Source organism: Dactylosporangium sp. McL0621 (genome assembly GCF_049995355.1).
Taxonomy (GTDB): domain Bacteria; phylum Actinomycetota; class Actinomycetes; order Mycobacteriales; family Micromonosporaceae; genus Dactylosporangium.
In genome coordinates this window covers 2,904,241-2,960,370 of record NZ_CP188259.1, presented here as the reverse complement: position 1 = coordinate 2,960,370, position 56,130 = coordinate 2,904,241, and the positions used below count along the sequence as shown (strand labels likewise).

Below are 56,130 nucleotides of genomic sequence, written 5' to 3'. Positions count from 1 at the left end.
CTGTACCTCGCCACCGACGCGCCCGTCGACCCGTACCGCCCCGCGGTCCTGGTCGTCGCCGCGCCCGCCGGGCTCTTCGCGGCGTTCCGCTACCTGCAGGCGATCCACGTCCACCGGGCCGGCGGCGACCCGGTCCGGGCGATCCTGCACGACCGGCTCATCGTGGCCAGCGCCGCGGTCGTCGGCCTCGTGCTGGCCGCCGCCATCGCCGCCCACCACCACCCGACCCTGCTGACCTGGATGGGACCATGACCCTCGACCACCCGCTGGTTTCCGTCATCGTGCCGAACTACAACTACGCGGGCGCCCTGCCGCTCTGCCTGCAGGCGCTGCGCGAGCAGACGTACCCCAACCTCGAGGTGATCGTCGTCGACGACTGCTCCACCGACGACTCGCCCGCGGTCGCGGCCGGGTTCGGCTTCCGCGTGCTGCGCACCCCGCGCAACGGCGGGCCGGCGGCCGCGCGCAACCTCGGCGCCGAGCACGCGAACGGCGAGATCCTGTTCTTCGTCGACTCCGACGTGGCCGCCAGGCCCGACGCGGTCGCCAACGCCGTCGAGCTGCTGCGCTCCGACCCGGCGATCGGCGCGGTGTGCGGCAACTACGACCCGGTGCCGCTGATCCGCGACAGCCTGCTGGAGGAGTACCGCTGCCTGCAGCAGTCGTACTGGCTGATCGCCGACGAGGGCCGCATCGCCACCCTGTACACGGCGCTGCTGGCGATCCCGGTCGCCGTGTTCCGCGAGATCGGGCCGTTCAACCCGCGGCTGCGCGAGACCGAGAACGCCGACTACGGGCGGCGACTGGCCCAGCGGTACGAGATCTGGCTCTCCCCCCGGGTCCGGGGCGTGCACGACCACGACCACGACCTCGGGGTGCTGGTGCGCAAGGTCTTCGTGCGCACCGCCCTGCACATCCCGATGTTCATCCGCAAGCCCACGTTCCCGGGCGGCATCACCAGCGGCCCGCGCGCCTGGGTCAGCATCGCCGCGCCGCTGGCCCTGCTGGCGATCGCGCTGCCGGTGCTGCTCGGCCCGGTGCTGTGGCTCGTGCCCCTGGCGCTGCTCGGGCTGTTCGTCGCCGGGGACCTGCCGATGCACCGGTTCGTGGCACGCTTGCGATCGCCGCAGTTCCTGCTGTACTTCGTGACGATGCACTTCCTGCTGAACCTCGTGATCGCGGCGGCGGCGCTCTGCGGCGTGCTCGCCTGGCTCGCGTCGGGCCGGTTCCGCAACCTCTACGAGGTGCCGGAGATGGCCCGATGAACCTGCCCCTCGTCTCGGTCATCGTGCCCAACTACAACTACGCCGAGTCCCTGGACCTGTGCCTGCGCTCGGTGCTCGACCAGACGTACCCCCACCTCGAGGTGCTCGTCGTCGACGACTGCTCCACCGACGACTCCGTCGCCGTCGCCGAGGGCCTCGGCGTGCGGGTGCTCAGCACCGGCGCCAACGGCGGGTGCGGCAACGCCCGCAACGTCGGCGTCGCCGCGACCACGGGCTCCGTGCTGTACTTCGTGGACTCCGACGTCAGCCTCGCCCCCGACGCCGTCGCCACCGCCGTGCGCATCCTCGGCTCCGACCCGGCGATCGGTTGCGTCTGCGGCATCGAGGACCCGGAGCCGCTGCTGCACGACACCATCACGGCGCGGTACCGCGGGCTGCAGTACCACTACTGGTCGGTCACCGCCGAGGGCGACATCACGTTCCTCTTCCCGGCCCTGTGCGCGCTGCGCCGCGACGTCTTCCACGACGTCGGCCCGTTCAACCCGGAGCTGCGCCAGACCGAGGAGGTCGACTACGGCTACCGGCTCACCCGCCGCTGGCGCATGGTGCTCACGCGCGAGGTCCGCGGCCGCCACGACCACGACCACGCGCTGCTGGGCCTGCTGCGCAAGCTCTTCCACCGCGGCCGGCTGCGGGTGCCGCTCTACCTGCGCGCCCGGCGCTTCGCGTCCGGCTTCGAGACGCAGTCGCGCGCGTGGGGCAGCCTCGCCGCGGCCGCGGCCCTGGCGACCCTGCCGCTGGGCCTCGTGCATTCGCTGCTCCTGGTCGCGCCGGCCGCGTTCCTGCTGCTCTCCCTGGCCTGCGACGCCGGCATGTACGCGTTCGTGCTGCGCCGCAACGGCCCGGCGTTCCTCGGGCTCTTCACGGCCGTGCACTTCGTCGTCAACGTCACCATCACCGCGGGGGTCGCGGCCGGGGCCGTGCAGTGGCTCGGCTCGCGGGCCTTCCGCCGCCTCTACGACCGCACCTTCCCGGCCGAGGCCACGGCGTGACCGCTCGCTGGCTGTACCGGACCCTGGTGGCCCTGGCCGCCGCGTGGCTCGCGTTCGTGGTCGCCCAGCTGGTCCTCAGTGGACAGTGGTGGCTGTGGCTCGTCCCCGACATCGTCCCGCCGCTGGTGTTCACCGCCGTCCCGCTCGTGCTCGCGGCCGGGGCGGCGGCCGTGCCCCGGTCCCGCCGCCCGGTCGCCCTGCTGTGCCTGGCCGCGCTGCTGCTGGGCTACCCGCTGTCGGGCTGGAACGCCGGTGCACTGTGGACCTCGCCGGAGCCGGCGCCGGCCGGGGCCCTGCGCGTGTTCAGCTGGAACACCGAGTACTGGGACAGCGACGGCGGCCCGTTCTACCCCTTCCTGCAGGCCCGTCAGGCCGACGTCTACCTGCTGCAGGAGTACCTCAACGACGGCGACATCCCCACCCCGGTGCACGACCTGGACCGCTTGCAGGCGGCGTTCCCGGGCTACCACATCGCGATCGCCGGCGAGCTCGTGACGGTCTCGCGCCTGCCGATCCTGCGCGCGTACCCGCTGCCGGCCGACGTGCCCACCACGGACACGGGCTGGGTGGCCGAGTTCGTGCGCGACAAGGTCCTGCGCACCGACCTCGACCTGGGCGGCGGCCGGGTGCTCTCGGTGTACAACCTGCACCTGCCGGTCCAGGTGTCGCCGGGCCTGAGCGTGTTCGGCGGCGCCTTCTGGCGCACGGTGCGCGACCAGCACGCCCAGCGCGAGCCGCAGTGGCGCGCCCTGGCCGCCGACGTGGACGCGAACCGCAACCCGATCCTGGTGGCCGGCGACTTCAACACGTCCCCGGCCATGGGCGACCTGCGCAAGGTCCCGGCCCGCCTCCACGACGCGGGCGCGCTGCTGCCGTCGCTGTACCCGGCCTCGTGGCGCGACCGCGACGGCCTGCCGCGCTGGTGGCGCCTGGACTGGGCGTACACGACGGCGGACGTGCGCGTCCACTCGTACGAGTTCGGCCGCACCGGCGGCCAGTCCGACCACAGCTTCCAGCTGCTACGGCTCTCCGTCCCCTAGCTCGAGCCGGTGCCCCTGCCACAGGGCCGCGCGGCGGTCGTCCCCCAGCCTTCGGAAGCGCTCCTCGGCCTCCCCGAACGCCCGCCGCGCCGCCTCCCGGTCCCCGCGCCGATCCGCGACCACGCCCAGCGACGCGACCGCCGACGCCACGCCGGACTCGACGCGCAGCTCGCGGAACAGCTCCAGCATGGCGCCGAACTCGCCCTCGGCCCGGTCGTACTCCCCGGCGGCGACGGCGACCCAGCCGGAGTCCTGATGGCAGTACCCGAGCAGGTACCGGTCCCCGATCTCGCGCGCGAGCGCCATAGCCTGCGCGGCCAGCTCCCGCGCCGCCTCGAGCTCGCCCGCGGCCCGGTAGGCGTAGGCCAGCGACCCCAGCACCCACCCCCGCCGCGAGTCCCGGACCTCGTCGGGCAGCCGCTCGAGGGCGCGCCGCAGCAGCGGAAGGCTCTCCCCGGTCCGCCCGTCGTTGTTGTAGAGCACCGCGAGCGCGGAGCTGACCTCCACCTCCTCCTCGACCGGCCCGGCCGCGGCGAAGAACCCGAGCGCCCGCCGCAGCGCCGCCTCGGCCTCGCCGGACCGCTCGAGGTCCCGCAGCGCCTCCCCGAGCCGCCGCGCGCACTGCGCGACCTCGCGCGCGTCCCCGGCCGCCTCGGCGAGCGCGAGCGCCTCCTGCGCGCCCAGGTGCGCCCGCTGCACCTGCCCGACGAACGTCCAGGAGTGCGAGACCCACCGCACCGCCCGCGCGAGTCCCGCCCCGCCCTCTTCCCGCCGGGCTTCGACGGCCGCCTGCCAGGCCGCGAGCCGGTCGAACGGATCGGCCAGACGATGCGCCACCTGGTCGGCCGCCGCTCGTACCTCACCGAGCAGCCCGGCCGCGACCCCTTCCCACAGCACCGCGGCGCCCACGTCGGTCTCGAGCGCGAGCAGCGCCCGGCGCACAACGTCCCGCCGCTCCCCGGCCGCCTCCACCATCTCGATGGCGAACAGCCGGAGCAGATCGTGCCGGCGATATCGATCGGGCGCGGGCGACTCCAGCAGGAACAGATCCGCGAGCCGCTCGAGCGCCGCCGAGGTCTCCCCCGCGGCCAGCCCGGCCCGGGCCGCCGCCGCGACGAGCCCGAACTCCGGCCCCGGATGCGACCCGGCCCGCCGGAACACAACCTGCTCGACGGCGGACAGCCCGTCGTACGCCCCCCGGAACGCGGCCCGGACGGCCAGCTCCCCTTGCCGCAGCTCGTCGAGCCGCCCCCGCTCGTCGGCGAGCCGCCCGGCCAGCTGCCCCGGCGTCCAGCCCGCCCGGGCGCGCAACCGCCCGCCCACGATCCGCACCGCGAGCGGCAACCCACCACTGGCCGCCACGAGCGCTGACGCCCCTTCGGGGTCCCCGGCCAGGCGCCCCGCCCCGACGACGTCGGCGAGCAGTTCCAGCCCGGCGTCGTCGTCGATCGCCCCGAGCCCGACGACCCGGGCCCCCGGCACCTCGACGAGCGGCACGCGACTGGTGACGAGGGTCGCGCACCGCCCGCCGCCGGGGAGCAACGGCACAACTTGCGCGGCGTCGCGGGCGTCATCGAGCACAACGAGCACAGCGCGGTCGGCCACAACGGACCGAAACCGCGCCGCAAGCTCCTCCACCTGCCCGCGCCCCGCACCACCCACGCCGCTGTCCACCCGCCGCACAACCCCCGCGGCCCTATCCACCCGCTCCTCAACCCCCGCGGCCGTCTCCACCCGCTGCTCAATCTCCGCGGCCGTCTCCACCCGCTGCTCAATCTCCGCGGCCGTCTCCACCCGCTGCTCAACCCCCGCGGCCGTCTCCACCCGCCGCTCAACCCCCGCGGCCGTCTCCACCCGCTGCTCAACCCCCGCGCCCCTATCCACCCGCTGCTCAACCGCCGCGGGCCCGAACGCTGCAGCCTCCTCCATCCGCCCATCGCCGACCGGATGCCCCAACGCCCCGAGGAACCGGGTGAGCACCGCCTCGGGCGACACCGCCGCCCCGGCCCCGCCGAGCAGCGCCGCATACAACTGCCCGTCGGGAAACCTCTCCCGCACGTCATGCGCGACCCGCAGCGCAAGCGCGGTCTTCCCGGTCCCGGGCGCCGCGGCAATCACCACGACGGCCGCCCCGGTAAGCATCTGCCCAACCTCACGAGCGACATGGTCCCGCCCGAACAACGCCGGCGCCGCAGGCAGCTCAGCCGGCACCGGCAACGCATCGACGGATGTCTCCACCGCCGCGGCCGGGGCGTTCGCCAGGTGCTGCTGCCAGATCGCCAAACCGATCCCGATGAGCCCGAGCAGCCCGACGGCGGGCCAAGCCAGCCAGGAGACCGAGGCGAGCCCCCCGGGCAACGACCCCCCGGTGGCCACGTTCACGGCGACGGCGAGCAGCACCGAGAACAGCCCGGACGTGACCGCGAGCAACACCCCGACCTGACCGCGCCGCACCCGCGCCTCCCCCGCACCGCGCCGACCACCGAGGCCCCAGCCTATCGACCGCAACCCATACCGGTCAGCCACCGTAGCGACCACCCGAGGCCGGCTAAAGCCGGGCGCCCCTTCACCAGCACGCCGGCATTGCCCAGCGGCCCGCGGTGCCCACCACGCGACAACGCCGTCAGCCGTCGAAAGTGTCGCCAGGACCGCCGTGGCCAGCCAGCGACCGGCATGGAAGCATGAACCCGGCGGCGTAGCGAGCCGCCGAAAGCGCACCACGGCCAATCCGCGACGGTGCCCACCCGAGCGCGGCAAGGTCCGCCGCGGTCAGCCCGAGACCGAACCCGACCCGCACGACCGCGGGCAGCGTCGCCCACGCCCTCAACACGACCACCATCTCAACCCGCAACCGAACCCGACCCGCACGACCGCGGGCACCGCCGCCCACGCCCTCAACACGACCACCGGCTCTGCCCACAACCGAACCCGACCGGCACAACCGCCGCACCGTCGCCCGCGCCCTCAATGCGGCCGCCCTTCCAGCCCGTGGCCGGGCCCGGGCGGGGCGGCGGCCGTGCCGTTGCCCGCGCCCTTGATGCGGCTGCCGGCTCAGCCCGTGGCTGGGCCTGGGCGGGGCGGCGGCGGTGTCGTTGCGCGCGCTGTCGACGCGGCCACGGCCGTCAGGAGCAGCAGGGTCAGCAGCCAGGTCAGGGGCACGGCCGGGCCCGTCGGCCAGTGGGGCAGGGGCAGTGACGGCATGGGCTCGCCGAAGACCGGCAGGGCCCAGCCCGTCAGGCGCCACGCGATCAGCGCCGTGGCCAGGCCCGGCGGGGCGGAGGCGAGGACCAGGGCCGGGTAGGTCCACAGGGCCACCCGCGCGGCCGTGCGGCGCGGCAGGCCCTGGGCGCGCAGGGCGGCCAGGTCGGCGCGGCGCTCGCGGCGGTCCACGGCGATGACCAGGGCCAGGCCGCCCGCGGCCAGCAGCACGGCCAGGGCGCCGGCCAGCACGTGGAACCACAGGGACAGCGCCGGGCCCTGGGCGGCCAGGCGCGCCCGTGTGTCGGCGATGCGCGTGTCGTCCACGACGACGAGGCCCTGGGCGGCGAGGCGGGCGACCGCGTCGGGCGGGGCGGCCGGGCCCAGCCAGACCTCCGGGTCGCGGGCGAGGCCGGAGTCGGTGGCGAGGCGCTCGGCGTACTCCAGGTCGACGATCGTGCCCTCGGTGCCCAGCCGCGGCACGGCGTCGAGGTGCGCGGCCACGGTCACCGGCACGTCGAGGCCGTCGAGGCCCGAGATCGCCGACGCCGGTGCGGTCGTGGCGACGGGCAGCGGCAGCGGGACCTCCGCGGGCTGGACCCACACCCCGTTGGGCAGGCCGTCGGGCGCGTCGACGCCGATGCGCAGGCCGTCGGGAGCGGCGGTGAGGGTCGCCGCGCTCGCGCGCCAGCGGCCCAGGTCGGCCAGCTGCGCGCCGGTGGCCGCGGTCCGGGCCGGGTTGATGGTGCGCACCGCGTTGAGTACCACGGTCAGCCGGGTCGCGGTCGCGGCCGGCTCCAGGTTCGTCAGGTGCACGCCCACGAGCCGGCAGCCGTCCGCGCAGTCGGCCACGCGCTGCTGGTAGGTGCCGGGGCCGTTGTGCACGGTGCCGAGGTCGACGTTGGCGCGCCCGCGCGGGCCGGCGAGCACGAGCTTCAGCCCGACCGGGTTGTCGGGGCGGGCGCCGGTGACGGTCGCGTCGACGGTGACGTCCTGGCCGGGGATGGTCAGGCCCACGTCGCGCACGGGCGGGCGCAGCCGGGTGGCGAGCGCGCCCGGGTCGGCGGCACCGTACGCGCCGAGCCAGGTCGACGCGGCCGCGAGCCGGGTCGTGTCGACGGCGAGCCGCGGCGCCTCGCCGGGCCGGCCCGCGGGCAGCTCGACGACGGCCATCGCGTAGGCGCCGGCCGGGTCGGCGGCCCGCACGGCCTGCAGCAGCTGCTCGCGGCCGACCGAGGCGACGGTGAGCACCCGGGGCGCGCCGGTGGAGATCTGCGCGGCGAGGTCGCGGTCGCGCGCGGCCAGGTCGGTGGCGGTGACCGCGTAGCCGAGCACGCCCACGGCCGTCACGAGCAGCAGGATGAGCCGCTGGGCCCCGGCCCGGCGGGACAGCTGGAAGGCGGCGAGCGCGGTGGTGAGCCGGCCCCGGCGCAGCGCCCACGCGCCGGCCAGGCGGGCCAGCGGCGTGACGGCGCGCGCGGTGGCGAGGGCGAGGGCGAGGATCACCAGGGCGGGCGCGACGACCGCGACGCCGGTGAGCGAGCCGTCGGTGAGGAAGAGCTGGAGGGTCGCGGCGGCGGCGAGCACGGCGACGACGGCCTCGCCCGCGCGCACCCTCCAGCCGGCGGTCCGGCCGCGCAGGCGCCGCAGCAGCCCGGCGACCGGCGCGGTCAGGTGCCGGCGCTGGGCCACGAGCGCGGCCGCGATCGCTCCGAGAAGAGCGACCGGGGCGTACCGCAACGCGTCAACGGTGAAGACCGGCGCCCCCACGCCGGGGAAGCGCCAGGCGACGACCGCGGCGACGAGCAGCTGCCCGGCGACGCACCCGGCCAGCCCGCCGAGCACGATCGCGGCCAGTCCCTCGCCGAGGGTCAGCCACCACCGCGTCCACCAGCGGGTGCCGCGCAGCGCGACGACGGCGAGCTCGGGCCGGCGCCCGGTCGTGGCGTAGTCGGCGGCGATGAACAGCACCGCGTAGGCGAGCAGCAGCAGCGGGGCGGCGCCGGTCGGGACGCTGCGCCGGGCCAGCTCCTGGCTGGCGTCGATCCGCGTGAAGAGCCGCGGCAGCTCGGTGGTGACGACGAGCCCCTTGCCGAGCTGGGAGGCGCGGGCCTGCAGCTCGCCGAGGCGGCGGCGGGTCTCGGGCAGCCCGGCGGCGGTGAGCGCGCCCGGCCCGGCGGTCACGTCGATCGACACCGCGGTCATGCCGTGGTCCATCCCGGCGATCGTCGCGGCCGAGGCGAAGACCGGCTCGCCGGGGCGCCCGGCGGTGTCGAGGTCGAAGTACCCGTGGCCGCCCCAGTAGGTCTCCGCCGGGTCCGCGGGCCGGTAGGTGCCGGCGACGGTGAGCCGGGCCGGGGCGCCGTCGGCGATGTAGATCGGCTGGGAGTTGCTGCCGCCGAGCGCCGCGAACGTGAGCGTGATCGGGTCGCCGGGGCCGAGGTGCAGCCGCGCCGCGGTCTGCTCGCCGAGGACCACGTCGCCGGAGCCGGCCAGGCAGCGCCCGGCCACGATGGTCAGGTGGGCGCAGGCGTCCTGGCGGTACGTCACCCGCGACGCCCGCACCCGGTCGGGCTCGATGCCCACGGCCGGGAACTCGCCGCCGTACACCTGGTCGAACCCGGGCAGGTCGACGAGCCCGCCGGCGACGTCGGCGAAGTCGAACCCGTCGTCGTTGCGCGGGTTCACGGACGCGGTGACGCTCAGCGAGCGCTCCCGGGCCGCGGCCGTCTCCACCTGCCCGGCGACGATCGAGCGGTCGACCGCCTGCAGGTAGGCGGGCGCGGCGACGGCCGCCGCGACCGCGAACAGCGACAGCAGGGCGAGCACGACGGCCTGGCCGCGCCGGGCCCGCAGCATCGACAGCAGCAGCGAGATCATCGCGTCTTCCCTTCGGCGTCGCCGGCGGTGGCGACGCGCCAGACGAGGGCGAGCAGCAGCAGGACCACGGCACCGGTGGCGAGCAGGGCCAGCGGCGGCAGCGGTTCCGGCGGGGCGGGCGGGTGCCAGCCGTCGGCGAAGTACGGCAGCGGCGGCCCGGACGCGAAGCGCGCCACGACCGCGGCGAGCAGCCCGGTCACGACCCCGGCCAGGACGACCGCGCCGGAGCCGGCCCGCCCCGCCGACGCCGCGGTGCGCGCCGGGAGCCCCTGCACGCGCAGGGCCCGCAGGTCGGCGCCGCGCTGGCGGCGCTCGGCGGCGACCGCGACCGCGAGCGCGGCCGCCGCGGCGAGCAGCCCGAGCGCGGCGGCGAAGAGCCGGTAACGCTCGGCGACGGCGGGCCCGCGCGCGGCGAGCCGGTCGGCGCGGGCGGCGACGCTGTCCTCGCCGAGCACGGTCAGCCCGGCGGCGCGGAGCCGGTCGGTGAGCCCGGGCCCGGCGCCGGCCGCGAGCCAGACCTGGTCGGTGCCGGCCGCGGACCCGCCGGCGCCGAGGCGCTCGGCGGCGTCGAGGTCGACGAGCACGCCGGACCCGCCCAGGACCGGCAGCAGCGGGGCGGTGCCGGCGACGTGGACGGGCACGGCGCCGCCGCCGAAGAGGTCGAGGGCCGGGTCGCCGAGGCGCCACGGGGCCGGCGCCTCGCCGGCCAGGACGGCGGGCAGCGGCAGGCCGGCGCCCATGACGTAGACGCGGTCGTCGAAGCCCCAGGCGGCGTCGGGCAGTGACAGCGTCAGCGCCCCCTGCCGCGCGCTGACCTGCATCGCGGGCCCGATGGGGCCGGTGCGCCACTGCCGCGGGTCGCCGAGGAAGGCCGCGTCGAGCACCCGCGCGGCCGGGGCCTCCTGGCGCACCTCGGTGATGGTGAGCGTGGCGGCGGCGACGTCGCTGGGCGGGGTGTCGGCGGTCGGCTTCACGAGCTCGTCCGACGGGCCGCCGGCGCCCGCGGGCCGTGGCTGGATGAGGTCGAGGCGGACCAGGCGGCAGGTCTCGGCGCAGCCGGTGACGTCGGCGGCGGCCTCGTGCTCGCCGCGGTCCAGCGGGCCGAGGGTGACGGTGGCGCGCCGGCCGGTGACGGTGTTCTGCACGACCACGGCCAGGCCGACCGGCCCGGCGCCGTCGTTGCGGGCCCGCACGACGAGCCGGCCGCCGGTGATGCCCGGCTCGTCCGCCCCGGTGCCGGCCGGGCGCAGCGACGGCAACGGCCCGTACTCCGGCCGCCACCCCGCCACCGCCGCGAGCCGGGCCGTGTCGACGGCGATGACGGGCGGGCCGGACGTCCGGTCCACGACGACCGCCATCGCCTCGCGGCCGCCGGGGTCGGCGCGGCGCACGCCCTCGAGCAGCGCGGTCGGGTTGGCGGCCCGGACGGTGAGCACCCGCGGCGCGCCGAGCTCCTGCGCGGCCCGGGCGTCGCGGGCGTCGAACCCGGCGAGCCAGCCGCCGGTCGCGGCGCACACCCCGGCGACCGCGACGGCGATGAGGGCCATGAGCCGGTCGCCGCCCGGCTGGCGGGACAGCGCGACGGCGGCGAGCCCGGCCCGCAGCCGCCCGGCCCGCAGCGCCCCCGAGCCGGCCCGGGACGCGGCGCCGGCCAGGATGCGGGCGGCGGCCACGGCGACCACGACGGCGACGAGCAGCGGCACGGCGGTGCGCAGCCCGGTCCCCCACAGCTGGGCGGCGGCGAACCCGGCGAGCACGACGAGGATCACGTCGACGGCGGCCCGGCGCGCCTTTCCCGGCGACGGTACCCGCCGCAGCAGCACCGCCACCGGCGCGCGCAGCACCGCGAGCTCCCCGGCGGCGATCGCGGCCAGGCCGCCGAGGACCGCGCCGATCGCGGCCAGCCCGGCCAGCAGCCACGCCCCTGCCACCCCGCCGAACGGCGGCGCGAGCCCGGCCGCGGGCCCGCCGAGCAGGCGCCCGGCCACCCAGCCGAGCCCGAGCCCGAACGGAAGACCGGCCAGCAGCGGTACCGCCAGCTGCCCGACCCCCAGCCGCAGCGCCCGCCGCCGGGATCCGCCGCGCAGCTTCAGCAGCCCCGCGTCGCCCCGCCGCTCGCGCGCGGTCTGCCGGCCCGCGAGGGCGAGCGCGAACCAGCACAGCACCACCGCCGCGAGCGTCCCGGCGAGGGCGCCGCCGCGGATCGCGGCCCGGTCGGCGGCGATGCGCTCGACGAGCCCCTGGCCGGGCGCGACGAGCGTCAGCCCGGCCCGCCCGAGCGCGAAGCCGGCGGCGCGCAGCCGGTCGGCGACCGGGGACCCGGGGTCGGTGAACGCCGATTCGGGCAGCTCGGCGGTGTAGGCGAAGGTCGGCCCGGCCAGCTGCGGGCTCTCGAAGGTCCCGACGGCGGTGAACATCGGGTCGGGCCCGCCGTCGCCGGCCCGGAAGAGCGAGTCGCCCCAGTACGCCCCGGCGGCGTCGGCGAGCTCGTAGCGCCCCACGACGGTCGCCGGCACCGCCTTCGCGCCGGGCCGGTTGCGCAGCTCGAGCGCGTCGCCGGTGTGCAGCCCGAGCGCGTCGGCGGCCGCGACGCTGAGCAGCACCTCGCCGGCGGCCTGCGGGCAGCGCCCGTCGACCTGCAGGTGTTGGCAGGCCCCATCGCGGTACACCACCGGGATTTTCGTCGTTGTCTCGCCCCGGTTCAGCAGCATGTCGGCGGCGACCCCGACGGTGGCCGCCCCGGCCGGGCCGAACCCCGGCAGCAGCCGCTCGACCGTGTCGCGGTAGGCGGCCAGCGCGGACTCCGGGTCGCCGTCGGCGTTGGTCTGGCGGCGGACCGAGATCGTCCGCTCGGCCGCGGGGGCGGCGGCGACATCGGCCGCGGCCGCCCGGCGCCCGGCCCCGGCGGCGAACCACGGCCCGGCGGCGGCCGCGGTCACCAGCAGCACGGCCAGCACGAAGACGGCCCACGCCTGCGCCGCCCGCGCCCGCAGCGCGCTGAGCACCAGTCCGAACACGGCTGCCTCCCTGGGGTTGATCGCAATGGGCACCTTACGCGGCGGGTCTGACATTTTTGCCGAGCCGATCGACCGATCGTTTCCGGCGCGCTGTCGCGGGAGTCCTCGGCGAGCATGTTCATCCCGGTGGCCGACCAGGAGGTGCTCTTCACGCGCCAGCAGTTCGACGCCGCGGCCGAGCCGGTGCTGGCCCGCACCGTGCAGCTCGCCCTGACCACGCTCAAGGAGGCCCGGGTGCGGCCGGATGCGGTCGCCGGGTGGTTCCTTGTCGGCGGCGGTACCCGTACCCCGCTGATCGCCACGATGCTGCACCGCGCCACGGCCGTCGCCCCGACGGTCCTCGAGGAGCCGCAGCTGGTCGTCGCCGAGGGCGCCCTGCACCTGGCGGCCGGCCCCGCGCCCGCCCTCGTCGCCGCCCCGGCGGCCCCGCAACCCGACGAGCGACTGTGGCCGGACCCGCCGAAAGCCGGACCGCCGCCGAAAGCCGCAACGCCACCGGCGCCGGCAACGCAGCCCAGGGCCGCAACGAAGACGACGGCCGCAACGCAACCCAGGGCCGCAACGAAGACGACGGCCGCAACGCAACCCAGGGCCGCAACAAAGACGACGGCCGCAACGCAACCCAAGGCCGTGACAAAGACGACGGCCGCAACGCAACCCAGGGCCGCAACGAAGACGACGGCCGCAACGCAACCCAAGGCCGTGACGAGGGCGACGCCGGCGCTTTCCAGCGCCAGGTCCAGTCCGGCCTGACCGCGGGCCACCTCAAGTAACGCGGTCGGGGTGGGTCAGGGAGCCGTCGGGAAGCCCGCCCGCACCGCCTCGGCCGCGATCTCGACGAAGTCCGTGCCCGGGGCGAGGGCGTGCACCAGCGCCGGGGTCAGGGGCTCCAGCGCGCAGACACGCGCGACCGCCTCCGTGTCCAGGGTCGTGCCGTGGATGTCGGCGGCGAAGGCGGCATAGGTGTCCGGGTCCGGGCCCGCCAGGATGCGCAGCATGTCCGCGCCGTCCGAGCCCGCGAACTCGACCGGGCCGGTCCGCCAGAGGGCGTCGTCCGGTTCGCGCCACAGGCACAGCGTCACCGACGGCGGGTCGCCGGCGTCGCCGGTCAGGAACGGGTGGGACAGCAAGGGGGCCAGCGGCGCGGGCACCCCGTCCAGCAGGCCGGGCCACACCTCGTCGTCGTTCGCCCATGGGCTCATCGGGGACTCGTGGTCGAAGCCGTGCACGAGGGCGCCTGCGTCCGTGAAGGCGAGCACGAGGTGGTCGCCGCTTCCGTTGTGGTAGGTGGCCCGGCCCGCGCGGTAGGAGAAGGCGCGGTAGTACGCGTCCCGCACCGTGATGGTCTCCAGCATGGCCAACGCGCGGCAGCGGCGGTGCAGCGCGGCGATGTCCGGCAGCCGGGCGGCGGCCTCGGCGGCGTTCGTCCAGCGGCCGCCGGCGTCAGGCACCGGTCATGATTCGGGCGAGGTTGTCCGGGGCGAAGTACTCGGGGATCGGGGTGCTGCCCTGCATCACGCCGAAGAAGCGGGTCGACTCCGCCTCGCTCGCGGCGATCGTGGCGAACAGCGCGGCCATCTCCGGCGCCGGCGGCTCCATCGACGCCAGCTGGCACGTGAGCTGCAGGGCCGGCAGGAAGCGGCGGTCGCGCTCCTCGGCGTAGGCGGACACCGCCGCGTCGAGGTCGTCCGCCAGTCCCTTGTGGACGGCGTCGGCCAGTAGCTGCGCGGCCACGAAGGCGTCCGTGATGCCCGCGGCCATCACCGGGTCCTTGTGGTAGCCCGCGTCGCCGACCAGGGCCCAGCCCGGGCCGGCCGAGGTGCGGAAGAAGTTCGGCACGTCCGCGGTCGCCTGCATGCGCCCGATCCGGGTGGCCGCCGCGACCCGGGCCGCCACCGCCGGTACACGGGCCAGGGCTTCCGCATAGCCGGCCTCGACGTCGGTGCGGAAGTCGTGGAACTGCGCGGCCGGGCACGCCACGAACACGCACGTCGCGCCGTCGTTGGTGGGGAAGAGGACCACCGCGCGGTCGCCCAGCTGGTAGATCTCGGCGGCCTCGCGCGGCTGCACGCCCTGGTAGTACGCGTAGTAGCACGCGGTGAGCGACGGCGTGGCGTGGTAGGTCTCGGCGCTGGCCGAGCGGGCCACGACCGAGCGCAGGCCGTCGGCGCCGATGACGATGCTCGCGTGCTCCTCGAAGCCCTCGCCGCGCACGCCGGTCACGCGGCCGGAGGAGTGCAGCAGACCCTCGACGGCCGTGCCCTCACGGACGACGACGCCGGCCGAACGGGCGGCGTCGAGCAGGATCGCGTCGAGGACGGTGCGGCGCACGCAGTACGGGTGGGCGGCGCCGTCGTCCGCGGGCGGCGGGGCGCTGATGGTGAACGGGCCGAAGTCCATCGAGAACCGCTGCAGCGGCGGCGCGCCCGCGTTCGCGACCGCGTCGTGCAGGCCCCAGCGGCGCAGGTACGCCATCCCCGGCACGTGGATCAGGTGCGTCGACGTGACGTCACTGGGGAAGGTGGCGCGGTCCAGGAGGAGCACCCGCCGGCCGGCCCGGGCGAGCAGCATGGCGGTCGGCGCGCCGGCGACGCGCGCGCCGACCACGATGGCATCGAAGGTCATGGCCGAAACCCTAGCGCCACCAGTGCACGGACTCGACGTACATCGTCTGGGGAAACGCCGTCGCGGGCGGCGGGGGGCCGGGCCAGCGGCCGCCGACGGCCACGTTCAGCAGCAGGAACGCGGGGCGCTCGAACACCCACGCCTGTTTCGCCCCGAGGTCCTCCTGGCGCAGGGTCGCCTGCACCACGCCGTCGACCGACCACTGCAGGACGCCGGGCCACCACTCCAGGCCGTACCGGTGCACGGGCCCGCCGGCCGGTTTCGCGGTGAACGGGCGCTCCCAGCCGCGCGCCGAACCGTCGGGGCCGTGGAACGTGCCGTGGACGACCCCGGGCTCGCCGGCGCCGAGCGACTCCATGAGGTCGACCTCGCCCGCCTGCGGCCAGCCCGCGGTGGCGACGTCCGCGCCGAGCATCCAGAACGCCGGCAGAAGGCCCTTTCCCGGTGGTACCTCGAGCAGGCCCTCGATCCGCCCGTACTGGGCCTCGAACGCGCTGCGGAGCCGCGCGGACGTGTACCGGCCGCCGTCGTGGCGCGCGGTGACGGCCAGGCGGCCGTCGCCGGTCAGCGCGCCGTTGCCGGCATCCTCGGTGTACACCTGCAGCTCTTCGTTGCCCCAGCCCCCGCCGCCGGTCTCGTGCCGCCAGCCGGGCAGGAGCGCGGTGCCGGCCGGCCCGTCGAACTCCTCGGCCAGCTCCGCGTGCAGCGGGTCGGTGCCGGTGCGCGCCATGGTGGCGGTGACCGCGGCGACCCCGGCGAGGTTGTGCAGCGCGCCGACGGTGAGCGCGGCCGCGTCGCCGGTGACGGGGACGAGCACGACGGCGTGCCGCACGCGCCCGGAGCCGGTGGCGGCGAGCCGGATGTTCTGGCCGTTGACGGTGACTGTCGCCTCGGGCGCGGGGCCGCGCTCGGGGGCCGACAGCGAGAGCGTCACGGCATAGGTGCCGGGCTGCGGCACCGGCAGGGTGAACGCCGGGGTGCCGCCGCGGGTGTACCGGTACGGCGCCGGAATTCCCGCATTGAGCGCCTTGGGGGCCTCGCCGCCCCGCACGACCCCGGTGTCGGCCTCCCACTCGTTGCCGGCCGCGTCGGTGACGCCCCCGGGCGCGGCGGTCCAGCGGTGCGTCCAGCCGACCCCGGCGGTGACCTGCGCGGAGGACGTGCGGGTCAGCACCCGCCCCTCGTGGTCGCCGCCCCCGCCGGGCGCGGCGAGCGCCGCCAGCCCGATGAGGGCCACGACGACGAGCGCGGCGATCCCGGCTCGGCGGGTCCTCGGGCGGAGCGACACCATGTGGACCAAGGCTACGGCGCGGTCGCGGGCCGCAGCGATCTTGTCGGCTTGCCGACCTTGATGGATCCCGTGCCGATCAGCACCGCCACCAGCACGATCGCGGCCCCGGCGAGCTGGCCGGCCGAGAGGGACTGGCCGAGCGCGAGCCAGCCGAGCGCGGCCGCGACGACCGGGCTGAGCAGGCCGAACAGGGTCACCTGGGCGGGCGGGAGGGTGGTGACGCCGCGGAACCACAGCACGTACGCCCCGGCGGTGCCGACCAGCGACAGGTACGCGAAGCCGGCGACGTTGCCCCCGGTCGGCACCGGCGGCAGGCCCTCGACGAGCAGCGCGGCCGGGGCGAGCAGGAGGCCGCCGGCGGTCAGCTGCCAGCCGGTCAGGGCCAGCAGCGCGGTCCGCCGGTGGGCGAACCCGTCGGGGACGCCCCAGCGCCGGCCGAGCACGGTACCGAGGGACATCGACACCATGCCGCCGGCCGCCGCGGCCAGCCCGATCGGGTCGAGCGCCGCCTCCGAGCGCAGCACCAGCAGCGCGACGCCGGCCACGCCCGCGGCCCCGGCCAGCAGCACCGTGCGCGCCGGGCGCTGGCCGAGCAGCCCGAAGGCGAGCCCGGCGACCGCGAACGGCCCGAGCGCGCCGAGGACGGCCGCGACCCCGCCGGGCAGCCGGTACGCGGCCACGAACAGCAGCGCGAAGAACAGCCCGATGTTGAGCGTGCCGAGCAGGGCGGAGCGCCACCACCAGGCGCCCCGGGGCCGGGCGCGGGCCACGGCGATGAGCAGCAGGCCGGCGGGCAGGGCGCGCAGGGCCCCGGCCAGCAGCGGGCGGCCGGGCGGGAGGAGCTCGGTGGTGACGAGGTACGTGCTCCCCCACAGCAGGGGCGGGATGGCCGTCAGGTTCCTCATGACTAAGTAGCTTACCACTAAGTCACTTAGTCGCAAGCGAATGCTAGGATTCCGGCATGGACGACGTCGACCGGATCGTGGCGCAGTGGGCGCAGGAGCGGCCGGAGCTGCGCACCGATGCGATGGCCGCGTTCGGGCGGATCTACCGGCTGGCGAAGGTGCTCGGGGACCGGCAGGAGAAGGTGTACGCCGCGCTGGGCATCAACCGCGGCGAGTTCGACGTGCTCGCGACCCTGCGCCGCGCCGGCGAGCCGTTCCAGCTGCCGCCCAAGGCGCTGAGCGCGTCGCTGATGCTGACCACGGGCGGGATGACGGGGCGGCTCGACCGGCTCGAGCGGGCCGGGCTGGTGACCCGGTCCCCGGACCCCGGCGACCGGCGCGGGCTGGTCATCACGCTGACGCCGCACGGCCGCGAGGTCGTGGACGAGGCGGTGGTGGCGGGCCTGGACGCGCAGCGCGAGGTCTTCGAGCGCCTGCCCGAGGCGAACCGCAGGCGCCTCTCGGCCCTGCTGCGCGACCTCCTGGCCGCCGCCGACGGCCCCTAGACCGTGCCCGCGGCCACCCACATGGTCAGGGTGGCCAGGAAGTCGCCGCGCTCGCCCGCCTCGCTCAGCGCGCCGAACCAGTCCTCGCGCAGGTCGCCCGGGATCAGGCCGGCCTCGGCCGGGACCATCGGGTTGACCATCGGCAGCACGGCCGCGGCGGCGATGGGGTCGGGGAAGTACAGCGCGACCGGCACCGCCGTCACGTCGTGCAGCCCGGCGTGGTGCAGGCGCCGGCGCAGCGTGCGGCCCATGTCGAGGTGCTGGCCGACCACGGTGGCCAGCAGGTGCTCGCGGACCCGGGCGACCAGCGGCCGGGGCAGCCCGTCGACGGCGACGGACTCCCAGTCGGTGTCGACGAGGCAGACGCGGCCGCCGGCGCGGGTGACCCGGGCGAGCTCGGCCACGGCGCGGCCGGGCTCGGCCAGGTGCTGCAGGACCCGCTCGCAGCGCACCGCGTCGAACCAGCGGTCCGGGAAGTCCAGGGCGGTGATGTCGCCGCGCCGGTACTGCACGCAGGTCCCCTCGTCGCGGGCCCGCGCCGCGGCGATCGCGGCCTCCGAGGCGTCGAGCGCGACGATCGAGCCGGTGTCGCACAGGCGGGTCGCGAGCCACCGCGCCACCTCGCCGGTGCCCGCCCCCGCGTCGAGAATGCGCTGGCCGGGCGCCAGATGCAGGGCGGCGAACGCGACCTCCCGCACGCGCTGCATCTCGGGGTTCGCGGCCATCTGGTCCAGCGCGCAGATGAGCCGGGCGTCGGCGGGGACATCGGTGGCCATCAAGCCAGTCTCACCCGGCGCGGCCCGGCCCGGCTGCCCGGAAACCGATCGTCAATCCGACATCAGACGGACGAGCATTTCGCGGTACCACTGGAAGGCCGGCACCTTCGCGCCCGGCTCTTTGGCCTGCTCGTCCCAGCGGCGCAGCGCCACGGCGTCGGCCGCGAACCCGTGCGCGGCGAACCGGCGCACCTCGGCCGGAGACATCGGCCCGCCCTGCACGCCGAGCGTGAACCGGGACGCCTCGGACAGCCGGTCGTGGTACCCCGGCTCGACCGCGCACAGGTACCGCTTCGCCGCCACGTGCAGCCGCACCGGCTCGCACACCGCGGGCCCGAACCATCGCGCCAGCCAGGCGGCCCCGGTGTCGGAGTGCCGGTTGTCGCGGCCCTCCATGAGGTCGGCCCCCGTGAGCAGGCCCCGGAAGTGCCCGACGTCGTGCAGCAGCGCGGCGGCGACGAGGGGTTCCGGAGCCTGCGCCTGTACCGCGAGCGCCGCCGCCTGCAGCATGTGCTCGGCCTGGGTGACCGGCTCGCCGAGATAGTCCCGCGCGCCCTCGCCCTCGAAGAGCGCCTGCATCTCGTCCACCGCCGCGTCGCCGTTCATGGCTCGATCGTGCTCGCCGCCGGTGAACCGCGCCTGAACTGCGCCTCCGGCCGCTCATTACCGGGAAGGGCACGCTGCTCGAAGTACAACAGCAGCAGCGCGAGCAGAGCGAACACCACGTGGCTGACGGGCGTGATCACCGGCCCGTCGCCCATGAACGGCTTCATGGAGAAGGAGTGCCAGGCGTACGTCAGCGTCGCCCCGGCCGCGAGCGCCAGCCGGTGCCCGGCCCCCCACCCGTCACGGCGCGACCAGCGCAGCACCAGGGCCGCCATCCCGCCGAACACCACGGCCATCAGCCCCACGCTGACCCAGGTCGGCACGGAGCCGGGCAGCCGGAACAGCGCCCCGGCCACGAGCGTGAGCACGAGCACGCGCCACGCCGCGGGCACCCGGCCCGGCACGGTCTTCCGGTGCGGCCACCGGAACGCGAGCACGACCAGCGCCAGCCCGACGAGCCCGGCCCCGGCGAGCCGAGGCCACGGCGCGGTGAAGTGGTCGCTGCTCTGCGTACCGAACACGTTCAACGCCGCGCCGAGCACACACAGCACCCCGGCCACGACGAGCCCGGGCGCCCGCAGCCACGGCGTGGTGCGCGTCGCGGGGTTCAGGTTCTCCACGAGCGCGATCGGCACGCTGATGCTCCAGATCGTGTGCACAGCCAGAACGGTGATCGTCCACGGCACCGAGATGCCGAGGCCGGGCACGAACCAGTGCTGGAGCAGGTGCAGGCCCGCATAGTCGGGGTTGAACAGCGACTGCGTGACGAGGCCTTCCTCGATCACGCCGTACGCGAGCGCGAGCGTCAGCATCGTCGGCCACCCCCGCCCGGTGCGCCGCGCGAACTCGCGGATGAGAATCGCCCCGCCGCCGTACATGGGCGCGAGAAAGAGCAGCGCGAAGAGCGCGTTGATCCCGAAGTCCCCGAGCAGGAACTCGGCGACGAGGGGCGCGAGAAAGAACAGTGCCACGGCTTGTTTCCGCATACCGACAGCGTGCGCCGCAGCCCAGCCCGCGGGTAGTTTCGTGTGTACGGGATCGCCCAGTACAAATGTCAGTGCTGGTCCCCGCTCGCAACGCGGGACCACCCGAGACCCGAAAGGTGGCTCTTCCTCGCAACTCGCCGCGAGGTGCTCCAGCGACCACGAGACAGCGACGCTCGTGCTCGACGGACTCGACGAGTCCAGGCTGACCGGGCCCGAGTGCGCCGGCCTGATCCAGCGGACGGCCAAGTACCTGACGACCGACATGCGGCTGGTGCTTGCGTGCCGGACGGCGGCGTGGCTTCCCGGTGTTCAGAACGCCCTGGCCGAGGCCTTCGGCACCGACATGGCGACATTCGACCTCGTCCCGCTGACGACCGACGATGTCGCCACCTATGCGGCGGCGGTCGGCCAGGATCCAACGGCGTTCCTCCAAGCGGTGACCACCGCGCGGGCGCTGCCGCTCGTGCGGCAGCCGAACGAGCTCGTCTGGTTGCTCAGCGAGTACGCCCACCGGGAAGACCATCGCGCCAGCCTGCCCAGCACCCAGCGGGGCCTGTACGAGCGGGCCGTCCAACGACTCGCCGACGAACAGAACCCACGCCGGCAGTCACCGCTCGATCCTCCCGACATCCCGGCGATCCTGCACACCGCCGGGCGAATGGCGGTGCTGAGTCTCTTCACCGGCCGGTCGGCGTTCGTGCTGCGGCCCGGCGAGACGCCGAACGCGCTCACCGCAGAAGACTGTGCCCCGCCCCCCTCGCTGGAGATGCACGGCGATCGGCGGCACACGTCGTGCTATGCGGCGCTCGCCACCTCGCTCTTCACCGGCGAGGCCGACGGCCGCCTGCGATTCACGCACCAGACGGTGGCCGAGTACTTGGCGGCCCGGTACCTGGTCGAGTCCGAACTGCGTCCGCTTCAACTCGACGGACTGCTGCGCGGGCTCGGCGGCCAGCTGGCCCCGCAGGTCCAGGCGGTCGCGGCCTGGCTCGTCGCCCTGTGCCCCGATCGGTTCGCCGAGTTGCTCGACGCCGATCCGCTCGCGTTCATCCGGAGCAACGTCGAACTGTCGGACCCAACGTACCGGCAAGCGCTCGTCGAGCGGCTCCTGACGCTGGCCGACACCCACGCGCTGATCGACATGCGGTACCGGCAGCTCGAAGGGCTGGCCTACGACGGCATCGACGATCTCCTGCGCGAGTGCTGGCGGACACGGCCAGGAGCGTTGATGCGAGGTACCTGGCCATTCAGCTCGTCGGCCGGAACCAACTCGTGCCGCTCAACGATGCGCTGCTCTCGATCGCGCTCGCCGACGACGAACCGGTCGTGCTCCGCAACACCGCCGCCCTTCGGAGCCTCGAGCTCGCGCCGCCCACGCTCGATGCAAATCCCCTCGCCGCATTGGCACACCTGCGAGGTGAACCGCCGGACGAGGATGACGAACTCCTCGGGGCGGGACTCCGCGCCCTGCTGCGGGCCGGCTCCTCACTGGCGAGCCTCCTGGCGTTCTTGCGGCCGCCCCGCAACCCCGACCTCATCGGCAACTACAACTCGAGGACGCCATCCTTGGTGCCGCTCTGACGCGGCTGGACGATCCGGCCGTGCGAAACGAGATTGTCCGGGTGATCGGCACCCGACTCCGAAAGATGCAGGGACTGCTCAACGGCCGCGAGCTTGCGTTGTCGAACATCGCGGAGACGCACCGGCGCGGTCTCGTCCGGCAGCTGCGGCAGGACATCGGCGGACCGCAGCTACCCTGGTGGCTCCGCGACTGGGAGATGATTCGCCCGGACGACTTCGCGTGGATCGCCGGACTCGCGGTCGGCCCGGGCGAACAACCATCGGCCTGGGAACCGTGGCTACGGGCCACCTACGACGGAGGCCGTCGTGACCACCGCGAGATCGTCGATCAGGACCCGGGACTGGCCGAACTGGTACGGCCGATTGCCCGGCCCGTTCGCAGACGCCGGGCCGTCGCCGAGATGGAGGAGGGAGCGGCGCGCCTGATCGAGGCCGACCTGCGGGCCCGTCTGTTCGACTCGCTGACCGGTGACCCGGCCGAGGCGTTCTACCAGTTCTTCTTGTACGCGCCGCTGCGCAACCACCACAACATGAGCGAGCTGGACGTCACGAAGCTTCCGGGCTGGGCCGCGCTGGACGACGATCAGCGCCGCAACGCCCTGGACATCGCCGAGCAGTACCTCCGTGCCGGAACGGAGAACGGCGCCGCGCTGCTCGGCACCGACAAGGCCCGACCCGACGCGCTGGCCGCGCTGGCCGCGTTCGTCCTGCTCGACGGAGAAGGACGCGTGTTCGGCCTGAGCCGCGACCGGTGGGCGTTCTGGGCACCGGCCATCGTCCACGGACCGTACTTCCACAACGTCACCGAACCCCTCCAGAGGATTCTCGGGATAGCGCACCACGAAGTGCCGGAGGTGGTCCGCGAGGCCACCGAGCGCGAGGTCCTGGGGCAGGCCGAGTTCGGGCAGTTCACGCTGCGGCGACTCACCGCGTTCCTGGATCGCGCGGACGTCCCGTGGCTGGTGCGGTTCATCGAGGACCATACGTACGATGCGGCCACCGCCGCCGTCGCGTTCGCGCGAACACTCGAACTCGATCCGGCAACGGCCCTGCGGCTCCTCCATGCCACCTTCGAACACATCACGAGCGGCGACACCGCCATGCCGACGCGGGCCCGGCAACTTACGGTGGTCGCGCTGACGGCCGGGTACGAGCCGGCGTGGCCGATGATCCGGGATGCGCTCGCCTCCGATAAGGACGCGGCGAGGTTCGTATTCCTCAACGTCGCCGACGACCGCAGCTTCGACGGCGCGGCGTTCAACGAGTCCGAGCTGATCGAGATGTGGGAGATCCTGCGGCGTCTGTTCCCGCCCGCGGACGACCCGGTCGAGGCCGGAACACATGCGGTCAGTCCCCGCGAGGCGGCCGGGCACCTGCGGAACCGGCTTCTGACAACCTTGGCCGAGCGGGGAACGGGCGAGGCGGTCAGGTCGCTCCAGACCCTCGCCGAACGTCATCCGGACGACCCCGCGTTCGGCTACCTCGTCGCTCAGGCCCGCGCCGCCCACGGCCGCGCCGACTGGACTCCGCTGGAGCCGGGGCAGGTGAGCGTCATTCTGTCCAGCGCCCGACGCGTGCTCCGCAACGACGAGGACCTCCTCGACGCCGTGCTCGGAGCGCTGCACGAAACGCAGCAGGCTCTCCAGGCCGCGACACCACTCGCGACACTGCTGTGGAACCACGCCCCGAGATGCGCCCCGCAGGGCGATCGTGCCTGCCGGCCGAAGACCGAGGACGAGGTCAGCGACTTCCTCGACTACATGATCAGCAATCGGGTGTCCGGCGCGGTCGTCAACCGGGAGGTCCAGGTCGCCCGGTTGCAGACGTCAGGCATCGGTCAGCGCGCCGACCTGCTGATCCAGGCCCAGGCGGCCGGCAACCCCGACCGCGTGCTGCGAGTTCTCATCGAGGTGAAAGGCTGCTGGAACCCCGAGATCGTCGACGCGCTCGAACAGCAGCTCGTCGGGCGGTACCTGGCGCGTTGGTCCGGCTCAGCGGGCCTCTTCCTCGTCGCCTGGTTCGATCCGGCGCACGGCCTCAAGCCGGGCGCGTGGCGGTCGGATCCCATCCGGGGCGACCGGAACCGCCTCGGCGCCGACCTCGACGGCCGGGCCGAGCGGGCCACACTGAGTGCCGTGCGGGCCGTCCAGGCGTTGGTGCTCGACTGCTCGATGCCGTCCGAGGCGGCCGCGGCTACTTGAGGTGGCCCGCGGTCAGGCCGGACTGGACCTGGCGCTGGAAGACCATGTACAGCAGCAGTACCGGCAGCATGGCGATCGTCATGCCCGCGAAGAGCCCGCCGAAGTCGCCCGCGTAGCCCTCGTTCACCGCCAGGGCCGTCAAGCCCTGCGCCAGCACCCAGCGTTTCTCGCTCCCCTCGCCCTGCATCAGCACGATCGGGAAGATGTACTGGTTCCACTGGGTCAGGAAGTTGAAGATGCCGACGCTGATCAGGCCCGGCCGCGCCATCGGCAGCATAATGCGGAAGAACAGGCTCCAGTGTGAGCAGCCGTCGACCAGGCCCGCCTCGGCCACGGCCGTCGGGAGGGTGCGGAAGAACGCGGTCAGGAAGAAGACCGTGAACGGCAGGGAGTAGGCGGTGTACACGAGGATCAGGCCCGGCAGGGTGCCCAGCAGGCCCAGGTTCTTGACCACGAAGAAGAGCGGGACCAGGGCCAGGAAGACCGGGAAGACCATGCCGCCGGCGAAGGCGTAGTAGACGAGGCGCAGGCCGCGCAGCTCGTATCGGGCCAGTACGTATGCGGCCATCGCGCCCAGGAGCATGGTCAGGGTCAGGGCGCCGGCCACGACGATCGTGCTGTTGAGGAAGTACCGGCCCATGTGGGCCTCGTTCCAGGCGCGGGTCCAGTTCGAGAAGCGCAGCGTCGCCGGCAGGCCCCACGCGTCGGACAGGATCTCGTCGTCGCTCTTGAACGACGAGACCACCGCCCACAGCAGCGGGAACGTGGTCAGCAGGGCCCAGCCGAAGAGGAAGACGTGAGAGAAGGCGTTGCCGAGGCGTAGGCGCACGTCAGTACTCGATGCGTTCGCGGCGGGTCAGGCGCAGGGACGCGATCGCGACCGTGAGCGTGACGAAGAACATTGCGACGCCGATCGCGGAGGCGTAGCCGAACTTGGACTCGCCGAAGGCGGTGTTGTACAGCCGCAGCCCCACGACGTCGGTGCTGAACTCGGGGCCGCCGTTGGTGATGATCTGCACAAGCGCGAAGGCGTCCAGAGCGACGATCGCGAGGTACACCCACGCGACCTGGATCGTGTCCCACAGCAGCGGCACCGTGATGCGCAGCAGGGTTGTGCGCCGGCCCGCGCCGTCGAGCAGGGCCGCCTCGTAGATCTCGCGGGGGATCGACGACATCGCGGCGCCGAAGAGCACCACGTAGAAGCCGACGTTGCTCCACACCATCACGAACAGGACCGCCCAGAAGGCCACGTCGGCGTCGCCGAGCCAGGTGCGGGTCAGCGAGCCCAGGCCGACGGCGCGCAGAAAGCCGTTGACCAGGCCGCCGTTGGGGGCATACATCTCGCGCCACAGCACGCCGATGATGGCCACCGAGAGGACCTGCGGGAAGAAGTACACGATGCGGTACACGGCGCCGAACCGCACGCCGTGGATGTTGAGCATGGACGCGAAGAAGAGGCCCAGCGCGATGGTGGCGACCGGCAGCACGGCGAGCAGAATGCCGTTGTGTTTCAGGGCGTTCCAGAAGTACTCGTCCGAGAGCAGGCGCTGGAAGTTGTCGGGGCCGACGTAGTCCCACTTCGGGCTCAGGCCGCGCCAGTTCGTGGTCGAGACCTGGAACGCCTGCAGATACGGCGAGACGACGAAGACCGCGTAGACCGCCACGGCGGGCAGCAGGAACGTGATGGCGAACAGGCGCCGACCGTGGCGCATCCTCAGCTGCTCCGCTTGTACTTCTTGATGGTGTCGTCCTTCGCGATGGAGTCCGCGCCCTTCTGGCACTGCTCCACGAACTGCTTGGCGTTGATCTGCTTGGTGAACAGGGCGCCGCAGGCGGCGTCGACGAGCTCGCGCTCGAGCTTGCGGTAGTAGGAGTTGTACACCCAGTTGAAGCCCTTGTCGCCGGAGGCCTTGAGCGCCTTGGTGACCGACGCCAGCCCGGGCGGCAGGTTCACGCCCTGGTCCAGCCCGGCGACGCAGGTGAGGCTCGCGACCCGGTTGGTGAAGTCGACGGCGCCCTTCTTGGACAGCATGATGCGCAGGTACTCCAGGCCCCCGGCCAGGTTCCTGGCCTTGGCCGGCACGATGAACGGCTCGCCGGTCGTGCCGCGCAGCGCCTCGAACGGCAGCTTGTCCGACGTGGTCAGGCTCGACGTCGGCGCGACGGTCATCTGGAAGTCCGGGGGCGTGACGGCCTTCTGCTCGCTCTCCAGCCAGGACCCGCAGGAGATGAACACGGCCTTGCCCTTGCACCACTCGGTCTGCGACTGGATGTGGTCGAGCCCCTCGGAGCCGGGCATGATGTACCCGTCCACCGCCAGCTGCGAGTAGGCGTCCGCGGCGGCGAGGATCGCCTCGTGCTTCCAGGCGTTGGGCTCCAGGTTGTCGATGGCCACGAGGATGTCCTGGCCGGCCATCTTCGCCGCGGCGGACAGGATCGGCCACGACATGTACCGCGGATGCTTGCCCTGATAGGTCCACGGCGAGATGCCGGCCGCCTTGATGGTCTTGCACAGGGCGATCATCTCGTCCCAGGTCTTCGGGTACTGCCAGCCCTTGTCGTTCATGAGCTTGGCCGAGTACCAGATCCCGTAGACGGTGTAGGTGTAGTTGAGCGCCATCGTCTTGCCGTCGTAGGTGCCGGGCAGCAGCGAGCCGGGCAGCAGCGTGTCGCGCACCTTCTTGGCCGGGTCGTCGATGCTCGGCGCGTCGAGCAGCGGGCCGAGGTCGGCGAGCGCGTTCTGCGAGACGAGGCCGTTGAAGTCGATCTGGCCGGCGCCGGAGTTGTCGATGACGTCGGGCGGGCTGCCGTCGACGAACCGGGGCTGCAGGGTCTGGCCGATCTGCTGCGTCGCCGAGTGCTTGACCTGCGCCTTCGGGTACTTCTCGGTGTACATCGCCTCGTGCGCCTTGGCGTAGTCCTCGCCGAAGCCGCCGTTGAAGATGACGATCTCCAGCGGCGCGTCCTCCTTGACGCCCAGCGGGTTGACCGCGTTCTTGGCGCCCGAAGGGGTGCTGTTCGGTTTGTCGTCGTCGCCGCCGGACAGGGCACAGGCGCCGAGCGAGGCCGAGGCGGCGGCCAGCGCACCCGCGCTCAGCAGACTGCGTCGCGAAACAAGACTCATCGCCGACTCCTTCACAAGGGACGCCCGTCGATGAGAATGAAGGTTTCCTTCCAAACTTGCAAGAGGCGGAAGATTGTTACCGCGTAAGCCGCGCGTGTACCGCAGCGTCCGGAAAATCGCCTTTGACCTGCGTGATCGCCAGCCACACGGCGCCCGCCGGGCCGTAGGACGCGGCCATGGGCACGATCCGGTAACGCTCCCGCACGGCCGCCATGACGCGATCGGCCACCGGGCCCTCCGACAGCAGGACGGACCCCGCGAGAACGACGGCCGGCGGTGCGCTCCGGGCGTGCCCGGCAACCGTCGACAGCGTATGCAGCAGATGCGCCGCGGCCTCCTCGGCGAGCCCGAGCGCCACCGCATCCCCCGCCGCGGCGAGCGCGCTCACCGCCGGGGCCAGGGCGCCGAGCGCGGCCGGGGGGCGGTCGAACGCGGCGCGCAGCAGCGCCTGGGGGTCGCCGGCCGGCACCTCCAGCCGGGCGCTCAGCGCCTCCGTCAGCGCGGTGGCCGGGCCGCGGCCGTCGAGCGCGCGCAGCACGGCGCGCAGGCCCGCGCGGCCGAGCCAGACCGCCGAGCCCTCGTCGCCGAGCAGCCAGCCGTACCCGTCGCAGCGGTGCGTCAGCCGCCCGCCGGCGAACGCGGCCCCGACCGCCCCGGTGCCGGCGAGCAGCAGCAGCCCCTCCGGCGACGGCGAGCCCGCGGCGAAGCCGACCTCGAGGTCGGTCACCGCGACCACCCGCCCGCCCAGGCCCGCCGCGCGCCAGGCGTCCTCGGCCGCCGCCTGGGTCGCGGCCCGCACCGCGGCGCCGCCCGCGATCCCGACCACGCCGAGCCGGACCCGCCCGGCGTCGTGCGGGGACTTATCCAGTAGATTGCGCAGCGCGGCCGTGAGCGCCTCGGCCGGCGCCGCGCCGCTCGAGTTCCGGTTCGCCCCGCCCGACTCCGCCCGGGCGAGGATGTTTCCATCGAGGTCACTCAGCGCACAGCGCGTCGTCGTGGCACCCGCATCCACGCCGATGACCAGGGACTCCCGCATCGCGACACCGCATTCCATTGACGAAACCGACGAGGCAACGGAAACTTTTCCACATGACGGACGAAGCTCGCCAGGTCTCCACGGCCGTGAAGATCCGCGGGCTCCTGCCCTCGCTGTCGCGGGCCGAGCAGCGGGTCGGCCGGATCATCATCGAGGAGGCGGCCACCGCCGCGCAGATGACGATCACCGAGCTGGCCAAGCGCGCGGCCACCTCCGAGACCACGGTCATCCGCTTCTGCCGCGCGATCGGCGTCTCGGGCTACCCCGAGCTGCGGCTGAAGCTGGCCGCCGAGGCCGGCCGGGTGCAGGACGACCAGGCCCAGGAGGCGGTCGGCAGCGACATCAGCCGCTCCGACGACCTCGGCCAGGTGGTCAAGACGATCGCGTACGCCGACGCCCGGGCCGTCGAGGACACCGCCGCCCAGCTCGACCTGGAGGCGCTGGGCAAGGTCATCGCCGCGATCGCCGCGGCCCGCCGGGTCGACATCTACGGCGTGGGCGCGAGCGCGTTCGTGGCCCAGGACTTCCAGCAGAAGCTGCACCGCATCGGGCTGACCACCTACGCCTGGTCGGACCTGCACCTGGCGCTGACCAGCGCGGCCCTGCTCGGCAAGGGCGACGTCGCGGTCGGCATCTCGCACACGGGCACGACGGTGGACACCATGGAGGCCTTCGCCGAGGCCGGCCGCCGCGGCGCGACCACGGTCGCGCTCACCAACTTCCCGAAGTCCCCGATCACGCGGGTCGCCGACCTGGTGCTGACCACCGCCGCGCGGGAGACCACCTTCCGCTCGGGCGCGATGGCCAGCCGCCTGGCCCAGCTCACCGTGGTCGACTGCGTGTTCGTCGGCGTCGCCCAGCGCACCTACGACCGCACCCGCACGGCGCTGGAGGCGACCCGCGACGCGGTGCGAAGCCGGCGGACCAAGGCGGATCGGGGCCGCTGGTGAGCGTCTCCCCCGGGGTCTCGCCCACCGAGGAGCGCAACCCGCACACGGTCTACATCGACCAGCTGCCCACGCTCGACATGCTCAGGCTCATCAACGCCGAGGACCGCAAGGTCGCGCCGGCGGTGGCGGCGGTACTGCCCGAGGTCGCCGCGGCCGTCGAGCTCGCCGTCGCCGCGCTGCGCTCCGGCCGCCGCATGCACTACTTCGGCGCCGGCACGTCGGGCCGCATGGCGGTGCTCGACGCCGCCGAGCTGCACCCGACCTTCGGCGTCGGCTACGAACGCGTCGTGGCCCACATCGCGGGCGGCCTCTCCGCGCTGCACACCGCGGCCGAGGGCGCCGAGGACGACGTCGAGCTCGGCGCGGCCGCGGCGGCCGACCTCGGCCCCGGCGACGTGGCCGTGGGCGCGACGGCGAGCGGCACCACCCCGTACGTCGCCGGCGCACTGCGGGCCGCCCGCGCCGCCGGGGCGAGCACGGTACTGGTCTCGGCGAACCCGGCGGCGCCGCTGGCCGACCTCGCCGACGTGCACATCGCGGTCGACACCGGCCCGGAGGCGATCACCGGCTCGACCCGCATGAAGGCCGGGACCGCGCAGAAGCTGGTGCTCAACGCGCTGTCGACGGCGGTCATGGTCCGCCTCGGCCGCACGTACTCCAACCTCATGACCGACATGGTGGCCAGCAACAGCAAGCTGCGCGACCGCCAGGTGCGCATGCTGGCCCAGGCCACCGGCCTGCCCGTGCCGGCCTGCACGGCCGCGCTGGCCGAGGCCGGCGGCGACTCGAAGGTCGCCCTGGTGGCCCTGCTGGCCCAGGCACCGGTGGCCGAAGCCCGCCGGGCCCTGGAGCAGACGGACGGCGTCGTACACGCCGCACTGGTCGAGCTCCGCGGTCGGTAAAAAACCTTCGAAGCACGACAGCTGGTTGGAAGGTATCGACATCCGGGTCGATCGCGGTATAGCGTGCCATCAATCAATCGCCTCGGGTTTTCCCTGGAGGAGCGATGGCACGTATCGCCGGGGGCCTCGCGTTGGCCCTGGTTGCGACATTCCTGAGCGCGGCGCCCGCCGCCGCGCATCCGGTCACCCACGACGAGCAGATCTCATTCCAGCGCTGGCGCACCTTCTCGCACTGGGAACGCGGGACCCAGGACCAGTGGGAGACCGCCACCTGGACCTCGCCCAAGCAGAAGAACCGGTTCGGCGCGAGTGAGCTCGTCGCCTCCTGGAACGCCCAGACGCCCGCCGGCACGTGGCTGCAGGTCGAGATGGGCGGCACGTACACGAACGGCGAGTCCACGCCCTGGTACGTCATGGGGCGGTGGGCCTCCGGCGACCAGGACATCCAGCGCACCTCGGTAAACGGTCAGGGCGACGCGTACTCCACGATCTGGACCGACACGTTCTCGATCGACGACGTGTCCAAGGGCGTGCTGCTCGCCGACTACCGCCTGCGCGTCACGCTGTTCCGCAAGGCCGGCACGCACGCGTTCCCGCGGGTGTCGCAGGTCGGCGCGATGGTCTCCAACGTGCCGGACCGGTTCACGGTCGCGCCGAGCGCCGGGCACATCGCGTGGGGCCGGGAGCTCGCGGTGCCGCGCTACTCGCAGAACATCCACATCGGACAGTACCCGCAGTACGACGGCGGCGGCGAGGCGTGGTGCTCCCCCACCTCGACCGCGATGGTCGTCGGGTACTGGGGGCGCGGGCCGAGCGCGGCCGACCTCGCCTGGGTCGACCCGTCCTACGCCGACCCGCAGGTCGACCACGCGGCCCGGATGACCTACGACTACGCCTACGAGGGGGCCGGGAACTGGCCGTTCAACACCGCGTACGCGGCCACGTTCGGGCTGTCCGGCATCGTGACCCGGCTGCACTCGCTCGACGAGCTGGAGCGGTTCATCGCGGCCGGCATCCCGGTCGTCACCTCGCAGTCGTTCCTCGCCTCGGAGCTGACGGGCGCGAACTACTCGACGTCCGGGCACCTGTTCGTGGTCGTCGGGTTCACCGCGACCGGCGACGTCATCGTCAACGACCCGGCCTCGTCCTCCGACGAGGCCGTGCGCAACGTCTACTCGCGCGCCGAGTTCGAGCAGGTGTGGCTGCGCACCAAGCGCCACCGCGCGGACGGGTCGGTCGCCTCCGGCAGCGGCGGCGTCGCATACCTCATCACGCCCCCGTGGAAGCCGCTGCCGCGCGTGCCCGGCTCGGAGAATTGGTAGGTCCACATGAGACGGCTGCTCACCGTCGCGGTGCTCGGCGCCGCGATCCTCACCGCGCCCGGCGCCGCCGCGGCCGCGGACAGTCAAGGACAGCAGGACTACGCCGACGCCGCAAACGCCGCGGGTGTACCGGCTGACGTGCTCCTCGCCGTGTCGTACCTGGAGTCGCGGTGGGACACCAACCAGGGTGCCCCGAGCACCAGCGGCGGCTTCGGCCCCATGCACCTCACCGACGCGGCCGCCGTCCAGGCGCGCCACGACGGGGCCGGCGACGCGCGCGGCGACACCGCGCGACCGTCCACGGTGGACGCGCCGGCGGGCGACACGGTACCGGCGGCGCAGACCCTCGACGCGGCGGCCGCGCTCACCGGGATCGACAAGGCCCGCCTGCGCACGGACGCGCGGGACAACATCCGGGGCGGCGCCGCGCTGCTGGCCTCCTACCAGCGCGACCTCGGCGCGCCCGGCGGGGCCGGCAGCGACCCGGCGGCCTGGTACGGCGCGGTCGCCCGCTACAGCGGCGCCGGCACCGCCGACGCGGCCGGGGACTTCGCGGACGAGGTGTACTCGACCCTGCGCGACGGCGCCGACCGCGTCACCGACGACGGGCGGCACGTCACGCTGAGCGCCCACGCGGGAGTACAGCCGCAGACCTCGTGGCTCGACCGGCTCGGGCTGCCGAGGCCGCCGCGGGGCGACGTCGAATGCCCGGCGAACCTGCCGTGCGAGTGGATCCCGGCGCCCTACGCGGACCTCGGCGGCGGCGACTACGGCAACCACGACCTCGGCGACCGGCCGGCGAGCCAGAAGGTGCGGTACATCGTCATCCACGACACCGAGGAGTACTACGACCGGACCGTCCAGCTGGTACAGGACCCGGCGTACGTCAGCTGGAACTACACCATCCGCTCGGCCGACGGGCACGTCGCCCAGCACGTGAGGACCAAGGACGTCGCCTGGCACGCCGGGAACTGGTACGTCAACGCGACATCCGTCGGCATCGAGCACGAGGGGTTCGCGGCCGAGGGCGCCTGGTACACCGAGGCGATGTACCGCTCCTCGGCCAAGCTCGTGCGCTACCTCGCCGCGCGGCTGGACATCCCGCTCGACCGGGGCCACATCGTCGGCCACGACAACGTCCCCGGCACCGTGCCGTCGACCGTGAAGGGCATGCACTGGGACCCGGCGCCGTACTGGGACTGGAGCCACTACTTCGACCTGCTGCACGCCCCGTTCCGCGGCACCGGCACGGCCCGCACCGGCCTGGTCACCATCGACCCGGACTACGACGCGAACCGGCCCGCGTTCACCGGCTGCGACGGTACCGCCGCCGATCCCTGCTCCTCCCACGGCGCCTCCGCGCTTGTCCTGCACACCGCGCCCGACGCGAACGCGCCGCTGCTCAACGACCCCGGGCTGCACCCGGACGGCTCGGCGTCGACGATGGCGCTGTCCGACCACGGCTCCCGGGTCTCGGCGGGCCAGACCTACGCCGTCGCCGGGCTCTCCGGGGACTGGACCGCGATCTGGTACCTCGGGCAGACCGGCTGGTTCTACAACCCGCCCGCGCACCCCACGGCGAAGTGGGCGACGGGTCTCGTCGCGGTCCCGAAACCGGGAAGGACCACGATCCCGGTGTACGGCCGCGCGTACCCGGAGGCGGCGGCGTACCCGGCGGGCGTGCCGTACCAGGCGATCACCCCGCTGCAGTACACGTTCGCGGCCGGGCAGCGCTACGCGGTCTCCGGGGTGGTGCCGGGCGAGTACTACCGGGCCGTCTCCTTCGACGGCTCCTCCCCGGGCGACCGGACGGTCGTGCGCGGCCAGAACCGGTACGTGCAGGTCCAGTTCGGGCACCGCTTCATGTTCGTCAACCTCGACGACGTGTGGCTGGTGCCGTCACCCCTGGGCGCGCCGCGCCCGTGAGGGTGGCCACGCGCGACGGGGGCAGCGGCTCCTCGACCACGATCCGGGCGTCGCCGCACGCGTGGAGCATGGAGCCCGGGTTCACCACGATGCCGACGTGGTGGACCCGGGCGCCGGGCTGCGCGAAGAAGTACAGGTCGCCGGCGCGCTCCTCGCCCGGCGCGAGGGGCTCGGCCGCGGCCGCCTGGGCGTGGGCGTCGCGGGGCAGCCGGACGCCGGCCCGGCGCCAGGCCAGGTGGACCAGGCCGGAGCAGTCGACGCCGCCGGGCGAGAGGCCGCCCCAGACGTACACGACGCCGAGCAGCCGCCGCGCGGTCGCGAGAGGGTCGGCCGGGTCCGAACGGACGTCGGCCGCGGCCACCCACCGGGGCCCGGCGGCGCCGGGGACCCGGACGGGGAGCCAGCCGTCGCGGCCCGGGCCGGCCGCGACGAGCCGGGTGCCGAGCGGTACGCCGGGCATGGCGAGGGTGCCGTTCGGCTCGTCCCGCAGGTCCGTCGCGAGCGCATCCACGGTGGCGACCGGTCCGTCCACGGTGGACTCGTCGGCCAGCTGCGCGATCGGGAGCCAGCCGGGGTAGTCGCCCTGGTCCGGAAGCCGGACCCGGGCCCAGCCGTCCGGACGGACCTCGTCCACCACCGCCTCGTCGCCGAGCAGGGCCTGCGTCACGACGTCGGAGGGTGTCCGATGTTCGGGGTCCGACCACAGCGTGGCCAGGGGCACGCGGACGAGCACGGTCACTCCTTCAGGGTCAGGCCAAGTCCGGGTGCGTCGGGCAGCACCACCTCGGCGCCGTCGTAGCGCAGCCCGCCGGTCACCGGGGAGGCGCCCAGGAACCAGGCCGCGTCGAGGTCGGAGACGACCGTGGTGCCGAGCGCGGCCACGAGGCTCGCCGCGGCGCCGACGCCGACCTCCGTCTCCATCATCGAGCCGACCATCGTGCCGACGTCGTGCGCGGCGGCCAGCTCGAGCAGGGTGCGGGCCGGGCCGAGGCCGCCGCACTTGGCGAGCTTCACGTTTACCATGTCGGCGGCGCGGCGGCGGATGACCTCGGTCAGGTCGCGGACGCCGAACACCGCCTCGTCGGCCAGGATCGGCACGTCGACGCGGGCGCTGACCCAGGCCAGGCCGTCGAGGTCGGCGGCCGGGACGGGCTGCTCGACCAGCTCGATGTCCAGGCCCGCGTCCTGCATGCCGCGGATGGCCCGCACCGCCGCGCGCGGGGTCCAGCCCTGGTTGGCGTCGAGGCGGATGCGGGCCTCCGGGCCGGCCTCCGCGCGGATGCGGGCGATGCGGGCGATGTCGGCCGCGGCCGGGTCGCGCTCGCCGGCGCCCTTGCCCACCTTGACCTTGAGCACCGTGAAGCCCTCGGCCACCCGGGCCCGCGCGGCCGCGCCGAGCTCGTCGGGGCCGCCCGCGGGCAGGGTGACGTCGGTGGGCACGCGCAGCCGGGCGCCGCCGAGCAGCCGCACGAGCGGGATGCCGAGGCGGCGGGCGGCGAGGTCGTGCAGGGCGGTGTCGGCCGCGGCCTTGGCCGCGAAGTTGCCGGCCGCGGCCGCCCGCACCGCCCGGAGGTTCGCGGCGAGGTCGTCGGGGTCGCGGCCGGTCAGCACGGGGCCGAGGAGCTGCTCGACGCAGGCCTCGGCGCCGGCGACGGACTCGCCGGTGACCTTCCAGACCTGGGGCGCCTCCCCGAAGCCGGTGCGGCCGTCGGCGTCGACGACCTCGACGAGCAGGCTCTCCACGGAGGTGGCGGTGCGCAGGGCGGTGACGAACGGCGTGTGCAGGGGCACGCTGACCCGGTGGGTCCGCACGCGGGCGATGGTCATCGGGACCGCTCCGCCCAGGCGTCGGCGGAGATCTCGGCGATCCGGCGGCAGGCCAGCTCGTCGTAGTCGTCCGGGGGAACGCCGCGGGAGGTGGTGCAGACGGCGATCACGTACGGTTCGGCGTCGGGCGGGTAGACGATGCCGGCGCTGTGGCGTACCCCCGTCATCCAGCCGTTCTTGTGGGCGATCCGGACGCCGTCGGGCACGCCGGCCGCGAGGTCCACGCGCCACTCCTGCTCGGCGAGCAGGTCGAGCATCTGCGCGCACGACTCCGGCGCCGCGAGCTCGCCGCGGTACAGGGCGGTGAACAGCGCGGCCAGGTCGGCCGCGGTGACGACGTTGTCGCGGCCGGCGTCGCGGGCGGCGTAGTCCTCGATGCCGCGCGCGGTCACGCTGCCGGTGGCGCCCGCGAGCGACCACACCTCGGCGACGGCGGGCAGCCCCACGCGCGCCAGGAGCAGGTTGGTGGCCAGGTTGCTCGAGCGCACGATCATGCGGCGGGCCAGCCACCGGGCGGGCACCGACTCGCCGAGGTGCTTCCAGACCTCGTCATCGTCGTCGTAGGAGCGGTCGTTGCGGTACCGCGAGCCGTCGTCGGCGGCGCTCACGAAGTCGTTGACGACCGGCACGGGCGCGTCGAGATCGCCCCCGCGGTACAGCGCCGCGAGCACGGCCACCTTCATCGTGCTCGCGGCGCCGTGGAGGCGGTCCGGTTCGCTGCTGCGCCGGGGCGGGCCGCCGGGGCGGCCCACCCAGATCGAGACGGTACTGGTCATGCGCTCACTTCACGTAGGTGTTCACGAACTGCGGGCTGCCGAAGATGCTGTCGATGAAGACGCCGTGCACCTTCGAGCCGTGCAGCGTGAACATCACCTGCACGTAGAGCGGGACCACCGGCGCGTACTCCCGCATGATCTTCTCGTCCAGCTTGGCCCACTCGGCGCCCTGCTGCTCGACCGGGAGGGCGAGAACCCGGTCGAACTCGGCGTTCAGCGCCGGCGCGTTGAGGTACGAGGCGCCGTTGTTGCTGCCGTCGGCCTTGATCGCCCGCCCGTCGTAGAGCACCGGCAGGATCGCCGCGCCGCTGGGCCAGTCCGCGCCCCACGAGCCGATGTACAGGTCCCAGGGGTTGTCCTTCTTCTTGGTCTCGTCGAGGAAGGAGTCGGCCGGGATCGCCTTGAGGGTGATCTTGAACCCGGCCTTCTCCAGGTTGCCCTGCAGGTGGGTGCTGAGCGCCTGGTTCGTCGAGTCGTCGGCGAACGCCAGCACGAGCTCCTTGGCGGTACCCCCGAGCAGCTCCTTCGCCTTCGCCGGGTCGCCGCTCTTGCCGGCCGGGTAGGCGTCGTAGCTCTTCCAGCCGATCGTCGCCGGCGGCATGAGCGTCGTGACCGGCGCGGCGAACGTGGCGCCGCCGAGGGTCTTGACGAGCCCGTCGCGGTCGATGGCGTAGTTGAGCGCCTGGCGCACCTTGAGGTCGGTCACCCGCTGGTTGTTGATGGTGAGCGTGAAGTGCTGCGGCGTCGGGGCCTGCAGGATGCGGTCCTTGAGCGCGGCGTCGCCGATCACCCTGGTCACCAGCGACGGGTCGACGCCGTTCCAGGAGACTGCGGTCTGGTCGGCGCCGCCGTCGGCGATGATGCGGTTGGTCTGGGTGACGAGGTCGGGCCCGAACGACCACACGAACGAGTCCGGGTACTGGTGGCGCACCGGGTCGGTGGCCGGGTCCCACGCCGTGTTGCGCTCCATCGTGAGCTGGGTGCCGGCCTCGTTCTTGGTGATCTTGTAGGGCCCGGAGGAGACGGGCTTGGTGTCGTACTGCGTGCCGGTGTCCTTCGCCGCGGGCACGGGCGCGGTCGCCGGCAGGGACGCGGCGAAGGGCAGGTCGCAGTGCGGCTTGGCGAAGGTGAACTGCAGCGTCTTGTCGTCGGGGACGCTCAGCCCCGGCGGGAGCCCGGTCTTGTTGGTCTTGAAGTCGAACTTGGTGTCGAACTGGGGCGAGTCGGCGAGCCACTCCTGGATGTAGGTCGGGCCGCCGGTGAGCGACAGGTCGAAGGAGCGGGCGATGCCGTAGGCGATGTCCTTCGCGGTGATGGCCGAGCCGTCCTCGAACTTCACCCCGTCCTTCACGGTGTACCGCCAGACCTTGCAGTCCTTGTTGACGTCCGTCCCCGGCGTGGTCGCGAGGTCGCCGACGAGCGTCACGTGCCCCTGGCCGTCGTCCTTGTAGGTGGTGAGCCGCCGGGCGTAGAGCTGCGAGGCGTTGAGGCCGACGAAGCTGTAGACCCGCTGCGGGTCGAGGTGCGAGATCTTCGTCTGGCGCAGGACGGTCACGGTGCCGCCCTTGGCCGCGCCCGGCACCTCGGCCGCCGGGCCCTGCGAGTCCTTCGGGTCGGTGGCGATGGCCCCGGTGGCCTGCCGGTTGCTGTCGACGCCCGGGTCGTCGTCGGTCTTCTTGTTGTTCGTGCAGGCGCCGAGCCCCGCCACGAGCGTAAGCAGCACGACGGCCGTAAGTGGTCTGCGCACTTGGTCCTCCCCTTAACGCAACCGGACTCGCGGATCGATCTGGGTGTAGAGCGCGTCCACGACGATGTTGGCGACGATGATGAAGGCGGCGGCCAGCAGTACGGTCGCCATGATCGTCGGCAGGTCGCCGTCGCGGACGGCGTCGATGGCGGTGCGGCCGAGGCCGCGGAAGCCGAAGGTGGTCTCGGTAATGACGGTGCCGCCGAGCGCGGTGCCGACGTCCAGCCCCGCGGCGGTGACGAGCGGGGTGACCGCGGCGCGCAGGACGTGGCGGCGCACCACGGTCCGCTCCGGCAGGCCCTTCGCGCGGGCGGTGCGCACGTAGTCCTCGGACATCGTCTCCAGCATCTGGGCGCGGGCCAGCCGGGCGTACACCGCCGAGAACAGGAACGCCAGGGTGCACCAGGGCAGCACGAGCGCGGTGAGCCAGGCCAGCGGATCGTCCAGCAGCGGGGTGTAGCGCGGGTACGGCAGCACCTTCAGCGAGTACACGAACACCAGGAGCAGGACGCCGCCGACGAAGTACAGCTGCATCGACGCGCCCGAGAGCGAGAAGCCGATCGCCAGCCGGTCGAACACCGTGCCGCGGCGCAGCGCCGAGAGCATGCCGAGGCCGATGCCCAGTGCCAGCCACAGCACCGCCGCCGGCACCACGATGCTCAGCGTCACCGGGAGCGTCCGCGCGAACGTGTCGCGCACCGGCTCGTTGTTGACGTAGCTGTACCCCAGGCAGGGCGCCGGGCAGCCGTCCCGGCCGACGAACACGCCCTTGAAGTAGCGCAGGTACTGCACCGCCTTCGGGTCGTTGAGGCCGAGTTCGTCGCGCACCCGCTCCAGCCGCTGCGCGTCACAGTTCTTGGGGCACATCGCGGCGGCCGGGTCGCGCGGCAGGGCGAAGAACATCAGGAACGTCACGACGCTCACCGCGAACAGCGTCAGCAGGCCCAGCAGCACCCGGCGCAGCAGGAAGGTGCCCATTACCGCTGGGCCTTCGGGTCGAGCGCGTCGCGCAGCGCGTCGCCGAAGAGGTTGAAGGCCAGCACGAGCACGAAGATGGTGACGCCCGGGAAGAGCACGTACGCCGGGTCGGTCTGCAGGTAGTTGAGGCTGCGGAAGATGGTGCGGCCGAAGTCCGGCGTCGGCTCCAGCATGCCGATGCCGAGGAACGACAGGGCGGCCTCGCCGGTGATGTACGCCGGGATCGCCAGCGAGAAGGCGACGAGGATCGGCGCCCCGAGGTTGGGCAGCAGCTCCTTGCCCAGGATGCGCGGCAGCCGCGCCCCGCCGGCCTTGGCCGCCTCCACGAACTCGCGCTCGCGCAGCGACATCACCTGCCCGCGCACGAGCCGAGCGGTCGTGGTCCAGCCGAACGCGGTGAACAGCGAGATGAGCACCACGACCCGGAACCAGCCCGGCACCGCCTCGCGCGGCCCGTAGAAGTGCAGCTCCAGCGGCCGGATCACGGCGAGGGTGAAGATGAGGAAGGGCAGCGCCAGCGTCACGTCGGTGACCCAGTTGATGACCGCATCGACCCACCCGCCGACGTACCCGGCGACGATGCCGAGCAGCACCCCGACCGCGGTCGTCATGAGCGCGGCGGCGAACGCGATGCCCAGCGAGGTGCGCATGCCGTAGACCATCTGCATGAACAGGTCCCGGCCCTGGCCGGGCTCGAGCCCGAACCAGTGCGAGCCGCTGATGCCGCCCGCGACGCCGTACGGCATGCCGTAGCGGTCGAGGTCGTCCTTGAAGTCGTCCTGCGGCCCGATGCCGTAGCCGAGCCGGATGAGCGGCGCGGCGAGCCCGACGACGATGAGCAGCACGGAGACGACGCCACTGACCAGCGCGGTCCGGTCCCGGCGCAGCCGCCGCCACGCCATCCGCCCGGGCGACCGGGTGGCGAGCGCAACGGGCGAAGCGGGCTCCAAGGGCGTGATACTCATCCGCCGCCCCTCCCGATGTAGCTTCTCGCCGGTGAATGACCTTGCACCGAAAATAAGCTACAACGACGGCGGGCGATGCGCGAGGCGGCGTAACGAGTTGATATCGACACTCGCCCCGGCTCGCTCGTTCAGCCGCTGGCGACCGTGCCGCGGCCCGTGGGACCCTCGTCCGCGAGATGGGGCGCGTCCGTCGGGCGCCGGCCGAGCGCGTCCGGCGGTGTCGTCGGCGGTGACCGCTCGTCCCGGTGCGGTACCGTCGCGGGCCATGGGCAAGCTCATCCGGGTACTGCTGGCCGCGCTGCTGTCGGCGTTCGCGGTGAGTTCGTTGCTGCGCTTCCACGTGCCCGTTCAAGGGGCGCACCGGCAGCTCGCCCACCTCCGGGCCGAGCTCGACGGCGGGGCCGGCGAGGGTGCGCAGGCGCTGTTTCCCGAGGGGTACTTCTTCTCGTACGTGCTCTACGGGCTCGCCTGGGTCGACGAAGGGCGGCGCGCGGCCGACAAGGGCGAGGCGGTGCGCGAGGTTCGGTGGGCGCTCGCCCGGCTCGACGGGCCGGAGGGGACGGCGCCGTTCAGTGAAGGGCTCGCGCCCCGCTACGGGGTCTTCTACGCCGGGTGGACCAACTGGCTGCGGGGCGGGCTGCTCGGCCTGCAGCGGGACCCCGCCGAGGCCGAGCGGTACGAGCGGGAGTCGCGGGACATCGCGGCGGCGTTCGGGCAGAGCTCGTCGCCGTTCCTGCAGGCGTACCCGGGGCAGTCCTGGCCGGTCGACTCGACGGTCGCGATCGCCTCGCTGGCGCAGCACGACCGGCTGTTCCCGGCCGCGTACGCGGGTACGGTGCGGCAGTGGCTCGACCGGGTCCGGCAACGGCTCGACCCCGCGACCGGGCTCCTGCCGCACGTGACCGACCCGGCCACGGGCGCGCCGCTGCAGGGGGCGCGGGGCAGTTCGCAGAGCGTCATCCTGCGCTTCCTGGCCGACGTCGACGCCGGGTTCGCCCGCGAGCAGTACCTGCGTTTCCGCGACCTGTTCGTGGACCGGCCGCTGCACCTCGGGCCGGCCGTGCGGGAGTACCCGAAGGGCACCGGCGGCGTCGCCGACGTCGACAGCGGGCCGCTGCCGCTCGGCATCTCGTTCTCGGCCACCGTCGTGACGATCGGCGCGGCGCGGGTCAACGGCGACGGCGCGCTCGCCGGGGCGCTGTCCTCGTACGGCGAGCTCGCCGGCGTGCCGATCAGCACCTGGCACACGAAACGGTACGCCCTGGGCCTGCTGCCGATCGGCGACGCGTTCCTGGTCTGGGCGAACACCGCCGAGGAGCGACCCACGGAGGTGCCGGCCGATGTCGGTCCACTGTGGAAGGTGCCGCTGACGCTCGTGCTGCTACTGCTCGCCGTCGGGCCCTGGCTCCGCAAACCCCAGCGGCGCCAGCAGGAGCCCGACCGCCCGGACGAAGGCCGCGTGGTCGAGCCCGTCGTCCCAGAGCGTCTGTAGGACCAGACCCTGGTACACGGCGATGAAGACGCGGGCCAGGGACTCTGGGTCGTCGGTCAGGCCGGTCAGGGCGGGCGCGACGGCGGCGACGGGGCGGTCGACGTTGGCTCGCGACATCTCACGAACGGCCGGATTTCGTACCGTCTCCGCCCACACCTGCACCGCGAGCTGGAGCTCGGCCCGGGTGCCGGGGTCGCCGACGCGGCGCAGGACGTCGAGGTAGCCCGCGGCCGGGTCGTCGCCGAGCAGCGTGGTGCGCCGCTCGTGCCACTCGGCGACGATGGCGGCGATCATGTCGTCCTTGCCGGTGAAGTACCGGTAGATGAGCCCGGCACTGATGCCCGACTCCCGGACGATGTCCAGCATCGACGTGCGGTGGAAGCCCTCCCGCGCGAAGCAGGCCCCGGCGGCGTCGAGGATCTGGCGCCGGCGCGCGGCGAAGTGGGCGTCGTCGACCTTAGGCACGGGCGACCGCGATGCGGTAGAACTCGGCCGTCGGCTCGTCGCGGCCGAGCGGCTCCAGGTAGCGCGCGGCGGCGTCCCTTGTGGACAGGTCCTCGGTCAGGCCCAGGCCGCGCTGCTCCAGGTACACCGGAAGCTCCCGCGGATCGAAGCCGAACGTCCACGGCTCGCCCCCGCGGCGCACGGCGGCGTGCCACTCCTCGACGCCGGTGAAGCCGCCGGTGCCGTCGAGGGCGGCCCGGTCGACGTAGGTGAACACGACGGTGCTGCCCGCGGCGAGCAGGTCCGCGAGGGCGCGCAGGGTCGCGTCGACGGCCTCGGCGGTGAGGTAGTTGGTGACGCCCTCCCACACCACGACGGCCGGGGCGGCCGCGTCGAAGCCGGCGGCGAGCAGGGCCGGGGCGAGCGCGTCGCGGGTGAGGTCGACCGGGACGAACCGGACGGTGCTGCCGCCGGGCGCCCGGCGGCGCTTGGTGGCCTGGGTCGCGGGGTGGTCGACCTCGAACGTCACGGGCACGGCGAGGCGGTGGGCGCGGTTGTCGAAGCCGGCCCCCAGCAGTACCAGCTGCGGCGCGCCGGCCTCGGCGACCCGGTCGTCGATCAGGCGGGTGCGCACCACCGCCGAGGCGCGCGGGCCGCCGGCGAAGTGCGTGTCGATGTACCGCACGATCCAGCGGTGCACGGCGGGCACGCGCGAGGCGACCACCACCGCGCGGTGCAGGGGCGGGAGCATCCGCGCCGCCAGCTCGTCGTCGAAGAGCCGGTCGTGCCGGCGGCTGTGTTCGAGGGCGCGGAAGAGCGCCACGTGCTCCGCGGAGCGGCTGCTGCCTCGCATGGGTACAAGAATAATGAATGAACGTCCATTTTTCAAACCGGCCGGCGGCGGCCGACTACGCCTCCGCCGACGGGGCCTGCGTCATTGAGCTCACGGACAGCTGCTCCGCGACCGCGTTGAGGAGATCGGCGCCGGTGAAGGGCTTCTCCAGCAGGTGCACGCCCGGGTCGAGGATGCCGTTGCTGGTGAGCACGGGCTGGGCGTAGCCGGACATGAACAGCACCCGCGTGTCCGGGCGCAGCCGCAGCAGCCGCTCGGCCAGCACCCGGCCGAGCATGCCGGGCATCACGACGTCGGTGAGCAGCAGGTGGACGGGGCCGTCGTGCCCGGAGGCGACCTCGAGCGCGGCGACGCCGTCGGCGGCGGAGAGCACCGCGTACCCGCCGCGGCGCAGGATCCGCGTGGTGACCTCGCGCAGCGCCGGCTCGTCCTCGGCGACCAGCACGGTCTGGCCGCGGCCGGGCGGCCGGGCGGTGCGGGCGGTGTCGTCGGCGACGATCTCGGCCTCGCTGGCCGGGAGCAGGATCGTGATCGTGGTACCGACGCCGGGCTCGGAGTAGATCTGCACGCTGCTGCCGTTCCTCGACATCGGCTCGGGCATCCCGACCGTGGGCAACGTCCACGAGGTCGCGCGGGCGGTCGACCCCGAGGCGTGGGTGGTGTACGCCGACATCGACCCCACCGCCATCGTGCACGCGCGGCAGATCCTGGCCGGCGACACCCGGACGGTGTTCGTGCAGGCCAACCTCCACGACGCCACCGAGATCCTCGGCGACCCGCAGGTGAAGGCGCTGCTCGACCTCTCCCGCCCGGTCTGCCTGATCATGGTGGCGATACTGCACTTCCTGCCCGACACGCCCGAGCTGCACGCGGCCCTGCGCGCGTACCACGAGGCGCTCGCCCCGGGCAGCGTGCTGGTCGTGTCGCACGCGACCGGGGACGTGGACGAGGTGGCCGAGCTGTACACGCGGACCGGTACGCCGATGGTCCTGCGCGACCGCGACGCGCTGGCCGGGCTCCTGGAGGGCTGGGAGCTGGTCGAGCCCGGGCTGGTCCACAGCCCGTCGTGGCACCCGGACCCGGCGGATGAGCTGCTGGCGGACCCGGCGTCGTACGCGAAGCTGGCCGGCGTGGCCATAAGGCCCTAGAGACCGAGTTCGTCGGCCGGCTCCCGGGCCGCGGTCACCACCAGGGCCCGGCTGCCCGCGGGCTCGACGTGCCGGTGCGGCGCGGCCCGCCCCGGCTCGGGCACCTCGGCGGCGACGGCCTCCAGCGCGGCCCAGACCTCCTTGAGCGCGTCGTCGGCCCCGCGCAGGTGCAGCGTCGGCGCGCCGCGCAGCTCGATCACCAGCGGCCCCTCGGTGCGCTCCTGGGCCACGGCCCCGTTGCGGATCGCGACCTCGGCGACGGGCCCGGCGTCGCGCAGGAGCGCGGCGAGCGCCCGCAGCGACGCCGGCGAGCCGGCCAGGTCGAGGTTCTCGCCGATCACGCGCAGCCGGAGGTACCGCTGGTCATCCATCCCGCCATTCTTGCAAAGACGCAGCGGCCCGCGTTGTGGCGAACGCGGGCCGCTGCTGCGAAAGGAGTTTCGGTCTAGGGGCTGTGTCGAAGTGGGGGTCGGAGCGAGGCGAGGCTCAGGCGTCGGCTGGGGCCGCGCCGGGCGCGCCCCGATACCGGGGTTGTATCGGGGTGTGACCGGGGTGGTTCCCAGGCGGCGTCTGAGTCCGCCGCAGCCCGGCCATCCACTTCGATACAGCCCCTAGGGGGCTTCGCCCAGCGCGACGGTCACCGTCTGCTCGGCGTTGTTGCGCTTCACCGTGACCTGCACCTGGTCGCCGGCCTTGGCGCCCTGTACGGCGTTGATGAGCGAGGTCGCGTCGGTCACCGTCGCCGAGCCGAACTTCGTCACCAGGTCGCCGGTCTTGAGGCCCGCCTTGTCGGCCGGGCCGCCCGCGACCACGCCGCCGATGAGGGCACCGCCGGCGCCGTCGGTGAGCTGCACGCCGAGGTACGGGTGGCTGACCTTCCCGCCCTTGGCGAGCTGGTCCGCGGCCGCCCGGGCGCGGTTGGCGGAGATGGCGAACCCGACGCCGATGTTGCCGCTGTTCTCCCCGGCGGTGGCGATCGCGGTGTTGATCCCGACGACCTCGCCGCGCAGGTTGACCAGGGCCCCGCCGGAGTTGCCGGGGTTGATGGCGGCGTCGGTCTGGATGGCGTCCGCGATGGACTTGCCGCCCTGCTCGCCCTCGATCGTACGGTGCAGCGCGCTCACGATCCCGGCCGTCACGGAGCCCTGCAGGCCCAGCGGGGAGCCGACCGCGAGCACGGTGTCGCCGACGCGCAGCGCGTCGCTGTCGCCGAACTTGGCCGGCGTGAGCCCGGAGACGCCCTGGATCTTGATCACGGCGACGTCGCCGGCCGGGTCGGTGCCGACCACGCTCGCCGCGGCGGTCTTGCCCGTGCTGAACGTGACCTGCAGCTGCTTGGCCCCGGCCACCACGTGGTTGTTGGTGATGACCTGGCCGTCGGCGGTCATGATGATGCCGGAGCCCTCGGCCTCGCCGGTGCTGATGTCGACCACGCTGGGCAGCACGGCCTCGGCGACCCCGCCGACCGAGGACCGGTCGAGGTTCGGAGCCGGGTTCTGGGTCACCACGGACGGCGACGCGGCCGGCTTGTCGTCGGCGAGCCGGTTGGCGACCAGGCCGCCGCCGAACGCCGACACCAGCGCGAGCACGACGGCGCCGACGGCGAGCAGCGGGAGCCGGCCGCCGCGCTGGGGCACCGGCTGGCCGTACGCGGGCTGGCCCGGCGGGTAGCCGGGCGGCGGGCCGTACGGGTGGCCGGCCTGCGGGTAGCCGCCCGGGCCGGAGCCGTAGGGCGCGCCCGTCGAGATCGGCGTGGTGGCGAACGTGCCCGTGGCCGGGCCGGCCGCCGGGAACTGCTGCGTCGTGGGGCCGCCCGGGTGCGGGTGGCCGTTCAGGCCGGGGCGGCTCCAGGGCGAGCCCGAGGCCGGTACGGCCGGCTGCGGCACCGTCGCGCCGCCCCCGAGCGGAGCGAAGGCGGGCGGCTGCGGCGTGCCGTAGGCGACCGGGGCGGCGCCGTTCGCGTACGGCGCGGGGCCGGGCGGGGCGGAGGCCATGGCGGCGGGCGGGGCCGAACCCGGGTAGTTCGCCGCGGGCGGCGCCGAGCCGGGGTAGTTCGCCGCGGGCGGGGCCGAACCCGGGTAGTTCGCCGCGGGCGGCGCCGAGCCGGGGTAGTTCGCCGCGGGCGGCGCCGAGCCGGGGTAGTTCGCGGCCGGCGGCGCCGAGCCGGGGTAGTTCGCGGCCGGCGGGGCGGACGCGGGGAACGCCTCGGCGCGCGGGGCACCCGGCTGTCCGGGCGTCATCCAGGCCGGCGGGGCCGAGGCCGGGCCCGACGCCTCAAAGGGGGCGCCCGAGGCCGGGCTCGACGCTTCGAACGGCGGCGCCGAGGCCGGGGCGGCCGAGGACGGTGGGGGCCAGGATGCCTGGGGCGGGCGCGGGCGGGCGGGCTCCTCCGGCGTCGAGGCGGAGCCGGGCGTCTCGGCGGGCTCCGAAGTGCTCCACTGGCGGTCCTGGTCACTCATGATGTCCAGATTGCACGCTGCGGCTGCCACCAAACTGGATTCTACCTGGGAGAAAGCCGAGAGCCGACGGGACATGGCCGGATAAATCCACTCATGTCCTACGGAGTTGACACACGACTAAATACCGTTATGGCCGATAAGCCCGTGCTTATCGGCCATAACCGTGCAAAGTCGTACTAAGCCGTCCAGTCGGGGCGCAACGGGTACGACGAGACCCCGTCCTTTGTCGTTTTGGTGGCCAGGATCTGGTGCAGCTGGATCTCGTTGCGCTCGAACGCGAGCCGCGAACCGGCCATGTAGAGGCCCCAGACCCGCGCGGTGCCGAGCCCGACCTCCTCCACACAGGCGTCCCACTGCTCGACCAGGTTGCGGTTCCAGCCGGCGAGCGTGAGCGCGTAGTGCAGCCGCAGGTTCTCCTCGTGCTGCACCTCGAAGGCCGCGTCGTGCACGGCACTGACGAGGCGCCCCGGCGAGGCCAGCTCGCCGTCGGGGAACACATAGCGGTCGATGAAGGCGCCGGGCTTGTGCGAGGCGCGGTTGTCCGAGCGCGTGATGCAGTGGTTGAGCAGGCGGCCGCCCGGCTTGAGGCGGTCGCGCAGGGCCCCGAAGTACCGCGGGTAGTTGCGTACCCCGATGTGCTCGGTGAGGCCGATCGAGCTGACCGCGTCGAAGTGCTCCAGCGGCGCGTCGCGGTAGTCCAGGAAGCGCACCTCGGCGAGGTGGCCGAGGCCCTCGCGCTCGATCGCCGCCTGCGCCCACTCGGCCTGCTCGCGCGAGAGCGTGACGCCGAGGGCGCGCACGCCGTACTCGCGCGCCGCGTGGCGCACCATCCCGCCCCAGCCGCAGCCGACGTCGAGCAGGCGCTGGCCGGGCTTGAGCGCGAGCTTGCCGGCGACCAGGTCGTACTTGTTCGCCTGGGCCTGCTCCAGCGTGTCGGACTCGGAGCGGTAGCAGGCGCAGGTGTACGTCATCGACGGCCCGAGCACCATCTCGTAGAAGCGGTTCGAGACGTCGTAGTGGTGGTGGATCGCCTCGGCGTCGCGGCCCTTGGCGTGGCGCAGGCCGAGCCCGGCCAGGGTGCGCTTCCAGCCCGGGGTCGCCTCCTGCGGCGGGGGCGGCGGCGGGCGCAGGCGCTCCCAGCCCAGGCCGCGCACCAGGCGCAGCACCTCGGCGGCGGGCGGCATCCGCAGCTGCAGGCCGGTCGCCAGCTCCCGCAGGGCCGGGTACGGGTCGCCGGGGTGGGCGCCGCGGACCTCGAGGTCGCCGGTGACGTACGCGCGCGCCATGCCGAGGTCGCCGGGCGCGGTGAGCAGGTAGGACAGGCCCCGCTCGGAGGCGACGTGCAGGCCGATGACGGCGTCCGCGGGGCCGACCGCGCTGCCGTCGTAGGCGGTGATGCGGACCGTCGGCTCGCCGGCCGTCACGGCCCGGACGATGTCGGCGACCTTGGGTACCGGGGGCCGGCGGCGGGGCTGGCCGGGTACCGATCCTTGGGTGTTCGTCGAACGGTAGGTGCTGGTCATCTGCGCCCCACAACCTTGTCGTAGAGGTCGGTCAGTCGATGATCGGGGTCGTATCGGTCCTTGGCGGCGCGGTACGCGGGGCCGCCGTAGAGCCGGTCGAAGGTCTCCCGGTCGTAGTAGGCATCGGAGTAGAGGGACTTGTGGCCGCCGAGCTCGAAGACCTTGTCCTCGATCAGGCGGTTCACGTCGCCGTCGGCGCGGCCGGGCTCGACCGGCACGGTGCCCCAGAAGCCGACGTTCACGTACGCCTGCCCGGCGTGCATCGGATAGAGCGGCCACTCCCGCTCGCGCAGGCGCAAGGGACAGAGCCAGAGCGGCGCCATCGGTACCGCCTCGGCGAACCACCGCAGGAACTCGCCCGTGCGCTCCAGGGGCAGCTCGACGTCCTGCACGACCCGTTCGCGGTCGGGCTGGCCCCGCCACCGGTCGATGCGGGCGACGACGCCGTAGCGGTTCTCCCAGCGCACGATGCGGTGGTACACGTCGGAGCGGCGGTACTGCCGGGGCCACAGCCGGCGCACGGCGGGGATCTGCGCGCCGAACGCGGCCGAGCACCAGAACCAGTCGGTGTCCCAGCGCCACAGGTAGTCGTAGGCGGAGAGGCGGTCGGCGCCCTTGGCCCGCAGCGACTGGTAGTAGATGTCCTGCCCGGTGTAGTCGCTGGTCGGGCCCGGCTCGTCGGTGAAGTGGCCCAGCACCAGGTAGGACTCGCCCGGCCGGAACACCACGCCGTCCATGACGTCGACCGCGATGCCGTCGTACTCCCCCGTCTTCATGACCTCGCCGACGGCCGCGAGCAGCTCGTCGACGTCGTCGAAGCGCAGGTTGCGGGTGCCGACCGCAGCGGCGATGGGCATCAGCTCGATGCGCAGGCGGGTGGCGTACCCGAGGCTGCCCAGCGAGTTCGGGAACGCCGCGAAGAGCTCGGCGTGCTCGTTGTCGGGCCGCGCGGTGAGCACCTCGCCGGCCCCGGTGAGAATGTCCAGCTCCAGCACCGACTCGTGCGGCAGCCCGTGGCGGAACGAGGTCGCCTCGATGCCGAGCCCGGTCACCGCCCCGCCGAGTGTGATGGTGCGCAGCTGGGGTACGACGAACGGCATCAGCCCGTGCGGCAGGGTCGCGTCGACGAGGTCCTCGTACGTGCACATGCCCTGCACCTCGGCCGTGCGCCCCTGCGGATCGACCTCGATCACGCCGCCGAGGCCGCTCACGTCGAGCCCGTGGTGCACGGTGTCGCGCGGCCGGAACAGGTTCGACGTCTTCTTCGCCAGGCGAACGGTCTCACCCGGCGGGATGGCGGCGTACGAGTCCTCGAGGGCCCGTACGGCCCGGCGGTGGGCTTCCCAGCCGATTGGTTCAGCGCGCCCCATACAACCACCTCGCTTCCCTGGCCAAAACTTGCACACTCCGCAAGATCAGCCAACGGCTGGTGACTGAACTCACGCCCGCGGTAACGCCCGGGGATGACCCGGGCGAGAATGACGCCGTGGAATCCCTGATCGAGCGGTACTTCGCGATGTGGAACTCCGGCGATATTTCCGCCGCCTCCGACTTCCTCTCCCCCGCCTGGATCGACTACAACCATCCCGAGGTGACAACGCCGGAGCAGGTCGCCGAGTCGGTGACCCGCATCCGCGCGGCCCGGCCGGCGCTGCGCTTCGAACTGGACTCGATCACGGGCCACGTTGCGGTCGGGCGGGCGGGCGAATCCCTGCTCGCGTGGGTCTTCACCTCGGACGGCACCCACCTGACGTCGGTGCGCACCTACCGCGCCATGTGACCGGACACGGATGAGCGGCCCCCTCCGCCCGAAGGCTTCGAGGACCGCCCGATGCGGTGTCCAAATATTAAAGGATCGGCGTCAGTACCGGACGATCAACGCGATCCGCCCGTCGCTCGCGAGGCTGTCGTCGCCCACGAAGGTGACCTCGCCGCTCTGGCGGGCGACCGACTCGACGATGTCGTCGACCGCGTCGTCCAGGAGCACGCCGGGCGCGTCCTGGTGCGGCTCCTGGTCCGGCGGGTGCAGGTGGTCGTCGTGGACCCAGGCCGGGCTGTGGTAGCCCTCCTCGACCAGCAGGTGCGCGCCCCGGCCCTGGTGGGCCAGCGACCAGCACTCGGCCAGTCCGGCCGCGAAGCGGTTCGCGCCGCGCGCCGCGTCCAGCGACTCCAGCGCCGCGACCTGCTCCATCGCCGTGTACGCGGCGAGGCGGGGGGCCAGCAGCTCGTACACCTCGTGCGCGCCCGCGTGGTCGTAGTTGCCCAGCACCGTGCCGGCGAACGGGCGCGGCCACTCGGCGGCGAAGTACGGCAGGTAGCGGTCGACGCCGAGGACGAAGAGGGGCCGGGTGTCGAGGCGGTCGATCTCCGCGAGGGCGCCGGCGATGTCGCGGAAGAACTGGCGGTGCCGCTCCATCTCGTGCTTGCTGGGCTCCTGGCCGTAGTCGCGCGGCAGGCCCATACCCTCGTGCGTGAACGGGAAGCCGTGCGTGGTCACCTCGACGAGCTCGGGTCCGTCGCCGCTCCACAGGCGGGTCGGCTGCTCGGAGAGCACGAGCGCCCAGTACCGGTGCCGCCGGGCCGCGTCGGCGACGACGTCGCGGACCTCGAACGTGTCGGCGATGACGACCCGCTCCTGGACCGGGCTGTCGAGGACGCGGACGTGCACCTGGCCCGGCGAGGCAAACACCGCGAGCCCGTCGCCGGCGTGGCGCAGGTCGACCCGTTCGGCGGCGGTCGCGATCTCGTCGTACACCTGCGAGGCGACCTCCCGCGGCACCGTCTCGTCGCTGTCCAGCCGGCGGCGCGCCTCGGCGAGCAGGTTGCGCAGGCGGATCGGGTCCTGCTGGTTGGCCGGCGCGGTGCGGTGGGTCGGCATGAGCAGGGAGACCGCCGGGTATCCGCTCGGGGTCAGCGTCGCCAGGTCCTTCACCGTCATGTGCCCACGGTGCCCCGCGGAGCGCCGGACGCGCTCGCCCGCGGCGGGTTAGCTTCGCGCGGTCAGAGCCGCAGGCCGGCCACGAAGGCGGCCGCGGCCTTGTCGTCGGCCACCGGGTCGGGCGCGAAGAACGTGATGAAGGCGTGCTGGAAGCACGCGCCGAGCACGAGCCCGGCGAGGGCGTCGGGGTCCGCGTCGGCGGCGATGTTGCCCAGGGACTGCTCAGCGCGCAGGTACGCGGCCAGGCCCTCGTTCGCCCGGTGCGGCCCGAGGTTGCGCGCGCGCAGGTTGTCGCGGTGGGCGGCCAGGATCTGCGGGTCGGAGAAGATCGAGGCGAACATCGGGAAGCCGTCGCGGTAGAACGTGATGCACACGGCCGCGAGCTCGGTCAGGATGTCGCGGACCGGCGCCGAGCCGGCCCGCGCGGGCAGCGTCATGAGCATCGGGATGAACTGCGGCCCGCGCTCGTGCAGCACGGCGAGCATGAGCTCGAGCTTGTCCCGGAAGTGCTTGTACAGCGTGGCCTCGGAGAAGCCCGCCGCGCGCGCCATCTCCTTGGTGGTGGCGTTGGCCAGCCCGCGCTCGCGCAGCACCCGCGCGGCCGCGTCGAGGATCACGTCACGCGTCGTCGCCACCGGTGCCCCTTCCGAATTTCCCGAACCCATGCCATTGTAGGGGTTAGTGAGTACTTACTAACCAACAGGGGGAAGTCTCTCATGAAGCTGACCGTCTTCGGGGCGACCGGCGGGATCGGCCGGCAGCTCATCCGGCTCGGACAGGAGCGCGGGCACGAGATGACCGCCGTCGCCCGGCGCCCGGCCGACCTCGGCTGCGACGTGGTGGTGGCCGACCTGGGCGATGCCGAGGCGCTCGCGGCCGCGGTGGCCGGGCGGGACGCGGTGCTCTCCGCGCTCGGCATCCGGCCCGCGGAGATGAAGGCGCGCCGCGCGGGCGACCCGGGCGCGCGCAGCACGGTACAGGCCGACGGGGCCCGGGCCGAGACGGCCGCCATGCGGGCGACGGGCGTGCGGAGGATCATCAGCGTCGACGCCGCGGGGCGGGTGGCCGACTCGGGCGACGGGTTCGTCCTGCGGTACCTCGCCAAGCCGCTGGTGCAGCGCATCCTCCGCGAGGGGTTCGCGGACCTCACCGTGGCCGAGGGCGTGCTGCGCGACAGCGGGCTCGACTGGACGCTCATCGCGCCGCCGCGGCTGACCGACGGGCCGAACCGGCCGTACCGGACCGTGCTCGACGTGAACGTCCGGGGTGGACGGACGCTGTCGCGCGCCGACGTGGCCGACGCGATGCTGCGGGCGCTGGCGGAGCCGGGCTGGATCCACCGCCGGGTCAACGTGGCGTACTGAGACGGCGCCACCCGTGCGGCGATGGCCGGCCGCCCAAGGAGGAGAGCGGCCGGCCGTGTGACCGCGTGCCCGGGAAGTCCCTCGTCAACCCGGACACTGCATGCAAGCGGTCAGCTCATGCCGTCACCTCCGCAAGCTCCGGTGCCGGCCGAAAACTGTGCCCATGGTGAGCGGCCCCTCCACTCCGCTCCGGACCGCTCACGAGACGCCGAGGTTACCGAAGTCGACCTGACCGTAGTACTGGGTCACGTAGACGTTCGTCAGCCGCGGGTTGCGGTAGTTCAGCGCCTTGTCGTAGGTGAACGGCATGTACGCCGCGGACTCCGAGACCTTCTTGTTGATCTGCTTCCACAGCTCGGCGTTCTTCTGCTGGTCGGGCTCGGCCGCCGCCTGGTCGATGAGCGCGTCGATCGCCGGGTCGTTGAGCTCGGCGTAGTTGTTGTTGCCCGACTCGGAGATGGCCCGGCTGTCGACGATGACCTGCAGGAAACCGGCCGGCGACGGGTAGTCCGCGCCCCAGCCCGCGAGCATCAGGCCGTAGCCCTTGTTGTGCACGTTGCTCGGCGAGCCGATGATCGAGCGGAAGTACAGCGCCGCGTCCTGCGGGTCGATCCGGGCGTTGATGCCGATCGCGGACATCGACTGCTGCAGCGCCTCGGCCGTCTTCATCTCCTTGCCCGTGTTGCGGGTGGCGATGACGGTGTCGAAGCCGTTCGGGTGCCCGCAGGCGGCCAGTTCCTCCTTGGCCTTGTCGACCTGCGGCTTGCCGGACTTGGTGTTGAACACGTCGTCGGCGTCGTCGTGGCCGTTGATCGTCGGCGGCAGCATGTTGGTGGCGATGTCACCGCCGGCCTCGGCGCCGCCGCGGGCGGTCTGCATCGCCGTCTTGTCCAGCGCGTACTGCACGGCCTTGCGGCAGTGGACGTTGTCGAACGGCGCGACCTTGGTGCTGATCGCGACGTACCGGATGAAGCCCGTCACCGGCGCGTCGGCGTTCTTCTTCTTCTCCGGGTTGAGCAGGATCTTCGGCTGCGAGCCGGGCTGCACGCCGGTCTGGGCGATGTCGAGGTCGACCTCCTCGGCCAGCAGCTGGTTGTCGATCTCCTCGACCGCGGTGCCGTACGTCACCTCGACGCGGTCCGGCAGCGCCTTGCGCACCGGGTCGGTCCTCTGGTCCCACTGGTCGTTGCGGACCATCGTGAGCTTCTTGCCCGGGTCGTAGGACTCGAACTTGTACGGGCCCGTGGACTGCGGGTGGTTGGCGTACTGGCTGCCGGTGTCCTTGGCCTTCTGCACGGGGCTCGAGACCGGCATCTGCATGTGGTACAGGAAGTCGGAGTTCGCCTTGGCCAGGGTGAACACGATCGTGTTGTCGTCGGGCGTCTGCACCGACCGCAGGCCGAGCTTGTCCGGGTCGGTGTCCTTGTACACGCCCGGGTACTTCTGGCCCTGGTCGAGGAGGTCCACGAGGTACTTCGGGCCGGCGTTGACGACCTCCAGCGCGAAGACGCGCTCGATGCCGTACTTGATGTCCTTCGAGGTGATCGGGGAGCCGTCCTCGAACTTGACGCCGGGCTTGAGGTGGAAGGTGTACTTCTTGCCGCCGTCCTCCGGCGTGGGTACCTCGGTGGCCAGGTCCGGCACGAGCTTGAGCCCGTCGGCGCCCGGCTTCGCGTCGTTGGCCAGCAGCGTGCGGACGTAGAAGCCCTTCATCAGGTTCCACTCGCTCGCGTAGTACGCGATCTGCGGGTCGAGCGAGTCCGGGTTGTCGTGGATGGTGAGCTTGAGCGTCCCGCCCTTCTTGTCGGACGGGTTCACCACCCCGGTGACGGCCGCGTTGTAGCCCGACGACGCTTTCTGACCATTGTCCTTGCTGCTATTGTCGCTGCTGGAACCGCCTCCGCAGGCGGACAGCACGAGCGTCGCGGCGGCCGCTCCGGCCACCAGCGCGCGTCTCCTCATATCGGCATGTGTCACGTTCACGAGCAGGCCTTTCCGGGTGCCGCGGTTGTGGGGCCGCGGATTCGGGGTTTCCGCACGCGGGCAGCGCGCATCGCCCGGTCAGGTGGTCCACAGTGGATGGTCCACTGTGTCCAGGGCGTGGGCATGCACCACGCCCACCGGGTGGGTCGCACGATGTTTGTGGCTACGTCGCGTGGACGGCGATGTGCGTCGCCGTTCACTGTGCAAAGACCTCGGGCTCATCACCCCGGTTGCGTTCGCGACTCCCTTACCACATAACGGATTGGTCACCGTCAACGCCAACGCCGACCGCCGATTCGGTTGCGTGCGTTATCGATTCTTGTCCAAGCCCTTCAACCGGGCGATGCTGGCGGCCTCGTCCGGATCGGGCTCCGGCGTCTCCAGGAACGCGCGCAGCACCTCGACGGCAACATCCGGCGCGAGCCGCTTGAGACTCATAGCGAGCACGTTGGCGTCGTTCCACAGACGCGCGCCGCGCGCCACCCACGGGTCCCAGGCCACCGCGGCCAGGGCCCCCGGGATCTTGTTGGCGGCGATCGCGGTGCCGGTCCCGGTCCAGCACATGACGACCCCGAGCTCGGCCGACCCAGCGGCCACGGCCCGCCCCACACCGGCCCCGAGATCGGGCCAGGGCAGGTCATCGATGCGCAGGATTTCGTGCCCGGCCTCAGCGAGGTGGGCCAGGACGGCCTCGGTGGTGGCGTTGCTGTCATCAGCGGCAAAGGCGATGCGCACGCCCCCATTGTCACTCCAGCGGGGTCAACGCACTCGACTCAGCGACTCTCATGTCGGCCCGGATTCCCGGAAGCCTCGCATCGCATTCGACACTACGGTCGGCGTGAAACCCGTGACCGCCGGACGGAAGTGCCCCAGCGCGGCGACAGCGCGGGCACCAGGTCGCACCCGGCCACGCACAGCGCCCCTACTCCAAGCCGGCCCGGATCGCGCGCAGCGCGCCCAGGCCAGTCCTGCCGATCATGGTGTAGATGATCGATGATGTGTTGGTGGCTCGTCCTGGTGAGTTGACCGACGCAGCTGCGCGGTCGAGGGCGGTGGCGTGATCACCAGCAGGTCATCAATGGGATTTTGTGGAAGCTGCGTACCGGTGCGCCGTGGCGGGATGTGCCGGAGCGGTATGGGCCGTGGAAGACCTGCCACGAACGGTTGCGACGGTGGACGGCCGACGGGTCGTGGGCGCAGGTCCTGGCTGCGGCGCAGGTGCATGACAATGGTCAGCCGGTCGAATGGACGATCAGCCTGGATTCCTCGGTGGTGCGGGCGCATCAGCATGCGGCTGGCGCCCGCAAAAAGGGGGATCCGCAACGTCGTGGAACGCTGCTTCAGCCGGTTCAGACATTGGCTTGATCTGGGCAGCCGCTACGCCAAACGCGCCGCGATCTACCAGGCCGGTCTGCAACTCATCGCCGCCCTCACGCGGCTGCCATGATCGGCAGGACAGGCCCTGGTCCGCGCAAAGCGCACCGAGAAACACATTCCCCCCGGCCCCCCGGCCCCGGAAGAGCATTTGACCCTCAAGCAACCCCAGCCGGCCGGAACTGCACCGACACCCGCGGCCCCACGACCCGCGCCGTCTTCGGCACGCAGTGCTCCCACGTCCGCTGGCACGACCCGCCCATCACCACCAGATCCCCGTGCCCGAGCGGGAACCGGACGCTGTCCCCGCCCCCGCGCGGCCGCAGCAGCAGTGACCGCGGCGACCCGAACGACACGATCGCCACCATGGTGTCGAAGCGCGCCCCGCGGCCGATCGTGTCCCCGTGCCAGGCGACGCTGTCGCGGCCGTCGCGGTAGAGGCACATGCCCGCGGTCATGAAGGGCTCGCCGAGCTCCTCCACGTAGTGCGCCGTGAGCCGGCGCCGGGCCTCGGTCAGCAGCGGGTGCGGCAGGGTCTCCTCGGCCGGGTACCACCGCAGCAGGCGCGGCACGTCGACCACGTCGTCGTACATCTTGCGGCGCTCGGCCCGCCACTCCACGTCGTGCACCAGCGTCTGCAGGATCGCGTCGGACCCCAGCACCCAGCCGGGCAGGTGATCGACCCACGCGCCCCGGCTCAGGTGATGGCGGGTGACCTGCCCGGTCAGCGACCCGAGGGAAGGCCCGGCGACGTCGAACATCGAGGGCTGGTATGCGAGGTCAATCATGGCTCCGAGTCTACCGGAGTTCGAACACTCGTACGAGCCCATCCCGCTGGAGGGGGACAGGCTTTACAGTATGTCGATGCAGTCGTCACGCAAGGTCGATCGCGGCGATGCCGGGGGCTCGTGCCCGGTCGCGCGGGGCGATGACGGGGTCTGGCACGTCAGCGGGCACGCCGCCGGGCGGGCGGTGCTGCGCAGCGCCGACACCGTTCAGGCGGGGCTGGGCGTCGAGACGGTCGAGAAGCTGCCGCCGAAGATTCGCCGGCCCGTGCTCTATCGGGACGG

General features: G+C 73.4%; 50 protein-coding genes and 2 pseudogenes (2 of these 52 cut by a window edge). 19 read left to right on the top strand and 33 right to left on the bottom strand.

The window, feature by feature from the left end; genetic code table 11:
• The 4 genes in view from ACPPVO_RS13840 to ACPPVO_RS13825 are tightly spaced (each overlapping or abutting the next) and all read left to right on the top strand, a layout consistent with a single transcriptional unit that may run on beyond the window.
• On the top strand, positions 1-252 hold the 3' end of the coding sequence (locus ACPPVO_RS13840) for a UbiA prenyltransferase family protein (RefSeq protein ID WP_426511606.1). It extends 684 nt beyond the left edge of the window; only the last 252 of its 936 coding nucleotides appear in the window; its start codon lies beyond the left edge, outside the window; its stop codon occupies positions 250-252.
• Complete coding sequence (locus tag ACPPVO_RS13835) at positions 249-1,265, top strand: glycosyltransferase family 2 protein (RefSeq protein ID WP_426511605.1); 1,017 nt, start codon at positions 249-251, stop codon at positions 1,263-1,265. The genes ACPPVO_RS13840 and ACPPVO_RS13835 overlap by 4 nt, the downstream gene beginning before the upstream one ends.
• The gene (locus ACPPVO_RS13830) at positions 1,262-2,278 is read left to right on the top strand and encodes a glycosyltransferase family 2 protein (protein WP_426511604.1); all 1,017 of its coding nucleotides are present in this window, start codon (positions 1,262-1,264) and stop codon (positions 2,276-2,278) included. The genes ACPPVO_RS13835 and ACPPVO_RS13830 overlap by 4 nt, the downstream gene beginning before the upstream one ends.
• A complete protein-coding gene (locus ACPPVO_RS13825) occupies positions 2,275-3,318 on the top strand; it encodes an endonuclease/exonuclease/phosphatase family protein (protein WP_426511603.1) in 1,044 nt (347 codons plus the stop codon). The genes ACPPVO_RS13830 and ACPPVO_RS13825 overlap by 4 nt, the downstream gene beginning before the upstream one ends.
• Here the strand turns inward: ACPPVO_RS13825 and ACPPVO_RS13820 are convergent.
• The 3 genes from ACPPVO_RS13820 to ACPPVO_RS13810 form a co-directional block, all read right to left on the bottom strand.
• The gene (locus tag ACPPVO_RS13820; RefSeq protein WP_426511602.1) at positions 3,298-5,772 is read right to left on the bottom strand and encodes a tetratricopeptide repeat protein; all 2,475 of its coding nucleotides are present in this window, start codon (positions 5,770-5,772) and stop codon (positions 3,298-3,300) included. The genes ACPPVO_RS13825 and ACPPVO_RS13820 overlap by 21 nt on opposite strands.
• A 597-nt stretch (positions 5,773-6,369) precedes the next feature.
• Complete coding sequence (locus ACPPVO_RS13815; RefSeq protein ID WP_426511601.1) at positions 6,370-9,396, bottom strand: FtsX-like permease family protein; 3,027 nt, start codon at positions 9,394-9,396, stop codon at positions 6,370-6,372.
• Positions 9,393-12,413, bottom strand: coding sequence for an FtsX-like permease family protein (locus ACPPVO_RS13810; protein ID WP_426511600.1), 3,021 nt, complete (start codon positions 12,411-12,413; stop codon positions 9,393-9,395). The genes ACPPVO_RS13815 and ACPPVO_RS13810 overlap by 4 nt, the downstream gene beginning before the upstream one ends.
• Positions 12,414-12,527: 114 nt before the next feature.
• Here ACPPVO_RS13810 and ACPPVO_RS13805 point away from each other — a divergent pair.
• Together ACPPVO_RS13805 and ACPPVO_RS13800 are read left to right on the top strand one after the other, a co-directional pair.
• Positions 12,528-12,731: pseudogene (locus tag ACPPVO_RS13805) on the top strand (Hsp70 family protein); the annotation flags it as partial.
• 128 nt (positions 12,732-12,859) lie between these two features.
• Positions 12,860-13,186, top strand: a complete 327-nt coding sequence (locus tag ACPPVO_RS13800; RefSeq protein ID WP_426514963.1) for a hypothetical protein — start codon at positions 12,860-12,862, stop codon at positions 13,184-13,186.
• 15 nt (positions 13,187-13,201) lie between these two features.
• Here ACPPVO_RS13800 and ACPPVO_RS13795 read toward each other — a convergent pair whose 3' ends face one another.
• Genes ACPPVO_RS13795 through ACPPVO_RS13780 form a run of 4 tightly spaced genes read right to left on the bottom strand, consistent with a single transcriptional unit; the run spans position 13,202 to position 17,234 of the window.
• Entirely contained in the window at positions 13,202-13,864 is a 663-nt protein-coding gene (locus ACPPVO_RS13795; protein WP_426511599.1) for a hypothetical protein, read from the bottom strand.
• Positions 13,857-15,038, bottom strand: a complete 1,182-nt coding sequence (locus tag ACPPVO_RS13790) for an NAD(P)/FAD-dependent oxidoreductase (protein WP_426511598.1) — start codon at positions 15,036-15,038, stop codon at positions 13,857-13,859. Before ACPPVO_RS13790 ends, ACPPVO_RS13795 begins: the two co-directional genes overlap by 8 nt.
• A gap of 10 nt (positions 15,039-15,048) precedes the next feature.
• The gene (locus tag ACPPVO_RS13785) at positions 15,049-16,329 is read right to left on the bottom strand and encodes a glycoside hydrolase family 16 protein (protein ID WP_426511597.1); all 1,281 of its coding nucleotides are present in this window, start codon (positions 16,327-16,329) and stop codon (positions 15,049-15,051) included.
• Between the two features lie 11 nt (positions 16,330-16,340).
• Entirely contained in the window at positions 16,341-17,234 is an 894-nt protein-coding gene (locus ACPPVO_RS13780; protein WP_426511596.1) for an EamA family transporter, read from the bottom strand.
• 56 nt (positions 17,235-17,290) lie between these two features.
• Here ACPPVO_RS13780 and ACPPVO_RS13775 point away from each other — a divergent pair, with 56 nt between their 5' ends.
• Complete coding sequence (locus ACPPVO_RS13775) at positions 17,291-17,779, top strand: MarR family winged helix-turn-helix transcriptional regulator (RefSeq protein ID WP_426511595.1); 489 nt, start codon at positions 17,291-17,293, stop codon at positions 17,777-17,779.
• Here ACPPVO_RS13775 and ACPPVO_RS13770 read toward each other — a convergent pair.
• From ACPPVO_RS13770 to ACPPVO_RS13755, 4 genes are all read right to left on the bottom strand, one after another.
• Complete coding sequence (locus ACPPVO_RS13770; RefSeq protein ID WP_426511594.1) at positions 17,776-18,555, bottom strand: methyltransferase domain-containing protein; 780 nt, start codon at positions 18,553-18,555, stop codon at positions 17,776-17,778. The two genes, ACPPVO_RS13775 and ACPPVO_RS13770, sit on opposite strands and share 4 nt — an antisense overlap.
• 51 nt (positions 18,556-18,606) lie before the next feature.
• Positions 18,607-19,161: a phosphonate degradation HD-domain oxygenase gene (locus tag ACPPVO_RS13765; RefSeq protein WP_426511593.1), complete on the bottom strand. Its 555-nt coding sequence runs from the start codon at positions 19,159-19,161 to the stop codon at positions 18,607-18,609.
• Positions 19,158-20,147 (bottom strand): hypothetical protein, encoded by a 990-nt coding sequence (locus tag ACPPVO_RS13760; RefSeq protein ID WP_426511592.1) that lies wholly within the window; start codon positions 20,145-20,147, stop codon positions 19,158-19,160. Before ACPPVO_RS13760 ends, ACPPVO_RS13765 begins: the two co-directional genes overlap by 4 nt.
• Before the next feature lie 607 nt (positions 20,148-20,754).
• A complete protein-coding gene (locus tag ACPPVO_RS13755; protein ID WP_426511591.1) occupies positions 20,755-21,276 on the bottom strand; it encodes a hypothetical protein in 522 nt (173 codons plus the stop codon).
• Positions 21,277-21,347: 71 nt separating this feature from the next.
• Between ACPPVO_RS13755 and ACPPVO_RS13750 the strand changes: the two genes are divergently transcribed.
• Together ACPPVO_RS13750 and ACPPVO_RS13745 are read left to right on the top strand one after the other, a co-directional pair.
• Positions 21,348-21,728, top strand: a complete 381-nt coding sequence (locus tag ACPPVO_RS13750) for a hypothetical protein (protein WP_426511590.1) — start codon at positions 21,348-21,350, stop codon at positions 21,726-21,728.
• Positions 21,729-21,748: 20 nt separating this feature from the next.
• Positions 21,749-23,929: a hypothetical protein gene (locus ACPPVO_RS13745; protein WP_426511589.1), complete on the top strand. Its 2,181-nt coding sequence runs from the start codon at positions 21,749-21,751 to the stop codon at positions 23,927-23,929.
• Here the strand turns inward: ACPPVO_RS13745 and ACPPVO_RS13740 are convergent.
• The 4 genes from ACPPVO_RS13740 to ACPPVO_RS13725 all read right to left on the bottom strand — a co-directional run bounded on the left by ACPPVO_RS13740 (position 23,922) and on the right by ACPPVO_RS13725 (position 28,089).
• The gene (locus ACPPVO_RS13740) at positions 23,922-24,758 is read right to left on the bottom strand and encodes a carbohydrate ABC transporter permease (protein ID WP_360378007.1); all 837 of its coding nucleotides are present in this window, start codon (positions 24,756-24,758) and stop codon (positions 23,922-23,924) included. The genes ACPPVO_RS13745 and ACPPVO_RS13740 overlap by 8 nt on opposite strands.
• A gap of 1 nt (position 24,759) precedes the next feature.
• Positions 24,760-25,641 carry a carbohydrate ABC transporter permease gene (locus ACPPVO_RS13735; RefSeq protein ID WP_426511588.1) on the bottom strand — a complete coding sequence of 294 codons (882 nt, stop codon included), beginning with the start codon at positions 25,639-25,641 and terminating at the stop codon, positions 24,760-24,762.
• A 2-nt stretch (positions 25,642-25,643) separates the two neighbouring features.
• Entirely contained in the window at positions 25,644-27,053 is a 1,410-nt protein-coding gene (ngcE, locus tag ACPPVO_RS13730) for an N-acetylglucosamine/diacetylchitobiose ABC transporter substrate-binding protein (protein ID WP_426511587.1), read from the bottom strand.
• A 76-nt stretch (positions 27,054-27,129) separates the two neighbouring features.
• Positions 27,130-28,089, bottom strand: a complete 960-nt coding sequence (locus tag ACPPVO_RS13725; protein ID WP_426511586.1) for a BadF/BadG/BcrA/BcrD ATPase family protein — start codon at positions 28,087-28,089, stop codon at positions 27,130-27,132.
• Between the two features lie 53 nt (positions 28,090-28,142).
• On the opposite strand from ACPPVO_RS13725, the gene ACPPVO_RS13720 reads away from it, so the two are divergent.
• From ACPPVO_RS13720 to ACPPVO_RS13705, 4 genes are all read left to right on the top strand, one after another.
• The gene (locus ACPPVO_RS13720) at positions 28,143-29,039 is read left to right on the top strand and encodes a MurR/RpiR family transcriptional regulator (RefSeq protein ID WP_360377998.1); all 897 of its coding nucleotides are present in this window, start codon (positions 28,143-28,145) and stop codon (positions 29,037-29,039) included.
• Positions 29,036-29,941, top strand: coding sequence for an N-acetylmuramic acid 6-phosphate etherase (gene murQ / locus ACPPVO_RS13715; RefSeq protein WP_426511585.1), 906 nt, complete (start codon positions 29,036-29,038; stop codon positions 29,939-29,941). The genes ACPPVO_RS13720 and murQ overlap by 4 nt, the downstream gene beginning before the upstream one ends.
• A gap of 104 nt (positions 29,942-30,045) precedes the next feature.
• Positions 30,046-31,263, top strand: a complete 1,218-nt coding sequence (locus ACPPVO_RS13710; RefSeq protein WP_426511584.1) for a C39 family peptidase — start codon at positions 30,046-30,048, stop codon at positions 31,261-31,263.
• Between the two features lie 6 nt (positions 31,264-31,269).
• Complete coding sequence (locus ACPPVO_RS13705; protein WP_426511582.1) at positions 31,270-33,189, top strand: N-acetylmuramoyl-L-alanine amidase; 1,920 nt, start codon at positions 31,270-31,272, stop codon at positions 33,187-33,189.
• Here the strand turns inward: ACPPVO_RS13705 and ACPPVO_RS13700 are convergent.
• Genes ACPPVO_RS13700 through ACPPVO_RS13675 form a run of 6 tightly spaced genes read right to left on the bottom strand, consistent with a single transcriptional unit; the run spans position 33,134 to position 39,482 of the window.
• Complete coding sequence (locus ACPPVO_RS13700; protein WP_426511581.1) at positions 33,134-33,922, bottom strand: C40 family peptidase; 789 nt, start codon at positions 33,920-33,922, stop codon at positions 33,134-33,136. The genes ACPPVO_RS13705 and ACPPVO_RS13700 overlap by 56 nt on opposite strands.
• 2 nt (positions 33,923-33,924) lie before the next feature.
• Positions 33,925-35,016: a mandelate racemase/muconate lactonizing enzyme family protein gene (locus ACPPVO_RS13695; RefSeq protein ID WP_426511580.1), complete on the bottom strand. Its 1,092-nt coding sequence runs from the start codon at positions 35,014-35,016 to the stop codon at positions 33,925-33,927.
• Positions 35,013-35,792: a serine hydrolase gene (locus ACPPVO_RS13690; RefSeq protein WP_426511579.1), complete on the bottom strand. Its 780-nt coding sequence runs from the start codon at positions 35,790-35,792 to the stop codon at positions 35,013-35,015. Before ACPPVO_RS13690 ends, ACPPVO_RS13695 begins: the two co-directional genes overlap by 4 nt.
• 4 nt (positions 35,793-35,796) lie before the next feature.
• Positions 35,797-37,539, bottom strand: a complete 1,743-nt coding sequence (locus tag ACPPVO_RS13685; protein ID WP_426511578.1) for an ABC transporter substrate-binding protein — start codon at positions 37,537-37,539, stop codon at positions 35,797-35,799.
• Between the two features lie 12 nt (positions 37,540-37,551).
• Positions 37,552-38,517, bottom strand: a complete 966-nt coding sequence (locus tag ACPPVO_RS13680; RefSeq protein WP_426511577.1) for an ABC transporter permease — start codon at positions 38,515-38,517, stop codon at positions 37,552-37,554.
• Complete coding sequence (locus ACPPVO_RS13675) at positions 38,517-39,482, bottom strand: ABC transporter permease (RefSeq protein WP_426511576.1); 966 nt, start codon at positions 39,480-39,482, stop codon at positions 38,517-38,519. Before ACPPVO_RS13675 ends, ACPPVO_RS13680 begins: the two co-directional genes overlap by 1 nt.
• Before the next feature lie 265 nt (positions 39,483-39,747).
• Between ACPPVO_RS13675 and ACPPVO_RS13670 the strand changes: the two genes are divergently transcribed.
• Positions 39,748-40,974, top strand: coding sequence for a hypothetical protein (locus ACPPVO_RS13670; RefSeq protein WP_426511575.1), 1,227 nt, complete (start codon positions 39,748-39,750; stop codon positions 40,972-40,974).
• Here ACPPVO_RS13670 and ACPPVO_RS13665 read toward each other — a convergent pair.
• Genes ACPPVO_RS13665 through ACPPVO_RS13655 form a run of 3 tightly spaced genes read right to left on the bottom strand, consistent with a single transcriptional unit; the run spans position 40,864 to position 42,860 of the window.
• Positions 40,864-41,439 (bottom strand): TetR/AcrR family transcriptional regulator, encoded by a 576-nt coding sequence (locus ACPPVO_RS13665; RefSeq protein ID WP_426511574.1) that lies wholly within the window; start codon positions 41,437-41,439, stop codon positions 40,864-40,866. The two genes, ACPPVO_RS13670 and ACPPVO_RS13665, sit on opposite strands and share 111 nt — an antisense overlap.
• The gene (locus ACPPVO_RS13660; protein WP_426511573.1) at positions 41,432-42,271 is read right to left on the bottom strand and encodes a class I SAM-dependent methyltransferase; all 840 of its coding nucleotides are present in this window, start codon (positions 42,269-42,271) and stop codon (positions 41,432-41,434) included. Before ACPPVO_RS13660 ends, ACPPVO_RS13665 begins: the two co-directional genes overlap by 8 nt.
• Positions 42,272-42,326: 55 nt before the next feature.
• On the bottom strand, positions 42,327-42,860 hold the full coding sequence (locus ACPPVO_RS13655) for a response regulator (RefSeq protein ID WP_426511572.1): 534 nt from the start codon (positions 42,858-42,860) through the stop codon (positions 42,327-42,329).
• A 19-nt stretch (positions 42,861-42,879) separates the two neighbouring features.
• Between ACPPVO_RS13655 and ACPPVO_RS13650 the strand changes: the two genes are divergently transcribed.
• Positions 42,880-43,419 (top strand): SAM-dependent methyltransferase, encoded by a 540-nt coding sequence (locus tag ACPPVO_RS13650; protein WP_426511571.1) that lies wholly within the window; start codon positions 42,880-42,882, stop codon positions 43,417-43,419.
• On the opposite strand, the gene ACPPVO_RS13645 is transcribed toward ACPPVO_RS13650, so the two are convergent.
• The 4 genes from ACPPVO_RS13645 to ACPPVO_RS13630 form a co-directional block, all read right to left on the bottom strand.
• Positions 43,416-43,790, bottom strand: coding sequence for a hypothetical protein (locus tag ACPPVO_RS13645; RefSeq protein ID WP_426511570.1), 375 nt, complete (start codon positions 43,788-43,790; stop codon positions 43,416-43,418). The two genes, ACPPVO_RS13650 and ACPPVO_RS13645, sit on opposite strands and share 4 nt — an antisense overlap.
• Before the next feature lie 240 nt (positions 43,791-44,030).
• On the bottom strand, positions 44,031-45,878 hold the full coding sequence (locus ACPPVO_RS13640) for a trypsin-like peptidase domain-containing protein (protein WP_426511569.1): 1,848 nt from the start codon (positions 45,876-45,878) through the stop codon (positions 44,031-44,033).
• Positions 45,879-46,054: 176 nt separating this feature from the next.
• Positions 46,055-47,401, bottom strand: a complete 1,347-nt coding sequence (locus ACPPVO_RS13635; protein WP_426511568.1) for a class I SAM-dependent methyltransferase — start codon at positions 47,399-47,401, stop codon at positions 46,055-46,057.
• The gene (locus ACPPVO_RS13630) at positions 47,398-48,771 is read right to left on the bottom strand and encodes an FAD-binding oxidoreductase (RefSeq protein ID WP_426511567.1); all 1,374 of its coding nucleotides are present in this window, start codon (positions 48,769-48,771) and stop codon (positions 47,398-47,400) included. Before ACPPVO_RS13630 ends, ACPPVO_RS13635 begins: the two co-directional genes overlap by 4 nt.
• Positions 48,772-48,887: 116 nt before the next feature.
• On the opposite strand from ACPPVO_RS13630, the gene ACPPVO_RS13625 reads away from it, so the two are divergent.
• Positions 48,888-49,181, top strand: coding sequence for a nuclear transport factor 2 family protein (locus tag ACPPVO_RS13625; RefSeq protein WP_426511566.1), 294 nt, complete (start codon positions 48,888-48,890; stop codon positions 49,179-49,181).
• Positions 49,182-49,262: 81 nt separating this feature from the next.
• Here the strand turns inward: ACPPVO_RS13625 and ACPPVO_RS13620 are convergent, their stop codons facing one another.
• Together ACPPVO_RS13620 and ACPPVO_RS13615 are read right to left on the bottom strand one after the other, a co-directional pair.
• The gene (locus ACPPVO_RS13620) at positions 49,263-50,339 is read right to left on the bottom strand and encodes a hypothetical protein (RefSeq protein WP_426511565.1); all 1,077 of its coding nucleotides are present in this window, start codon (positions 50,337-50,339) and stop codon (positions 49,263-49,265) included.
• A 62-nt stretch (positions 50,340-50,401) separates the two neighbouring features.
• Complete coding sequence (locus ACPPVO_RS13615; RefSeq protein WP_426511564.1) at positions 50,402-50,974, bottom strand: TetR/AcrR family transcriptional regulator; 573 nt, start codon at positions 50,972-50,974, stop codon at positions 50,402-50,404.
• A gap of 81 nt (positions 50,975-51,055) precedes the next feature.
• On the opposite strand from ACPPVO_RS13615, the gene ACPPVO_RS13610 reads away from it, so the two are divergent.
• The gene (locus ACPPVO_RS13610; RefSeq protein ID WP_426511563.1) at positions 51,056-51,703 is read left to right on the top strand and encodes an NAD(P)-dependent oxidoreductase; all 648 of its coding nucleotides are present in this window, start codon (positions 51,056-51,058) and stop codon (positions 51,701-51,703) included.
• A 198-nt stretch (positions 51,704-51,901) separates the two neighbouring features.
• Here ACPPVO_RS13610 and ACPPVO_RS13605 read toward each other — a convergent pair whose 3' ends face one another.
• Positions 51,902-53,665, bottom strand: coding sequence for an ABC transporter substrate-binding protein (locus tag ACPPVO_RS13605; RefSeq protein ID WP_426511562.1), 1,764 nt, complete (start codon positions 53,663-53,665; stop codon positions 51,902-51,904).
• Between the two features lie 330 nt (positions 53,666-53,995).
• Positions 53,996-54,421, bottom strand: a complete 426-nt coding sequence (locus ACPPVO_RS13600) for an RpiB/LacA/LacB family sugar-phosphate isomerase (protein ID WP_426511561.1) — start codon at positions 54,419-54,421, stop codon at positions 53,996-53,998.
• A gap of 324 nt (positions 54,422-54,745) precedes the next feature.
• Here ACPPVO_RS13600 and ACPPVO_RS13595 point away from each other — a divergent pair.
• Positions 54,746-54,833: pseudogene (locus tag ACPPVO_RS13595) on the top strand (transposase); the annotation flags it as partial.
• A gap of 385 nt (positions 54,834-55,218) precedes the next feature.
• On the opposite strand, the gene ACPPVO_RS13590 reads toward ACPPVO_RS13595, so the two are convergent.
• Positions 55,219-55,848: an alpha-ketoglutarate-dependent dioxygenase AlkB gene (locus ACPPVO_RS13590; protein WP_426511560.1), complete on the bottom strand. Its 630-nt coding sequence runs from the start codon at positions 55,846-55,848 to the stop codon at positions 55,219-55,221.
• 76 nt (positions 55,849-55,924) lie between these two features.
• Here ACPPVO_RS13590 and ACPPVO_RS13585 point away from each other — a divergent pair, with 76 nt between their 5' ends.
• Positions 55,925-56,130, top strand: partial view of a cytochrome P450 gene (locus ACPPVO_RS13585; protein ID WP_426511559.1) — the start only. It continues 988 nt past the right edge of the window; the window shows 206 of its 1,194 coding nt (coding positions 1-206); the start codon lies at positions 55,925-55,927; the stop codon falls past the right edge of the window.

Bases quoted from the DNA above. Each gene is read 5' to 3' on its own strand.
- ACPPVO_RS13835 (WP_426511605.1), top strand. From the start codon at position 249: ATGACCCTCGACCACCCGCTGGTTTCCGTCATCGTGCCGAACTACAAC.
- ACPPVO_RS13830 (WP_426511604.1), top strand. From the start codon at position 1,262: ATGAACCTGCCCCTCGTCTCGGTCATCGTGCCCAACTACAACTACGCC.
- ACPPVO_RS13815 (WP_426511601.1), bottom strand. From the start codon at position 9,396: ATGATCTCGCTGCTGCTGTCGATGCTGCGGGCCCGGCGCGGCCAGGCC.
- ACPPVO_RS13790 (WP_426511598.1), bottom strand. From the start codon at position 15,038: ATGACCTTCGATGCCATCGTGGTCGGCGCGCGCGTCGCCGGCGCGCCG.
- ACPPVO_RS13785 (WP_426511597.1), bottom strand. From the start codon at position 16,329: ATGGTGTCGCTCCGCCCGAGGACCCGCCGAGCCGGGATCGCCGCGCTC.
- ACPPVO_RS13780 (WP_426511596.1), bottom strand. From the start codon at position 17,234: ATGAGGAACCTGACGGCCATCCCGCCCCTGCTGTGGGGGAGCACGTAC.
- ACPPVO_RS13775 (WP_426511595.1), top strand. From the start codon at position 17,291: ATGGACGACGTCGACCGGATCGTGGCGCAGTGGGCGCAGGAGCGGCCG.
- ACPPVO_RS13770 (WP_426511594.1), bottom strand. From the start codon at position 18,555: ATGGCCACCGATGTCCCCGCCGACGCCCGGCTCATCTGCGCGCTGGAC.
- ACPPVO_RS13765 (WP_426511593.1), bottom strand. From the start codon at position 19,161: ATGAACGGCGACGCGGCGGTGGACGAGATGCAGGCGCTCTTCGAGGGC.
- ACPPVO_RS13760 (WP_426511592.1), bottom strand. From the start codon at position 20,147: ATGCGGAAACAAGCCGTGGCACTGTTCTTTCTCGCGCCCCTCGTCGCC.
- ACPPVO_RS13735 (WP_426511588.1), bottom strand. From the start codon at position 25,641: ATGCGCCACGGTCGGCGCCTGTTCGCCATCACGTTCCTGCTGCCCGCC.
- ngcE (WP_426511587.1), bottom strand. From the start codon at position 27,053: ATGAGTCTTGTTTCGCGACGCAGTCTGCTGAGCGCGGGTGCGCTGGCC.
- ACPPVO_RS13725 (WP_426511586.1), bottom strand. From the start codon at position 28,089: ATGCGGGAGTCCCTGGTCATCGGCGTGGATGCGGGTGCCACGACGACG.
- ACPPVO_RS13720 (WP_360377998.1), top strand. From the start codon at position 28,143: ATGACGGACGAAGCTCGCCAGGTCTCCACGGCCGTGAAGATCCGCGGG.
- ACPPVO_RS13710 (WP_426511584.1), top strand. From the start codon at position 30,046: ATGGCACGTATCGCCGGGGGCCTCGCGTTGGCCCTGGTTGCGACATTC.
- ACPPVO_RS13705 (WP_426511582.1), top strand. From the start codon at position 31,270: ATGAGACGGCTGCTCACCGTCGCGGTGCTCGGCGCCGCGATCCTCACC.
- ACPPVO_RS13695 (WP_426511580.1), bottom strand. From the start codon at position 35,016: ATGACCATCGCCCGCGTGCGGACCCACCGGGTCAGCGTGCCCCTGCAC.
- ACPPVO_RS13690 (WP_426511579.1), bottom strand. From the start codon at position 35,792: ATGACCAGTACCGTCTCGATCTGGGTGGGCCGCCCCGGCGGCCCGCCC.
- ACPPVO_RS13680 (WP_426511577.1), bottom strand. From the start codon at position 38,517: ATGGGCACCTTCCTGCTGCGCCGGGTGCTGCTGGGCCTGCTGACGCTG.
- ACPPVO_RS13675 (WP_426511576.1), bottom strand. From the start codon at position 39,482: ATGAGTATCACGCCCTTGGAGCCCGCTTCGCCCGTTGCGCTCGCCACC.
- ACPPVO_RS13670 (WP_426511575.1), top strand. From the start codon at position 39,748: ATGGGCAAGCTCATCCGGGTACTGCTGGCCGCGCTGCTGTCGGCGTTC.
- ACPPVO_RS13660 (WP_426511573.1), bottom strand. From the start codon at position 42,271: ATGCGAGGCAGCAGCCGCTCCGCGGAGCACGTGGCGCTCTTCCGCGCC.
- ACPPVO_RS13655 (WP_426511572.1), bottom strand. From the start codon at position 42,860: ATGTCGAGGAACGGCAGCAGCGTGCAGATCTACTCCGAGCCCGGCGTC.
- ACPPVO_RS13645 (WP_426511570.1), bottom strand. From the start codon at position 43,790: ATGGATGACCAGCGGTACCTCCGGCTGCGCGTGATCGGCGAGAACCTC.
- ACPPVO_RS13640 (WP_426511569.1), bottom strand. From the start codon at position 45,878: ATGAGTGACCAGGACCGCCAGTGGAGCACTTCGGAGCCCGCCGAGACG.
- ACPPVO_RS13635 (WP_426511568.1), bottom strand. From the start codon at position 47,401: ATGACCAGCACCTACCGTTCGACGAACACCCAAGGATCGGTACCCGGC.
- ACPPVO_RS13630 (WP_426511567.1), bottom strand. From the start codon at position 48,771: ATGGGGCGCGCTGAACCAATCGGCTGGGAAGCCCACCGCCGGGCCGTA.
- ACPPVO_RS13620 (WP_426511565.1), bottom strand. From the start codon at position 50,339: ATGACGGTGAAGGACCTGGCGACGCTGACCCCGAGCGGATACCCGGCG.
- ACPPVO_RS13610 (WP_426511563.1), top strand. From the start codon at position 51,056: ATGAAGCTGACCGTCTTCGGGGCGACCGGCGGGATCGGCCGGCAGCTC.
- ACPPVO_RS13605 (WP_426511562.1), bottom strand. From the start codon at position 53,665: ATGAGGAGACGCGCGCTGGTGGCCGGAGCGGCCGCCGCGACGCTCGTG.
- ACPPVO_RS13590 (WP_426511560.1), bottom strand. From the start codon at position 55,848: ATGATTGACCTCGCATACCAGCCCTCGATGTTCGACGTCGCCGGGCCT.